45 protein-coding genes (1 of these 45 running past the window's edge) are annotated in these 57,671 nt (G+C 41.1%); 25 read left to right on the top strand and 20 right to left on the bottom strand.

Annotated elements, in window-relative coordinates:
* The 3 genes in view from N477_RS13425 to N477_RS13415 are tightly spaced (each overlapping or abutting the next) and all read right to left on the bottom strand, a layout consistent with a single transcriptional unit that may run on beyond the window.
* Positions 1–391: the 5' portion of a lipoprotein-releasing ABC transporter permease subunit gene (locus N477_RS13425; protein ID WP_063359896.1), read on the bottom strand. Its footprint begins 839 nt before the window's first position; only the first 391 of its 1,230 coding nucleotides appear in the window; its start codon is at positions 389–391; its stop codon lies beyond the left edge, outside the window.
* Entirely contained in the window at positions 392–1,090 is a 699-nt protein-coding gene (lolD, locus tag N477_RS13420) for a lipoprotein-releasing ABC transporter ATP-binding protein LolD (protein ID WP_063359897.1), read from the bottom strand. It lies immediately after the preceding gene.
* Positions 1,083–2,285 carry a lipoprotein-releasing ABC transporter permease subunit gene (locus N477_RS13415; protein WP_063359898.1) on the bottom strand — a complete coding sequence of 401 codons (1,203 nt, stop codon included), beginning with the start codon at positions 2,283–2,285 and terminating at the stop codon, positions 1,083–1,085. Before N477_RS13415 ends, lolD begins: the two co-directional genes overlap by 8 nt.
* Before the next feature lie 157 nt (positions 2,286–2,442).
* On the opposite strand from N477_RS13415, the gene N477_RS13410 reads away from it, so the two are divergent.
* Positions 2,443–4,113 carry a SulP family inorganic anion transporter gene (locus N477_RS13410; protein ID WP_063359899.1) on the top strand — a complete coding sequence of 557 codons (1,671 nt, stop codon included), beginning with the start codon at positions 2,443–2,445 and terminating at the stop codon, positions 4,111–4,113.
* On the opposite strand, the gene N477_RS13405 is transcribed toward N477_RS13410, so the two are convergent.
* Positions 4,110–4,985 carry a LysR family transcriptional regulator gene (locus N477_RS13405; protein ID WP_063359900.1) on the bottom strand — a complete coding sequence of 292 codons (876 nt, stop codon included), beginning with the start codon at positions 4,983–4,985 and terminating at the stop codon, positions 4,110–4,112. The two genes, N477_RS13410 and N477_RS13405, sit on opposite strands and share 4 nt — an antisense overlap.
* 99 nt (positions 4,986–5,084) lie before the next feature.
* On the opposite strand from N477_RS13405, the gene N477_RS13400 reads away from it, so the two are divergent.
* Together N477_RS13400 and fghA are read left to right on the top strand one after the other, a co-directional pair.
* Complete coding sequence (locus N477_RS13400; RefSeq protein WP_063359901.1) at positions 5,085–6,206, top strand: S-(hydroxymethyl)glutathione dehydrogenase/class III alcohol dehydrogenase; 1,122 nt, start codon at positions 5,085–5,087, stop codon at positions 6,204–6,206.
* 78 nt (positions 6,207–6,284) lie between these two features.
* Complete coding sequence (gene fghA, locus N477_RS13395; protein WP_063359902.1) at positions 6,285–7,130, top strand: S-formylglutathione hydrolase; 846 nt, start codon at positions 6,285–6,287, stop codon at positions 7,128–7,130.
* Positions 7,131–7,179: 49 nt separating this feature from the next.
* On the opposite strand, the gene N477_RS13390 is transcribed toward fghA, so the two are convergent.
* Positions 7,180–9,081 (bottom strand): beta-ketoacyl synthase, encoded by a 1,902-nt coding sequence (locus tag N477_RS13390; RefSeq protein WP_063359903.1) that lies wholly within the window; start codon positions 9,079–9,081, stop codon positions 7,180–7,182.
* A 120-nt stretch (positions 9,082–9,201) separates the two neighbouring features.
* On the opposite strand from N477_RS13390, the gene N477_RS13385 reads away from it, so the two are divergent.
* Positions 9,202–10,191, top strand: coding sequence for a GlxA family transcriptional regulator (locus tag N477_RS13385; protein ID WP_063359904.1), 990 nt, complete (start codon positions 9,202–9,204; stop codon positions 10,189–10,191).
* Here the strand turns inward: N477_RS13385 and N477_RS13380 are convergent.
* The 7 genes from N477_RS13380 to N477_RS26300 form a co-directional block, all read right to left on the bottom strand.
* The gene (locus tag N477_RS13380; RefSeq protein ID WP_063359905.1) at positions 10,180–10,779 is read right to left on the bottom strand and encodes a class I SAM-dependent methyltransferase; all 600 of its coding nucleotides are present in this window, start codon (positions 10,777–10,779) and stop codon (positions 10,180–10,182) included. The genes N477_RS13385 and N477_RS13380 overlap by 12 nt on opposite strands.
* A 361-nt stretch (positions 10,780–11,140) precedes the next feature.
* Complete coding sequence (locus tag N477_RS13375; RefSeq protein ID WP_063359906.1) at positions 11,141–11,383, bottom strand: hypothetical protein; 243 nt, start codon at positions 11,381–11,383, stop codon at positions 11,141–11,143.
* Between the two features lie 136 nt (positions 11,384–11,519).
* Positions 11,520–11,996, bottom strand: coding sequence for a GreA/GreB family elongation factor (locus N477_RS13370; protein WP_063359907.1), 477 nt, complete (start codon positions 11,994–11,996; stop codon positions 11,520–11,522).
* A 59-nt stretch (positions 11,997–12,055) separates the two neighbouring features.
* Entirely contained in the window at positions 12,056–13,945 is a 1,890-nt protein-coding gene (locus N477_RS13365) for a hypothetical protein (protein ID WP_063359908.1), read from the bottom strand.
* Positions 13,946–13,955: 10 nt separating this feature from the next.
* Complete coding sequence (locus N477_RS13360) at positions 13,956–15,032, bottom strand: hypothetical protein (protein WP_063359909.1); 1,077 nt, start codon at positions 15,030–15,032, stop codon at positions 13,956–13,958.
* 55 nt (positions 15,033–15,087) lie between these two features.
* Positions 15,088–18,153, bottom strand: coding sequence for a hypothetical protein (locus N477_RS13355; protein WP_155731890.1), 3,066 nt, complete (start codon positions 18,151–18,153; stop codon positions 15,088–15,090).
* Positions 18,154–18,544: 391 nt separating this feature from the next.
* Entirely contained in the window at positions 18,545–18,985 is a 441-nt protein-coding gene (locus tag N477_RS26300; protein WP_063359911.1) for a hypothetical protein, read from the bottom strand.
* A gap of 343 nt (positions 18,986–19,328) precedes the next feature.
* On the opposite strand from N477_RS26300, the gene ccoN reads away from it, so the two are divergent.
* The 10 genes from ccoN (at position 19,329) to uspE (ending at position 28,306) form a co-directional block, all read left to right on the top strand.
* Positions 19,329–20,762 (top strand): cytochrome-c oxidase, cbb3-type subunit I, encoded by a 1,434-nt coding sequence (gene ccoN / locus N477_RS13345; RefSeq protein ID WP_023401643.1) that lies wholly within the window; start codon positions 19,329–19,331, stop codon positions 20,760–20,762.
* Positions 20,763–20,774: 12 nt separating this feature from the next.
* On the top strand, positions 20,775–21,395 hold the full coding sequence (ccoO, locus tag N477_RS13340) for a cytochrome-c oxidase, cbb3-type subunit II (protein ID WP_063359912.1): 621 nt from the start codon (positions 20,775–20,777) through the stop codon (positions 21,393–21,395).
* A gap of 6 nt (positions 21,396–21,401) precedes the next feature.
* Positions 21,402–21,587, top strand: a complete 186-nt coding sequence (locus N477_RS13335) for a cbb3-type cytochrome oxidase subunit 3 (protein ID WP_046355371.1) — start codon at positions 21,402–21,404, stop codon at positions 21,585–21,587.
* Positions 21,584–22,549 (top strand): cytochrome-c oxidase, cbb3-type subunit III, encoded by a 966-nt coding sequence (gene ccoP / locus N477_RS13330; RefSeq protein ID WP_063359913.1) that lies wholly within the window; start codon positions 21,584–21,586, stop codon positions 22,547–22,549. The genes N477_RS13335 and ccoP overlap by 4 nt, the downstream gene beginning before the upstream one ends.
* 125 nt (positions 22,550–22,674) lie before the next feature.
* A complete protein-coding gene (locus N477_RS13325; protein WP_063359914.1) occupies positions 22,675–23,166 on the top strand; it encodes a FixH family protein in 492 nt (163 codons plus the stop codon).
* A gap of 5 nt (positions 23,167–23,171) precedes the next feature.
* Complete coding sequence (locus tag N477_RS13320; RefSeq protein WP_063359915.1) at positions 23,172–25,544, top strand: heavy metal translocating P-type ATPase; 2,373 nt, start codon at positions 23,172–23,174, stop codon at positions 25,542–25,544.
* Positions 25,541–25,714, top strand: coding sequence for a cbb3-type cytochrome oxidase assembly protein CcoS (gene ccoS / locus N477_RS13315; RefSeq protein WP_063359916.1), 174 nt, complete (start codon positions 25,541–25,543; stop codon positions 25,712–25,714). Before N477_RS13320 ends, ccoS begins: the two co-directional genes overlap by 4 nt.
* Positions 25,701–26,372: a sulfite exporter TauE/SafE family protein gene (locus N477_RS13310; RefSeq protein ID WP_063359917.1), complete on the top strand. Its 672-nt coding sequence runs from the start codon at positions 25,701–25,703 to the stop codon at positions 26,370–26,372. Before ccoS ends, N477_RS13310 begins: the two co-directional genes overlap by 14 nt.
* Before the next feature lie 186 nt (positions 26,373–26,558).
* Positions 26,559–27,287 (top strand): FNR family transcription factor, encoded by a 729-nt coding sequence (locus tag N477_RS13305; RefSeq protein WP_063359918.1) that lies wholly within the window; start codon positions 26,559–26,561, stop codon positions 27,285–27,287.
* A gap of 95 nt (positions 27,288–27,382) precedes the next feature.
* Positions 27,383–28,306 carry a universal stress protein UspE gene (uspE, locus tag N477_RS13300; protein WP_063359919.1) on the top strand — a complete coding sequence of 308 codons (924 nt, stop codon included), beginning with the start codon at positions 27,383–27,385 and terminating at the stop codon, positions 28,304–28,306.
* A 438-nt stretch (positions 28,307–28,744) separates the two neighbouring features.
* Here uspE and ccoG read toward each other — a convergent pair whose 3' ends face one another.
* The 6 genes from ccoG to dapB all read right to left on the bottom strand — a co-directional run bounded on the left by ccoG (position 28,745) and on the right by dapB (position 37,778).
* Entirely contained in the window at positions 28,745–30,127 is a 1,383-nt protein-coding gene (gene ccoG, locus N477_RS13295; RefSeq protein WP_063359921.1) for a cytochrome c oxidase accessory protein CcoG, read from the bottom strand.
* 138 nt (positions 30,128–30,265) lie between these two features.
* A complete protein-coding gene (locus N477_RS13290; RefSeq protein ID WP_063359922.1) occupies positions 30,266–31,705 on the bottom strand; it encodes a sigma-54 interaction domain-containing protein in 1,440 nt (479 codons plus the stop codon).
* A 166-nt stretch (positions 31,706–31,871) separates the two neighbouring features.
* Positions 31,872–32,348 (bottom strand): transcription elongation factor GreA, encoded by a 477-nt coding sequence (greA, locus tag N477_RS13285; protein WP_039609029.1) that lies wholly within the window; start codon positions 32,346–32,348, stop codon positions 31,872–31,874.
* Between the two features lie 46 nt (positions 32,349–32,394).
* On the bottom strand, positions 32,395–35,613 hold the full coding sequence (carB, locus tag N477_RS13280; RefSeq protein WP_063359923.1) for a carbamoyl-phosphate synthase large subunit: 3,219 nt from the start codon (positions 35,611–35,613) through the stop codon (positions 32,395–32,397).
* A gap of 18 nt (positions 35,614–35,631) precedes the next feature.
* Entirely contained in the window at positions 35,632–36,768 is a 1,137-nt protein-coding gene (gene carA / locus N477_RS13275; RefSeq protein ID WP_063359940.1) for a glutamine-hydrolyzing carbamoyl-phosphate synthase small subunit, read from the bottom strand.
* Between the two features lie 209 nt (positions 36,769–36,977).
* On the bottom strand, positions 36,978–37,778 hold the full coding sequence (gene dapB / locus N477_RS13270; RefSeq protein ID WP_063359924.1) for a 4-hydroxy-tetrahydrodipicolinate reductase: 801 nt from the start codon (positions 37,776–37,778) through the stop codon (positions 36,978–36,980).
* Positions 37,779–38,126: 348 nt separating this feature from the next.
* Between dapB and N477_RS13265 the strand changes: the two genes are divergently transcribed.
* From N477_RS13265 to N477_RS13235, 7 genes are all read left to right on the top strand, one after another.
* A complete protein-coding gene (locus tag N477_RS13265) occupies positions 38,127–39,440 on the top strand; it encodes a Na+/H+ antiporter NhaC family protein (protein WP_063359925.1) in 1,314 nt (437 codons plus the stop codon).
* A gap of 86 nt (positions 39,441–39,526) precedes the next feature.
* Positions 39,527–40,312, top strand: a complete 786-nt coding sequence (locus tag N477_RS13260) for a hypothetical protein (RefSeq protein WP_063359926.1) — start codon at positions 39,527–39,529, stop codon at positions 40,310–40,312.
* Between the two features lie 193 nt (positions 40,313–40,505).
* Positions 40,506–41,024: a hypothetical protein gene (locus tag N477_RS13255; RefSeq protein ID WP_155731888.1), complete on the top strand. Its 519-nt coding sequence runs from the start codon at positions 40,506–40,508 to the stop codon at positions 41,022–41,024.
* A gap of 595 nt (positions 41,025–41,619) precedes the next feature.
* Entirely contained in the window at positions 41,620–45,528 is a 3,909-nt protein-coding gene (locus N477_RS13250; protein WP_063359928.1) for a TOMM system kinase/cyclase fusion protein, read from the top strand.
* Positions 45,529–45,554: 26 nt separating this feature from the next.
* Complete coding sequence (locus tag N477_RS13245; protein ID WP_063359929.1) at positions 45,555–46,418, top strand: BMA_0021/BMA_0022 family TOMM bacteriocin; 864 nt, start codon at positions 45,555–45,557, stop codon at positions 46,416–46,418.
* A 45-nt stretch (positions 46,419–46,463) separates the two neighbouring features.
* A complete protein-coding gene (locus tag N477_RS13240) occupies positions 46,464–47,600 on the top strand; it encodes an amidohydrolase family protein (RefSeq protein WP_063359930.1) in 1,137 nt (378 codons plus the stop codon).
* Positions 47,597–49,666: a YcaO-like family protein gene (locus tag N477_RS13235; RefSeq protein ID WP_063359931.1), complete on the top strand. Its 2,070-nt coding sequence runs from the start codon at positions 47,597–47,599 to the stop codon at positions 49,664–49,666. The genes N477_RS13240 and N477_RS13235 overlap by 4 nt, the downstream gene beginning before the upstream one ends.
* A 99-nt stretch (positions 49,667–49,765) precedes the next feature.
* On the opposite strand, the gene N477_RS13230 is transcribed toward N477_RS13235, so the two are convergent.
* Positions 49,766–51,817, bottom strand: a complete 2,052-nt coding sequence (locus N477_RS13230; protein WP_196760618.1) for a methyl-accepting chemotaxis protein — start codon at positions 51,815–51,817, stop codon at positions 49,766–49,768.
* A 157-nt stretch (positions 51,818–51,974) separates the two neighbouring features.
* Positions 51,975–52,343 carry a cupin domain-containing protein gene (locus tag N477_RS13225; RefSeq protein ID WP_063359932.1) on the bottom strand — a complete coding sequence of 123 codons (369 nt, stop codon included), beginning with the start codon at positions 52,341–52,343 and terminating at the stop codon, positions 51,975–51,977.
* Positions 52,344–52,439: 96 nt separating this feature from the next.
* Here N477_RS13225 and N477_RS13220 point away from each other — a divergent pair, with 96 nt between their 5' ends.
* The 4 genes from N477_RS13220 to N477_RS13205 all read left to right on the top strand — a co-directional run bounded on the left by N477_RS13220 (position 52,440) and on the right by N477_RS13205 (position 57,335).
* Entirely contained in the window at positions 52,440–53,360 is a 921-nt protein-coding gene (locus tag N477_RS13220) for a LysR family transcriptional regulator (protein WP_063359933.1), read from the top strand.
* A 122-nt stretch (positions 53,361–53,482) separates the two neighbouring features.
* Positions 53,483–56,017, top strand: a complete 2,535-nt coding sequence (locus N477_RS13215) for a TonB-dependent receptor plug domain-containing protein (protein ID WP_063359934.1) — start codon at positions 53,483–53,485, stop codon at positions 56,015–56,017.
* Positions 56,018–56,336: 319 nt separating this feature from the next.
* Positions 56,337–56,723, top strand: coding sequence for a hypothetical protein (locus tag N477_RS13210; protein ID WP_063359935.1), 387 nt, complete (start codon positions 56,337–56,339; stop codon positions 56,721–56,723).
* 153 nt (positions 56,724–56,876) lie between these two features.
* Positions 56,877–57,335, top strand: coding sequence for a DUF2799 domain-containing protein (locus N477_RS13205; protein ID WP_063359936.1), 459 nt, complete (start codon positions 56,877–56,879; stop codon positions 57,333–57,335).
* Positions 57,336–57,671: the final 336 nt, after the last annotated feature.

Here is a 57,671-nt window from a genome sequence, read left to right as displayed (position 1 = left end):
GAATGAAACGATGAATACTAGAAACCTGAGTGTGCTTGCTAGGTTCTATCGCTTTTAACTGCGTCGCCTTTAACTTGCCTTTATACTGAACCATTCCGGTTAAATTTATCTCAGGTGTCGCAGCCAAAACGCCTTGCTGACTCTCAAGTAACTTAACCTTGGTAGGCCAATCGCTGATCGGGTCATATGGGGCTTGATAACTTACATGAGGAACAACCGAAAGCAGCCTTTCCTTTAATTGTTGCTCGAATCCATTGATAACGGACAGAGCAACGATCAAAACAGTCACCCCCAAAAAAACACCTATGGTTGACGCTTTACTTAGAAAGCCAATAAATCCGCTTTGATGTTTGGTTTCTCTAAGCCGTTTGCTTAAAAAAAGACTAAGCATTTAACGCGTACCTTCTTTTTGATAATCAACCAACACACCATCATCTAGCTGTACCACTCGACCTAACTTCTCTGCAAGCTCAAGGTCATGTGTGACAATCACAAAACTTGTTTCAAATTCCTTGTTTAACTCATTCAAAAGCTCATATATCTTCAAGGCGTTATGTTTATCTAGATTACCTGTTGGCTCGTCGGCCAATACCAATGAAGGCTTAGTCACAAGCGCTCTTGCAATCGCAACACGCTGTCTTTCACCACCAGATAATTCAGACGGTCGATGATCTACCCTGTGACCAAGACCTACTTTTTCAAGCATTTTAGCCGCTTCGCTTTTAGCATCTTGCTTAGACTTACCAGCTATTAAAAGTGGCATCGCAACATTTTCAAGTGCACTAAAGTCCATTAATAGGTGATGAAATTGGTAGATGAAGCCCATGTGTTGATTGCGAAAATCAGCTTGTTTTGCACGTGACAACGATTGAACTTCAACCCCCTTAATTTTTAATGTTCCGTCTGTTGCAGAATCTAAAGTCCCTAAAATATGTAACAAGGTACTTTTTCCTGAACCAGAACTTCCCACGATTGAAAGCGTTTCCCCTTGCGCAAGAGATAGGTTTACTCCTTTTAACACAGACACTTGATTACCTGCTTCTTGGTATGATTTGTTAAGTGCTTGGCATTGGATCACAGGATCATTCATATCTTAAAACCTCGGCAGGCATCACTTTTGCTGCTTTTTGTGCAGGGTAGAGTGTGGCTAAAAAACTTAATAATAAACTGGTAAAAATAATAAAAGACAGGCTGACGGTATCAAACTTAACTGGCAGTGCCATGCCACCTAACAGTGACAAGCCAACAAAATTCAATACTTCATTGATGTTTGCAGCCAGTAACAAGCCTAAAATAGAGCCTATAAACGTACCGACAACACCGTTATATAAACCCTGTATCATGAAAACTTGCGCAATTTTGTTCGGCGTAAATCCAAGCGTTTGTAATATCGCCACTTCGCCTTGCTTCTCACTCACCATCATCGAAAGCGCAGAAACAATATTAAACACTGCTACGACTACAATTAAAGCCAGTAGTAAAGACATGACACGTTTTTCCATTGCCACTGCGGCAAATAACGCGCCTTGCTGCACTTGCCAATCTTGATAGGAAAAGTCAGATAATAGCTTTTGATTATCGGATTTAAATGCCCCCACAGAGAACGCATCATCTAAAGTGAGACTCACATCAAATTCATTAGGCTGTCTTTTCAACAGTTTCATTAGACTTTTGCCATCGGCAAATGCAAGGCTGGTATCCGCCTCACTTCGAGAGTTATAGATAGCAGCGACAGTAAACAGCCGTTGCTTAGGTACTCTGCCTAGGGGGGTGTAGCTTGTAATATCTGGAAAAATGACGCGCACTTGACTTCCAAGCCGGACATCTAGCTTATTAGCAAGAAAACGGCTTATAGCTAACTGATAACGACTATCATGCATTGCTTTGACACTACCCGACTCAACATGGGGGTGTATTGCCGTTGGGTAACCAGAGAAAGAGCCCTGCAGCCTGACTCCAACTAGCTCTTTATTCGTCTGCAAAATAACATCAGAGGTGACATAAGGCGAGGCACGTTTTACACCTGGCAATACTGCAAGCATATCTAAATGTTCAGCAGGTTGAGTATTATCTTTTTCAGAAAGTTGTACATGCGGGATTAAATCGAGCATGGCATTTTTTAAACTTTGCTCAAAGCCATTCATCACAGAATTAACTGTTATCAAAGACATTAAGCCAAGTGCAATCCCCGCAATCGAGAAAAATGAGATGAATGAGACAAACGCATTTCCCTTGGACGAGCGACTGTACCTAAGCCCGACAAACAGGCTAACCGATTGAAACATATTAAAATTTTATTTATTTGTTTTCTTGTATTTGGATAATGCTAACACAGATGAGATCAACTGGTCACACCTTGTTGTGTAAAATTTTTTTAATTATCCGCTACTTAATGTCTAAATTTGGTGTAAAATGCGTGAAATCTTGCGGTATGGAAGTTCTATGTTATCCCTAGACAGATTTAAGCATATGAATTTTAAGGGGGATTTGTTCGGTGGTGTGACCACTGCTATTATTTCTCTTCCCCTAGCCCTCGCCTTCGGGGTTGCTTCTGGTGCCGGTGCAGAAGCTGGAATGTGGGGCGCTATTCTCGTCGGTCTTTTCGCTGCCTTATTTGGCGGTTCTACTTCTTTGATTTCTGAGCCAACAGGTCCGATGACGGTTATTATGACCGCTGTTCTGACCACTATGATGGCACAGTACCCCGAAAACGGATTAGCAATGGGCTTTACCGTTGTGATGATGGCCGGGGCTTTTCAGATACTCCTCGGTACATTAAAACTCGGTAAATATGTAACGCTAATGCCATATAGCGTGATATCAGGCTTTATGTCAGGTATTGGCGTCATACTCATAATCCTGCAGCTGGCACCTTTATTAGGTCATCAAGCTCCAGCTGGTGGCGTGTTAGGAACGCTTGGAGCGCTACCCAGCTTACTTCTAGACCTACATGTCGCTGAACTGTTTTTAGGTATATTGACACTGGGTATCTTATTTTATTTACCGCAAAAGTACCGCCAATATGTGCCCGCTCAGTTGGTCGCGTTGGTCGCGGTTACCTTGGTCTCTATTGTCTTATTCGATACCGATAGTATTAACCGTATTGGTGAGATACCCAGCGGGCTCCCTTCTATTGTCTGGCCTACATTTACTGCCGAGCAGTTTACTTCCATGGTGATTGATGCGCTTGTTTTAGGCACCTTGGGATGTATTGATACATTACTTACTGCAGTAATTGGTGACAGTTTAACTCGTACTGAACACGACTCTGACAAAGAGCTTCGCGGACAAGGTATTGCAAATATGATTTCAGGTTTGTGTGGCGCCCTACCAGGCGCAGGTGCGACCATGGGGACCGTTGTTAATATTCAAGTCGGTGCACGCTCTCCGCTAGCGGGTATCATTCGCGCCCTAATATTAATGGCTGTTGTCTTTGTTGCAGGAGGGTTAACAGAGCCTATTCCTATGGCAGTGCTTGCCGGTATTGCCGTTTATGTGGGCTACAACATACTTGATTGGAGCTTTATTCAACGCGCGCACAAATTGAGTATCAGCCAAATGGCTATTATGTATGGCGTGATGTTACTCACTGTATTTGTTGATTTAATCGTTGCAGTCGGCCTAGGTGTGTTTATTTCAAACATCATGGTGATTGAGCGCTTGAGCCGAGTACAAGAGCAGCATGTAAAAGCCATTAGTGACAATGACACTGACGAAGATGTGCCATTGAGCAGTCATGAAAAGGCATTATTAGAGCAAGCACAAGGTAAATTGCTATTCTTCTACTTGTCTGGGCCAATGATTTTCAGTGTCTCTAAAGCCATTGCACGCCAACACAGGTATATCAGCGAATACAAGACCATGGTCTTGGATTTAAGTGATGTTGCCATGTTAGATGTCACTGTGAGCTTAGCCATCGAAAACGCCATCACAGATGCAATCGATGCCAACGTTCAAGTTTTCATCTACTCACCCAACCAAGAGACCAGTGAGAAACTGAACAAAATCAACATCCGTGAAAAGCTGGGGACTGATGCATTTTGTCAAAGTCGTGAAGCGGCACTCAATAAAGCATTAGATGCAATGTCACTTTCAACAAAAACTGAGGACTAAGGTGTTTTTAAGCCTTTGGCAATAAACTCTAGTAACTCTCTTACCGAAGTGGGCAAATATCGTCTGGGCGGGTAAACCGCCCAGATACCTTCAGACTCTGGTCTATACGTATTTAGCACTTCAACAAGCTCTCCCTTCTCTATCGCTTCCATTAAGTAATAATGAGGTAATTGCGCCAACCCCAAGCCTTGTCTCGCGGCATCCACCAGCGCCCAGCCACTATTGCAACGTAAACGGCCTTTAACATTCATTTGATGCTCTTTCCCATTATCTAAAAAGCGCCACACACTCGATTGACCTACTAAGCAAACATGTTGTTCTAAATCTTTAATACACTTTATGGGGGTCGACTTAGCTAAATATGCGGGCGAGCCACACACGAATGTTTGGCGGTGAGACAACAGCCTTGCCCTCATTGACGAGTCTTTTAAATTTCCTAAGCGAATCGCAAAATCAAACCCCTGCTCTATCAAATCCAATTTGTTGTTATTAAGCTCCATGTCGATCTGTATATTCGGATACAAGGTCATAAATTCATTCACCAGTGGCATAATGTATTGCTCGCCGTACATAACAGGCGCTGTCATCTTTATTTTACCTGCCGGTTGACTATCTCTTTGCCGCAAAGCCGATGTCGCATCATCAAGTGCATGTTGTAGGTGCTTCGCATGAGATAGAAAAACATTTCCTTCTGTTGTTAAAGAGAGCTTCCTTGTTGTTCGGTTTAATAGTTGATAACCGAGTGTGCCTTCGAGCGATTTAACCCGCCGACTCACTTGTGCTACTGAAGTATCTAACTGCTCCGCAGCGCCGGTAAAAGAGCCATACACAGCCACTGCGACAAATTCATCTATGCCAACCCACCTATCCATTATTACAAATCCGTAAAAGTCTTTTATTATTTTCGAGATTATCAAATTTATAATAAAGGTTATACTTATGTCTCTCTATAAAAATAGGAAAACAACAACATGGCACAATTTATCAAGTCCAAAGCGGCCATCGCATGGGGCCCAGGTAAACCACTTAGCATCGAAGAAGTCGATGTCATGATGCCACAAGCTGGCGAAGTGTTGGTTAAAATCACGGCCACAGGCGTTTGTCACACAGATGCATTTACCCTATCAGGTGAAGATCCAGAGGGTGTTTTCCCTGCAATTTTAGGGCACGAAGGTGCAGGCATCGTTGAAGCCATAGGTGAAGGTGTAACAGGTTTAGAAATCGGTGATCACGTTATCCCTCTTTACACGCCTGAATGCGGTGAGTGTAAGTTCTGCACGTCAGGTAAAACCAATCTATGCCAAAAAATAAGAGAAACACAAGGCAAAGGGCTTATGCCTGATGGCACAACCCGTTTCTATAAAGATGGTGAGCCAATTTACCACTATATGGGGACTTCAACTTTCTCTGAGTACACTGTATTACCAGAGATTTCTCTTGCTAAAGTGAACAAAGAAGCGCCTCTTGAAGAGATCTGCTTACTCGGCTGTGGTGTTACAACCGGTATGGGTGCTGTACTGAATACGGCGAAAGTACAAAAAGGTGATACTGTGGCGATTTTTGGCCTTGGTGGCATTGGCTTATCAGCGATCATTGGTGCGACGATGGCAGGTGCCAGCCGAATTATTGGTGTGGACATCAACACCGACAAATTTGAACTAGCAACAAAACTTGGCGCAACGGATTTAATCAACCCGAACGATTATGATAAGCCGATTCAAGAAGTGATTGTTGAAATGACCGATGGCGGCGTTGACTTCTCATTCGAATGCATTGGTAACGTTAATGTGATGCGCAGTGCCCTAGAGTGTTGTCACAAAGGCTGGGGTGAATCAGTTATCATTGGTGTAGCAGGTGCTGGCCAAGAGATATCTACTCGCCCATTCCAGTTAGTGACAGGCCGCGTCTGGCGTGGAACTGCTTTTGGTGGCGTGAAGGGGCGTTCTGAGCTACCAGAAATCGTTGAAAGATACATGGCCGGAGAGTTTAAACTCAATGACTTCATTACCCACACAATGGCATTAGATGACATCAACGACGCATTTGATTTAATGCACAAGGGTAAGAGCATTCGCTCAGTTATCCACTACTAAGTATCAACTTAAGCGGTGAGCGCAGTCTCACCGTTTTGACCATTTATAATTTGGATTTAATTTTAAGTTGCGAAATATATGGAATTAATCAGCGAAAATAAAGTGTTTGGCGGTTTACATCAGCGTTTCAAACACCAAAGTGCAGCAAATAACTGCGAAATGACATTCGCAGTTTTTCTGCCAAAAACAGACTCTAAAAATGATAAGTTGCCTGTACTCTATTGGCTTTCGGGGCTCACCTGTACCGATGAAAATTTCATGCAAAAGGCAGGCGTGTTTAAGTATGCGAGTGAACATGGTATCGCCATTGTCGCGCCAGACACCAGCCCACGTGGTGAAGATGTTGCTGATGATGAAAATGGCAGCTACGACTTCGGCCTCGGTGCAGGCTTTTATTTAAATGCCACTCAAGCGCCCTACGCCGCTCACTATAAAATGTATGACTACATCACAGTTGAACTACCTAAACTGATCGAGTCAAATTTTCCTGTTTCGGATAAAAAAGCCATCAGTGGACATTCAATGGGTGGTCACGGCGCACTGACTATCGGCCTTAAAAATAGCCATCAATATGCGAGTATCTCTGCGTTTGCACCAATCACAAATCCAATGGACTGCCCTTGGGGTGTGAAAGCATTTACAGGTTACTTGGGTAAGGATGAGTCTCTATGGGCGCAATACGATGCAACCAAGCTGATGTTAGAGCACAAAATAGAGAGAAAGCTCCCCATCAAGATAGACCAAGGTGGTGATGACACTTTTTTAACAGAGCAGCTTAAGCCCGACGCTTTACTCAATGCAGCTAAGGCAATTGGCTACGATGTCGATTATCAGCTACATGATGGATACGACCATAGTTACTTCTTTATTAGCTCCTTTATTGAGCAGCACATTGAGTTCCACGCACAATATTTAAATGCGTAAAACAAAAAAAGGCGCTACTCCTTAGCGCCTTTGTTGCTTAACATTAATTCTATTTGCTCAGATCAGAATACTGATTATTTCCTGTAAGCTTAATCGCTTCATCAAAACCAGGTATGTGTAACTCATTTTGATCTATGGTCAACTGCGACTCATCAACCATACCGTTACCAAAACGATATATCAGTTCATAATTACCTAAATCAGCCGCTTGCTTATACGCCTGTTGATTCTCTGTTGTTTTTTCAAGCTTCTGCTGATATTCAGCTACCATAGCTTCACCGTGACGTTTAGCCAGCAGGCGCGCTGTCACTTTTGGTGAAAATACAGTCGCCGTCGCATTATTACCGCCAAACCCTTTCGAATTGATAAATGCGATATCCATATCTCCACACTCGTAATGGTAGTTACGGATATCTAAGTGCTCATCAAATACATCATCAGCGACTTTATCAATTGTTGTAATACCTGGCATAATATTGTGACTAAATACGCCTAGTGCGATTGCTAACTGATCACCAGATGCAGGTGCAATTGTATGACCGACATAGGCTTTTGGTGCTGCAAGTTTCCAACCGTTTATTGAAAACGCTTCAGCGACTTTGTGATAGATAGCCGATTCAGTTACACGGTTTTGCGGTGTGCTAGAGCCATGCGCCAAGATGAAGCTGCGCTTTTGCAAAGACTCTTGCCCAACAATTTCTTGTGCCAACGCAACAGATTTTGCCATGGTAATATAGTTGCCTGGGCCAGGTGCTGTAATTGACTTTTTAACGCCATCTGCATTTACAAATACATCAACAACAGAGCCCATCACTTCTGCACCTAGTTCTAACGCAAGTTTGTCATCCATTAGAATAGCAACCTGTGCACCTTCACCTATGGTGAAACCACAGTTTTCACCAAATGGGCGGCTCGTTCTGCGATGATCTGCCTCATCTGCATTGTCTAGCTTTTTCAACCCTTCTTCGTTTGCAAGGGCGCCCATATTACCAAAGCCTTCAATGACTTCTGGCGTTAACGCGCATTCAACACTGGCAACAACAGCTACGCGTGTACGACCTGCTTGGATGTCATTGACTGCTGCACGTAAGTTGTATAGGAAAGTTGCACATGCACCGGCTGTTGAGAAAGTCGTTCCTACACTACCCGTTACGTATGCATTAATAAAATCCGTCGACATGGTATTTAAACCAAGTGCTAACTGCTTGGTGCTTACGCGATCGCCTCTTAGTCGGCTTCTCACCAAACCGCCCAGACCTTCATTGTCCATTTGGCCTGCGACTGATGCCGAATAAGTGCCAATTTCATCAGGTTTAACGCTAGACATGACATTGTCCCAATCTAGACCAGTTGACTTTATTGCATCTGTCGCTGCGAAGATGGTCGCCTGCAAACCTCTAGGCTGATAGCGGCTGTTATACATTTTTGCTGGCTCAAAACCAGTTGGTAGCTGACCCGCTGCTTTTATCGGGTTATCTCTATAGCTGTCGTGTTTTACTTCAAGCTGCTCAGGCACATGAACGTTAACAGTTTTAGCATCCACTTCTTCTACTGACCAACTGCTTGGTACAGGCGTTGGTAAGTCTCTTTTGCGACAAGTAAAACGAATACCTTGCTCGGTATTAGCCGTAATTGTCAGCTTTTGCTGCCAATGTGTTGCATCAACATCAAAGTGATTTTTTTCGATTTTACGAATTAAAGTACCAGCAATGACCTGTTCACCTACTTTACTCTCAACATCCGCTTTAGTGATAACGTCTCCATCTTGAGTAACTAGGTTATCACCTTCAACAGAGACCAAATTCATTAAAGTTGCGAGACCTAAAAAGGTCTCTGCTCTGGTGCTTTGATCTAATTTATCGAGCACAATTCTGCGATATGCTTGGTGAAAAGATGTTCTACCTGCGGCATTAATACCACCCATACCGACAATAATAGGTAATGCTGTCATACTTAACTCTTTAATACTTATTTGTTGCAATAATTCTAGAATGAAGTAGATAATATAACTTTACAAAATTCGCCACTGAATTGACAATACTCGCCAACTTTTGCAGATCCGATAAGTTTTATGGAAAAAATAAGAATTGCCCTTACGCTATACGAACAATTATTGATCACCAGTGTCACGCTGCCCATCGAAATGCTCAAAGCTGGAGAAGCTTATGCGAAGCGACATAACAAAGAGCGTTTTCAAGCGCTGGAGATCCATTGTCTAAGTGAAAGTGGTAGCCCAGTCAAAGCGAATATTGGCATGACCATGGATGTAAACTCTGACTTTGCCGCATTGAAGGGCTACGATTACATCATTGTTCCAAGTATTTGGCGTAACCCGCGGCCAGTCGTAAAACGCAACCCACTACTGGCTAAAAATATTGACAGTGCTAGGAAACAAGGGGCAACCATTATCGGGGTTGGCACTGGCGTGTGCTTTTTAGCTGAGTCCGGAGTTTTAAATGGCCACTCTGCAACGACCCACTGGCACTATGCTAATCAATTTATGAAAAGCTACCCAAACGTGGACTTAAAACCAGATTACTTTATTACGCAATCAGATAGGCTTTATACAGTGGCAAGCCTCAATGCACTTGCTGATGTCATTGTGCATTTAATAGGTCAATTTTATGGTAAAGACGCTGCAAATCATGTTCAGCAAAACTTTTCTCATGAAATCAGAAAGCCCTATGAAGAGCAACGCTATTTGGAAGGGGCCGTAGATAGGTATAGCGATGAGCAAATTGCAGCAATTCAATTTTGGCTGAAAAACAACGCGAGCTCCGTTGAATCACTCGCCGCCGTAGCTCAGCAGTTTAATATGAGCTACCGCAGCTTCAATAGGCGTTTTAAAATAGCTACAGGTAAAACAGCGATTGCTTACCTGCAGGAGGTCAGGCTTCAGCAAGCATGTGAACTCTTAGCTTCGAGTAACTTAAGTATTCAGGAGATCGCACTCACCGTTGGGTTTAATTCACAAAGTCAGCTATCTCGTGCATTCAAAGAACAAATGAACCAAACACCAAGCTCGTATCGCAAAATTGTTCGAAAAAAACTATTTTCTTAGTGCAATGCGAGACCAAGTCACATCATGTTTATTGGGCATTTTGCTTGGTTGGTTTGCCACTTGAAAAACCACTTCCAAGCCGCATTCTGGTGCCATGCTCAAAAGCTCTTCATTGCTTGTTGGGAAAACATGAGTACCCATACCTGCTGGGCCATTCCTAAGCGAAAACGCACAAATACCATTGGGGGCCAATAATTGATAAAGTCGTTTAATGCATTGCTTGCGTTCTTGATAACTCAAATGATGCCAAACACCATCTAGTAATATAAAGTCAAAAGCATGCTTAGCGGAATTAAGTCGTTTTAATTCAGGTAAACTATCCTCTAGCCACTCGATAGGCAGATCTGTATAACGAGTCTTCGCCTGATCTAAAAAAGTAGTTAACGGCTCTATCGCACACACCTCATAACCTAACTCACAAAGCGCCGCAGCGTTTTGACCTACCCCACATCCTGCATCTAACACTTTTGAGCCCAGAGCGGGTAAAAATGACAAAAAGTCTTGGTTAATATCTTCAAACTTCAATCCAATACTCGCTTTCGCGAAAGATTGAGCACCACTCTCATAACCACGTGTACCTGCAACCATATATCCTACTTAGCTGTTAAATAGTAATTGATGTTAAGACGATAAACCGCACGAATACTTTTAGAAAATAACGCTATTTACACTCTATACCTACTCAGTATGTAGCCTCTAGAAAAAGCTTTTTTCTTGTTGACAACAAAAGCATTGCAACCGAGAGTTATTAATAAATATAACTAAATCAAGTCAGTAGAGTCTAGAGGTCATAAATTAATAAGGTCTAGCTGAGGCCTAAGTTACATGAAGTATTGGCAAGCTATGATTCAAATATTAGGCTTATAAAATATTGTACTCATAGCTCATTATGTATGTGTCGTTGAGTGTCTGTATAGTATGTTCGGCAGTAAGCTTTACCTACCAGATTTCATGGTTTTTTCGCTCTTTTTTCTTGTATATAAAAATATAAGCTATACACAATCCCCACCAGACAAAGAAATGATATCAATGCAGCAGGAATAAAAATAAGCAACATGTTGGCTTTAAATCCAACAACAGCCAGTACGATACAAATAACACCTATTATGAGCTCGATTGAAATCAATTCCCAATCGACGGTATGAGTTCTACTTATTGTTTTAGCGGCATAATGATTAACTTTAAAGCCCATTAAATATCCCTTATTTATGAGTTAAATACAGTGCTAACGAGCACAGCTAGAATAAACAACTTTTAATCACTAATGCCAGCTTACTTTGTAAACATGCAAATTTGATATTTCAATATCTTCATATTTATAAAAGTACTTAAATAATTTTATCTATATAAAAAATACGCTTTGAACCATTAAAATCAAATTCAACATCATCACCCAACATCTTCCCTTTTAAAGCCAAGCCAAGAGGTGACTGCAATGTAAGCACCAATACTTGCGTCTCAAAAATCATGATTTTAAGACCGCCCTCTACAGGGCCTATAAAATACCAAAAATGAACATCTTCCTCATCACTCAACTTAATTAATGCGCCCTCAGCCACCGTGTCGTTAACTTCAGCTTTAAAAACCGATGCAAATGCATTAATGGCACGGTGCGCTTGCTCTACTCGCTCACTTTGGCCTTCAGCTAAATAGCCAGATTCAATACTCAAAGAGTCATACTGTGTTTCAGCCGCACTTTGTTCATGAATCGCGTCTTGCCTTGCACTATTTGCCGCTTCCTGCGCCTCGTATAACTTTTTTTCTAATGCCATTTTTAGCGCTTCAACCACAACGATTTTTTTCATTTTCTACCCAAAACAAAAAAGGGCCTTCTATAGGCCCCTTAACTACTTAATCCCAACTGCTAGAACAAGGACTCGAAGCTTCCATCAGGAAATAGAATGCCAGGAATACCTCTGATTGTTCGTACATCAGCAACGAGTTTATCACCAAAATAAAAACCACCCGTATACAAATCTTTCTTTTTCTTGATATCTAACCAATAACCGTCTCTACCTCGAACAATGACATTGATATTGCCTACAAGGTTTGTCACCGTAATTTCACTCACATGACCGCCAAGTATGATTGCAATATCCGCAGTCGTGAAGTCAGATAAATCGTCTGGCTCTCCAGTTACTTGTATTCTAAGGTCTTTACCACCGTTGAGAGACAACTCCAGCTGAGCACCAAAAACCAGATCCATATCTGTTCTTAGTGCTAATGGTGAACGCTCATTAGCATATATACGTAGTGGTGTGACTTGATTGTCAGTTGTCAGAACACCATCAACAGATAGGTAAGGTATAATAGATTTGGTACTGCGAATGCTCAAGTTTTGCCTTGAATAATCTACATCGACGCGACCAGTTAAAACTGCGTCACCCTGTGAGAGCTTTATATCTCCCAATGCGTTTGCAACGCCAATAACTTCATCTATGTTATTAGGGTCAAAACTCCCCTTACTAACAATTTCAAACTCATCAAAGCTATACTCTAGTTTCGTACTAGGTTTCGATATTTCACCAATACCAAACCCGACAATTTTATCACCCAATGTCGGACTTATCCTCCACTCTGGAACCGTGATATCAACATTGACTTCAAACCCTTTTCTTACGCCGGTCACAACCCACCTAAAACCGCCCTCTGTTTGGTAATCAATATCTAAACCTGGCAGGGTATAATTTCCCGGCAATGAATTTTCAAAAGGAGAGACATGTTTTACAACATCACCAATCACCTCAAGCGCAATCAATAATGCATCTTGAGAATCATCATTAACCAGCTCTTCCACCTCTTCGAGCTTTACTTTTAAATCTTCACTATATTGCTCATCTTGCAAACGTAAAACACCGATAGCATTTCGCACTTCATTCAGTAAATCATTACTATACGGCTCAATTTCTGTATGTAACTCACGACTTGCATTTACTCTAAGCAATTCATTTACTTCAATTAATACCTTTTCTGATACTCCTCTATAGAGAGAATTAGTTTCTTCTGTCGTTAACGTCTCGATTATGTACTCATTGGCAAGCTCTCTATACGGGTTTAGTGCTGCACTATTACCACTCATCCCTTCCCCAATAGCATTGACAAATAACTCGCTATCTCGCTGGTTTTGATTATGCTGATGCATCACATCGATATAGGTCAGTACATCTGATACATATTCAGCTTTTTGTTTGCTATGAATAGTACTTTGCGTCAGGTGGTTATTCGGTGCAGCTGTTAATGACCAAATTGAGCTATCTAATTTAGACTCAACTAATGCGCTATTGAAGCTTGAGAATAATACATGGTTAATGCCTGGCGTTGGTAATACTATCAACTCGAAGTGAACTTCTGCATTGATAGGCTCACCATAATCGATTTCATTATTGCCATCCAGATCATTTGGGTCGTTTAATAATGAACGACCACAACCTGATAGTTTTGGACATGTCACAGTATTACTGTTTGGTGTATATTTCAGATTATATTGCCCGCCAACCGTAACGGTTAGTGCAAATTGATTCAACGGCTCTACGTTATGTATTACCTGTGAATTATCACTGAGATTAGTCACAGTTAACTGACCGTTTTTATCTACAAAGTCAGGTAAATAAAAACGTATATTTGCTTCAAAACTTTCAGCTATATCATTTCCAAAACCGGGCTGAATATCAGAAACTTGGGGAACATCCCCACCACTTCCACCACAACCAGCTACTAATGCCATAAGTAAATATAAACCACTTACTTTTTTCATTATTATTCTCCTACAACACTAAACGGATAAACCAATTAATGTTTGCGTAGTGTGCATCATCAAGATCCAAACGGTCTGTTTTGACAGAAAACCCAAAATAGTCATTGGCCACTCCTAACTCAACAGCTTTTGAGTTTGTTTCATACCCTGAAAATACGCGCCAACTATCATTAAAGTGATAATTAATATTCCCTTGTACAAACGTATCTTTATAAAAACGCCGAGTGTTCACATCGAACGAAACTCGGTCATTTAAGCGATATTGCACATCAAAATAATACCTAGCATCATGCTCAAAGGAATAGTCTACTTCGCGACCATAAGCCGACGTTCGCAAGCGAATAGAGGGAGAAGTTTCAATGCTGTCGCCTTGTTCAGTGAATGGCACATCTGTCGTTATGCCATTTACAAAGCCAACGCCTGAATATTGGGTTTCATTGATTAAATCTAGCCCTTTGAAAGATAAAGTAAGCTCATCACTTATTTGCCATTTTATGGTCAAATCAATCGAGTATCCCTCACCATCTGGGCTCTGCTCAGGTGTAAATGACTTAAACAAAATATCTTTTGAGAAGAAATATTGTGTTTGTAATGCTCCCTTTATTTCATCACTAAAAACAGTACCATCCACTAAAGCATCTTGAAAATGAGCACTCTGATAGTAGGTAACCTTCGGCACTATGATCAGAGTTTCATCAAAGAAGTTAAAGTCATAAGAAAAGAATACACCGTGAGAGGTAGATTGCTTACCCTTTAGATAATAACGATAATTTCTTTCTTCAAACGGCAAGTCGTTTTTTTCTAGATAAGTAAAAAGTGCAGTATCTGGGTCAAATTCAAGTGCATAGTTGTATCGGCTCTGGGCGCCTACTGCAATGCCTTTGTACTTTACTCCGAGTTCGAAAACATTAAATGTAAATGCACTGTCCCCCGATTTAAGGGGCTTATCAAACTCATCGAGAAAAGATTTAACGGGCTGTGCTTCAGTATATATTTCTGAATCAAACGTATTAATTATTTCAAAATCATTGGCATAAGTAGAGCCAGTAAAACATACAGCAAGAAGAAGTGCATTTGGCTTTGTCATAATTATAAGTTCAAAGGCGGAAAGATACCGCCTTCCTTTATTATTGTTAGAAAAGTTAGTTGATGTTTTGCCCCAAGAAGTCAATATCAGTGTAATCAATTACTTGGCCATCAACGTAAGTGACTCTAAATCCATTTGTGATTTCAATAACATCACCCACCTTAACTGGCGTCGTATCGCTATATAACGTTACGTCCCCAACCAGTGGTCCGTCAGTGTCCAATAAGTTGACATTAAACACATAGCCATTGAAATCGTTTAACATTATTTTGGCTAAACCAAGGTCGTCATTATCGTCTTCATTTTTAAGCTCAAAATCAGCTGTAAATACAAGAGATTCAGTTGTGCCTGACATAACTACATTCAAGTGTTCAATCGCACCGCTAACAAATAATGGGACTGCATTTCCAGCACTGTCGGTGGAGGTTAACTCCGATGAAAGCGTCCCATTAAAGCCATATTGGCCATCAACGAACTCTACGATATTGAATGTTTTAGCGCTAGATGCATCAAAATTTCGAGCGTCTTCAATGGTCGTTATACTGCCATCAATAAACACTACCGAGCAGGACGCATTTGGCTGGGAGATTAAATCAAGTGACCAACGCTCACATTCTGCCAAATCAGGCGATTTCACCATTACAGTTTGTCCATCCGTTGATTTTAAAGTACCCGTCCAAGTTAAAATAATTTTACTCGTTGCGCCTGAATTGACCTGCGCATTAGCTAATATCTCCTCATCACCCTGCGTGTTGTTAAGCTCGATTGCATATGTATCTGTGTTGTATCTATATGTCCATTCTGGATAATTAGGAGCAGTACCCGAATGAGAGCCAGAATCCAAGTTTTGGTCCCAAATGTCCCTCAACACGTCATACACAATTTCACCAGCATTAAATACTGCGTCAGCACCTTCTTTGGTCACAAATGCAATTGATGTCATTTTATCTGTGCCTGATTTACCTCTCGCATTATCAACGCTAAACGATATATTACTATTCAGCGAGCGAGTATCTGATTCAGAAGCTTTGAAGGCTGTTACATTTGCAGTTACTGTTTGCTGCCTTGTGGTAGAAGCAGCAACAAACTGCTCAGCTTCTTCTTTTTGTGCATCAGTCCTAGCGACCACTAAATATTCATCAGCGCGCGTTTTAGCAAGATCTACATCACTCAAAATATCAGTGGTCAATACATTTAATGTATTAAACTTATCTAACGCACTCTGAGCACTGGCAAATGCAGCTTCTAACGCAGTCAGGTCTGAACCTGCAGAAGCGAACAAGCTTGTCGCTTCTACGACCTGTGCTTGATAATCCGAATTAGCCGAATTAAATGATTGCTCGCTTTGTACTGCGCGCTCAATTGCCGCTTCAGCCAGTACCTTGGCAGCACTCGATGCATCATCTAGTGCTGCTATTGCCTTGTCTCTTTCCGCGTTTGCAGACGCGACGAACGCTCCGATATTTGTATTTAAGGACGCAACATCATTCACGAGAGCTTGTGAGCTAGTAACAGCAGACTGAGCAGCTGCTGTTAAAGCCAGAAGTCCCTCTGCACTTGCTAAAGCTTGTGCGGAGATTGATGCTAGAATACTTGTTTCTTGTTGCAAATTAGAGCTTGCAAGCTCAGCTATTAAGTCATCTGCAGCTTTTAAATAATTCTCTTTCTCTTGTTGAGTCTGAGCAGCTTCACCTAACCCTATAACAGTTTGTAAAGTTGTATTTAAACCAGTGAATGTCTCATTTAAAGAAGAGAGTTGTGTTTGAGATTCTGCTATGGCGGTCAAAAGCTCATTTAGACTGTCATTTATTAATGCATCGTCGTCTGTATTACACTCATCACCTTCACACCCTAAGTCACCTACCGCATTTTTTGAGTCTTCAGCCGCATCTTCAAGTGCGTTTTCGTCCGTTGCACCCGATTCAATCGCTTGGTCTCGAGCATCTTTGGCCTTTTCTGCAAGTTCGTTTAATGATTCATCGTCAAGCTCTGGAGCAACTTCCTTGAGCGCTGCTTTAATTGCTTCAACATCACCACTCGCTATGGCTACAAACACCGTTGCGGTTTTATTTACTTCTTCTTGTAGCGTCGCAGCCAGTTGAGCAACAACAGCGTCTTCATTACCTTTGAGACTACCATCATTAACACCTTGCTTGAGAGTTTCGAGCACAGAATTTAGTGTTGTATCACTGCCAGAATTAGAAGCGATATTTTGAAGAGTTGAAGCAACATTAATAAGCGCTAAAGTACCCGCATCTATGGTATCCTCTGAGTTAACATCTGTGAAATCAACAGCGCCTCCCAAAGAAATATCACCTGACAACAACACGGCATCCTTTGCAGCTTCTGGGCCCATTAAAATAAGTAAAGTATTCAAACTCGCATCGGCTACACTTTCTGCATTTACAACTCCACCATCTTGCGACACTTTTTGCAGTAACTCAGATGCTAAAGTTGTAAATATAGTAGCATTCGCAACATAAAACTTTGTAGTTCCCTCCGCCCCTCTTGCTTGCCTACTGGATTGGGCTGTTATTTCTTTCACGACATTTAGTGTCAAGTCATCTTGATACCATTCGTCAAAGTCAATTTTGGAGTTAGAATTTGCATCATTATCTGAGCTTTCGGCAAAATCACCACACCCCAACAAGGCATCACATTTTATGAAACCACTGGTTTTCGTGGTTTTGATTGTTATGTATAAAGCACCACTAAACTGCTGATCGATATAAAACCCATAAGTACCATCATCAGCGGTAAGTAATGACTGAGGGCTTTCACTTAAGATTTGTGATCTAGCCAGCTCAATTGCGGCTGCTTCACTTGTCGCTGTTGCTGTTTTCTCTATTGTTTCTAGCTCGCTTCTATAAGCAACATCTACAAACTCACCATTTTTTAGTTCTTTTACGGTGAGCTCTGCACCTCTGAGTGTCCCTTTGACAGCTTTGCCAGAAATAAAAACGTTAAAGTCTATAGAAGCACTTCCTTCGATATTTGAAGGCAAAGGCTCCACTGGAACTGTACTTGAAGAGTCTTCGCTGTCAAAAAGACTGCACCCGGTTAACCCAAGTGTTAATGCGACTGAGACTGAAAGATAGGAACGGTAAATTTTGCTATTCACCACAGGAGGCCTCCTTAAATGCCTTAGAATTTTTCTTTTGTACGCCTTAAGCGTAGTTGCTACAAGCCAAAACTCTAGTGAATTGATTAAATTTTTATCAAAATTTCTTGTTAGTTAATGCACACTTAGCTAGAACAATGAGGAGTACTGGTTAGTATTAAGAGCCCAAATATAGGCTGATTCAGAGAAATTGCTGCGTTAATAGCATAGGTAAATACCTGGCCTACACGAATCGAAAAAAATCAAAATTTCAATTAATAATTAACAAATAGATTTACAAGTTCAATACATTATGAATGTTTAAAGAGCTACAATATACAAGATTGTAGTAGAGACTAAATACATGTAAAGCCAATCCGTGAGACTGTGTGAATTGGTGGGTATTTAAAATCTAACGCGTCGTATAAAAAATGGGCGCTGAGGTGTCAAGCCCCTCCTTCAAACCAGAAAGTACAATTTTCCACTTCATTTTTTCAAGATTACATGCACCAACCATAGCTTCAGCTACCCAAAGACCCTGCTCATGCGGCTCAAATGAAATTGGAATTTTGCCCATGTACATAGATACCCCTTCTATATGTGCCAAGCCAATTGACTGTATAGAAGGATTTTTTAAATACACTTCAAATAGCTCCTCTGCTTTCAATCTCTCTTTAGAAACCCAAAACTCTGTATTTTTTCCCAACTTACATGGTTCAGGTAATGTACAATTTTTAGTTTTGACTGAACTTTCACTTTTTTCTGAACTTTCATGTATACTTATATATAGCTCTGAGCAGGACGTAAGTAAATAAATTAAAATTATCAAAGCGAATGTTGAAAAATAGCGCATAATTTAAGCTGACTAGAGTCAAAATTGTGTGCCTATGATACTACGCTTATCAAGCTTTGAGGGCCAGCCAAGGTTAGAATAAATCTCGGTTGAATTGACCGTGGTCATGAAAACTGGACGGTTTTAAACTACCTGCTGAAAACTTGATTGATGTCATGCTTTGGGGTGTTTTAGGTATCTTTTGTTTTGCAAAAAAATTATTATTTCCTTGCAAAAATAAGGGTTTCTCAGGCTTGCTTTGGCTTATTTAGCGTACGCAAAGCGGGACTGTTGAAATATAAAAGAGGGCCTGTTTTACAGGTTAATCATTTCTAAACGCATTAACTGCAGCGGAATCCAGAAAATGAGCCAAACAGTAGCATCACAAACTGAGTACAATTATAAAGTTGTACGCCAATTCGCTATTATGACAGTGATTTGGGGCATCGTTGGCATGGGTGTAGGTGTATTTATCGCAGCGCAACTTGCTTGGCCTGCTTTAAACTTCGACATTCCATGGTTAACTTACTCTCGACTTCGTCCGTTACATACGAACGCTGTTATTTTCGCCTTTGGTACTAGTGCATTATTTGCAACGTCATACTACGTCGTGCAACGCACGTGTCAAACGCGTCTTTTCTCCGACAAATTAGCTTCATTTACATTTTGGGGCTGGCAAGCAATTATCGTTGCAGCCGCAATTACACTACCCTTAGGTATTACAAGCTCAAAAGAATATGCAGAGCTAGAGTGGCCTATTGATATTGCAATTGCAGTCGTTTGGGTAACTTACGCAGTCGTCTTTTTCGGCACATTGATTAACCGTAAGGTATCTCATATCTATGTCGCAAACTGGTTTTATGCAGGATTTATTATCACTGTTGCAGTCCTTCACATCGTTAACAGTATGGCAGTACCGGTATCACTGACTAAATCATACTCAATATACGCGGGGGCGGTAGATGCAATGGTACAATGGTGGTACGGTCACAACGCGGTAGGCTTCCTTCTAACTGCTGGATTTTTGGGTATGATGTACTACTTCGTTCCTAAGCAAGCTGGACGCCCTGTATATTCATATAGATTGTCAGTCGTGCACTTCTGGGCGCTTGTCTCTCTTTACATTTGGGCTGGCCCTCACCATCTTCATTATACTGCTTTACCAGACTGGACTCAGTCTCTTGGTATGGTTATGTCAGTGATTCTATTCGTTCCTTCATGGGGCGGCATGATCAACGGTATTATGACGCTATCTGGCGCATGGCATAAGCTTCGTACTGATCCAGTATTGCGTTTCTTAGTTGTTTCCCTGTCATTCTACGGTATGTCAACATTTGAAGGTCCAATGATGGCAATCAAATCAGTAAATGCTCTATCACATTACACTGACTGGACTGTTGGCCACGTTCACTCTGGTGCACTTGGTTGGGTTGCAATGATTTCAATTGGTGCTATCTACCACTTAATCCCTGCATTATTTGGCCATGCAAATATGTATAGCGTGAAACTGGTTAATACGCACTTCTGGTTACACACTGTGGGCGTTGTTTTATATATCGTTGCAATGTGGATTTCAGGTGTAATGCAAGGCTTGATGTGGCGAGCAGTAAACTCTGACGGTACATTGATGTACAGCTTTGTGCAATCTCTAGAGGCTTCATATCCATTCTATATCATGCGCTTCCTAGGCGGTGTGTTCATCGTAGTCGGCATGCTAGTAATGGCTTATAACGTATACCGCACTGTTACTGCAAAAAGTGGCTCTCTTGCTACTGATGCAAACACGCAAATGGCTTAAGAGGTATCGACTATGAGCAATAATAACTCGACAAATAAACACGAAATAGTAGAAAAGAACGTTGGATTGATGGCGATTCTCACAGTGTTTGCGATTAGCTTCGGTGCATTAGTAGAAATAACGCCACTGATGTTCCAAGATGATACAACAAAGCCAGTTGAGGGATTACGTCCATTAACCGCACTTGAGATGGAAGGCCGAGACGTTTATGTCCGTGAAGGCTGTTACAACTGTCATTCACAAATGATCCGCCCATTTAGGGATGAAGTTGAACGATATGGTCACTACTCCGTCGCTGGTGAATCTGTTTGGGACCACCCTTTCCAATGGGGTTCTAAAAGAACTGGACCTGATCTTGCGCGTGTTGGTGGTCGTTATTCTGACGACTGGCATTATGCGCACCTGATCGACCCTCGCTCCGTAGTTCCTGAATCAAATATGCCAGGATATCCTTGGCTAGAAGAGAACGTACTGGATGGTAAATTAACCGCTAAGAAGCTTGAAGTCTTCAAAAACTTCGGTGTGCCTTACACCGACGAAGATATCAAGAACGCACAGCAAGCAGTCCAAGGCAAAACCGAAATGGAAGCCTTGATCGCTTACTTGCAACAACTTGGCACACATTTGAAGTAATTTATTATGGATTACGGCACATACAGAGGCATTTTAACTCTGGTAATTTTAGTACTGTTCATTGTGATTGTTGTGTGGGCTTACAGCAAACGAACCAAAAGTCGGTTTGATGACGCTGCAAAAGCCATATTCGACGATGAAATAAAACACGACAACACAATTTCAAAAGAGGAAAAGGAGTCTGAAAAATGACTAGCTTTTGGAGTATTTGGGTCATCGTATTGACCTTAGCATGTCTGGCTCTCATATTTGGCCTATTAATTTGGAACCTGAAAAACTACACAGGTGTCGAAGAAGGTGCCAGTTGTGGTCACGAGTTTGACGGCATCGAAGAACTAAACAACCCACTGCCAAAATGGTGGACTTACATGTTCTTCGCAACATTCGTTTGGTCTGTGTACTACCTTGCAATGTATCCTGGCTTAGGTAACTTCGCTGGTTTACTTGGCTGGACCAGCTCTAACCAAGGTGTCATATCGCTCGAAGAGTCTAAACAAGCTGTGTTAGACGCAAAAGATAAAGGGGTCTGGGTTCAACTTGATAAAGAGTTTGAAGCCGCAGACGAACGTTTTGGTCCTATATTTAAAGCGTTTGCAGAGCAAGATGTATTAACACTTGCAAAAGATTCAGACGCGTTGGAAATCGGGCAAAGGCTTTATGCTCAAAACTGTGCACAGTGTCACGGCTCAGATGCGCGTGGTGGCCTTGGCTTCCCTAACCTGACTGACAAAGACTGGTTATATGGCGGTACACCGGATCAAATCAAAGAGACACTGCTAAATGGTCGAATTGCAGCGATGCCCGGTTGGGAAGCAGCATTAGGTGAGCAAGGCGTAAAAGAAATGACCGCTTATGTACTAAGCCTATCAGGCCGTACAGTAAACCAAAAAGATGCTGACGCTGGTAAAGCTAAATTTGCTATGTGTGCAGCATGTCACGGTGCTGACGGTACTGGCTCTGTCGCACTTGGATTACCATTCGGTGCACCTGATTTGACCGATAATATATGGCTATACGGTGGCTCAAAACGCGCTGTTGAAGAGTCAATACGTCATGGTCGCGCAGGTGTGATGCCGGCATGGAAAGACATTTTAGGTGAAGATAAAGTTCATCTTTTAACTGCCTATGTATATAGCTTATCTCAAGAGAAATAAGTATGGCATAAACATGTAAGCCTCCATAATGGAGGCTTACTTATAGTAACAAACTAACGTAAATTTAATATAAAACTCGCCTAGTAGGCAGCAAAACAAACAACAATGTAAAGTAGTGAATAATTATGAATCCAACTCCGTGGTATAAGAATTTTTGGCCTTGGTTTTTAATGTTTTTCCCACTCGTCACCATCATTGCGTGCGTATTTTTAGTGACTTATGCTGTTGGTAACGGTCCTGATATGGTCGTCGATGATTATTACAAAAAAGGCAAAGCAATCAACCTCGAGTTGAGCAAATTCAATAAAGCAAAAGCGCTATATCTACATGGCGATTTGATTGTTGAAAATGACAAAATCAGCTTTGATTTCACCAAAGGCGATCGCAGTAATGTCAACGCATTAAAAGTATCGTTTTATCACAGAACAATTAAAGAATACGACTTCTCCACGACCCTGCTTGCCAATGCCAGCGGTACATACACCGCGTTACTAGATAAAGAACACAGCGGCGCATTTACCGTGTTCATCGAACCTATGGACGGCAGTTGGAAAATGAAGGAGAACTTGCAATTACCAACTGATAAGCCTGTTTCTATTACACCCCAATACAAGTAATTCTTATGGCAAAAAGTTGTTTTCATTGCCTTGAAGCTGTCCCTTCAGGATTTCAAGGTGAAGTTGTTTTCGAAGGAATCGCCAATCCAGTCTGTTGCACAGGCTGTCAAGCTGTTGCAGAAACAATCCTTGCGCAGGGAATGAGTGACTATTATAAATTTCGCACAGAGTCCAGCGGCAAAGTTGAAGAGTTAGTACCAGAACAATTAAAAGAACTGCTCAGCTACGATAACAAAGATATTCAAAAAGACTTTGTGGCTGAACAAGGTAATTTGAAAGAAGTACTACTCAGTGTTGAAGGGATCAGCTGTGCAGCATGTGCCTGGCTGATCGAAAAACAGTTACTTGCAATCCCAGGCATTAAACGTGTCGATGTTAATACCTCAACCCATCGAGCGATGATCTTGTGGCAAGATGAAACGACCAAGCTCAGTGAAATCATCGCTGCACTGATGCAAATCGGATACAAAGCGTATCCATTCCAAGCAGATGAAGAAGCCGCGCAAAAACAAGCTGCTGCTAAAGCTTATATGCGTCGCTTAGGCGTTGCTGGGCTAATGACTATGCAAGTCATGATGTTCGCTTTTGCCATGTACTTTGGCATGTTTTCAGGTATGGAAGAAGGGTTTGAGCAATATTTCCGCTGGATTAGTTTAATTTTAGCTTCGCCTGTCATTCTCTATTCCGCCCTGCCTTTTTTAACCAATGCAGTAAAAGGCCTTAAAAGCCGCCAACTGAATATGGATCTGCCGGTTTCACTGGCAATTTTTGGCGCATATGGAGCAAGTTGCTATGCGACTGTCATGTCTGTGGGCGAGGTCTATTTTGAGTCCATCTGCATGTTTACTTTTCTGCTCCTACTCGGAAAGTATCTAGAGTTTAGAGCACGAATGAAAGCAAGCGAGTTTACTGCTAACTTGCAAAAACTTTTGCCTCTTACCGCTAGGCGATTATCTGGTACAACAGAGGAAGTCATTGCGGCGAAAAGCCTAACATTAAACGATTTAATCTTGGTTAAACCTGGCGAGACAATTCCCGCCGATGGCATTGTGGTTGATGGTACGAGTACAGTCGACGAATCGATGATGACAGGTGAACATCTCCCGATTAAAAAATTTACCAATCACCAAGTCTATGCAGGCACGCTGAATCACGATGGCGTCATCACTTTAAAAATTAACAAAGTTGGGCAAAACACACTACTCAATCAGATCATTAAGCTTCAACATAACGCTTTAATGAAAAGGCCCAAAATTGTTGAAGTAACCGATAAAGTCGCCCAGTGGTTTGTGGCCTGCTTACTGATCTTTGCCTCCATCACAGCAATTGGTTGGTACCATGTCGAACCCGAGCATGCATTCTGGATCACAATCGCTGTTTTAGTTGCCACCTGCCCATGTGCATTAAGCTTGGCTATCCCTACAGCTTTAACCTGTGCCGTTGCGACACTTACCAGAAAAGGCATCTTGATCAAAGAAGCGCATGTATTAGAAACTGCGCCCAAGGTAAGTCGGTATGCATTTGATAAAACAGGTACCCTTACAGAAGGGCGTTTTACTATTTCGAATGTCACTGTTCTAGATGAGCAATATGCAGAGTCGATGATTTTAGCCCTTGCAAGCGCACTGGAGCGCTATTCCGAACATCCAATCGCGAAAGCGTTTGCTGACGAAAAAGTCAGCTTTTTAGAGATAAATAAAGCGAAGGTATCAACAGGCCTTGGTGTAAGCGGCCAATTTGAAGGCAAACACATCGCAATTGGCAAACCTAGCTGGTTTGGAAGTCATGCCTCTTTTGCGCAGGCAACCCTATTTGTTGACAAGCGGCCTATCGCGGACTTTTACCTTCAAGATAAAGTACGAACCAGTGCGCCCGAAGTCGTCGAATATTTACAATCTCATCAGCTCACATGCCATATGTTAACCGGTGATAGCTCAAAAGCTGCCAGCGATTTATCTAACGAGCTTGGACTTGATTCTTATAAACAAGCGTGTGCACCAAAAGACAAGCAAAATGAAGTTGAACACTGGTCTGATAAAGGTCACATCGTAGCTATGGTTGGCGATGGCGTAAACGATAGCCCAGTATTTAATAGCGCCCACCTTTCTATTGCAATGGAAACTGGCGCAGATATTTCAAAAAACACGGCTGATGTAGTACTGTTAAATAGTGATCTAAATTCACTGAAAACGCTACAAAGTGTGGCCATTAAAACTAAGCAAATCATTAAGCAAAATTTGACGATTTCGCTGCTGTATAACGGCTCTATCTTACCATTAGCTGCACTTGGGCTCGTGCCACCTTGGCTCGCTGTAATTGGCATGTCAGCAAGCTCTATTGTGGTCATTACCAACTCATTAAGGTTATTGAAGCTATGAGTATAATTTATGTATTGATCCCCATCGCTATTTTATTTGTGGTTATCGCCATCGGGGTGTTTTTTTGGGCTGTAAAAAGCGAGCAATTCTCTGATCTAAACAAGCAAGCGCACAGCATTTTGTTTGAAGATGACAAAGAGCAACATAACAAGAGTAATGATGGAAATTAGTTTTGCCAGTGCATTTTTTATGGGACTGATGGGCAGTGGCCACTGCTTAGCTATGTGTGGTGGAATAGCATCAAGCTTACAGCTTGCCCAATCAAAGCAAGCTCCCCTTCTCGTCGCTTTTTTATACAATTTTGGCCGACTTTTAAGTTATGCTACCGCAGGCCTGCTGGTTGCTGCACTGGGCGCATCTTTAGCGAAGCAACACACAGGTTTTGCTATTGCTTTATCCTATTTAAGTGGCGTATTTATGCTGCTCGTTGGCCTATACATTATGCGGCTTGCTGGCACACTAAATTGGCTAGAAAAACTCGGAAACTTTGTAATTTGGCAACGTATAGTCAAGCTAAATAAACACATTTTACCGATTGATACCAAAGCAAAAGCGCTTGCTTATGGCGCTTTATGGGGATGGCTACCATGCGGCCTTGTATACAGTGCTTTGATATGGAGCCTTCAAGCAAAAAGTGCCCTGTATGGCGCACTGACTATGATGGCTTTCGCTCTGGGGACCTTTCCTGCATTACTTGTTGCAGGACAATCAGCGCAAATACTCAACAAATTTTTAAACCATACGGTTACGAGAGTAGCACTTGGTAATCTCTTTGTATGGTATGGGTTTTACTTGATTATCATCACTAGTAATAAACTAGTAGATTAATCTAGTTTTATGCTTACTAATATTAGATAATAGCAAGCATAGATTAAGTCCTTAAAAGCAGGAGTTTTTACGGGCTTATTATGGTGAAAATTTCGAAGTACTTAACTTAATAATAATATTTAAGTTTTTGTTTTTGGCAATTTTTGAATTTATTTTTTATGTGCGTCTAAGAGTAATGGATTAATTATGGATTTAAATAATCGCTCCAAAAGTCAGTGTACAATCAGTTGTACAAATTGCAGTATAAGTCAGCTTTGCTTGCCTTATTCACTCAATGGTAATGAGATGGATAAGCTAGATGAAATCATCGAACGAAAGAAACCTTTACATAAAGGTGACTTCTTATTCGAATCTGGCACAGCACTTCAAGCAATTTACGCCGTTAGATCTGGCTCATTTAAATCTTATACCCTGTCTGAGCAAGGTGATGAGCAAATAACTGGGTTCCACCTCGCTGGTGACTTGGTTGGTTTTGATGCCATCAATAAAATGCAACATCAAAGTTTTGCACAAGCACTCGAAACTTCAATGGTATGTGAAATCCCGTTTGAAACACTTGATGAACTTGCAGGTAAATTACCAAAATTAAGACAGCAGATCATGAGACTAATGAGTAACGAGATCAACTATGATCAAGAGATGTTATTGTTACTCAACAAAAAAACGGCTGAAGAAAGGCTCGCAACCTTTATCTTTAACTTATCTAACCGATTTGGCGAACGTGGTTTCTCTCGTAAAGAGTTCCGCTTTACAATGACACGAGGCGAAATTGGTAACTACCTAGGCCTGACAGTTGAAACTATCAGCCGCCTGTTAAGCCGCTTTCAAAAAGCTGGCTTAATCAAAGTTGAAGGTAAATTCATTACGATTTTAGAACCTGAAGGTTTAGCTGCAGCAGCTGGTATTACTACTTGATCTAAACCAATATTTCTGCCGAATTCGCTTTATACCTTGGCTATATCAGTTACACTCAAAGTATATTGATTAGCCAAGTGCCATAGGAGGCTTTTATGGACAAGATAAAGAGAATTCTCACTGTTATTGACCCCACAAAAGAGCAACAAAATAGCCTTGAACGCTCTATTAGTCTCGCCCAAAAGACAGGGGCAAAAATAACAGCCTTCCTCTCTATTTATGACTTTTCATACGAAATGACAACCATGCTTTCCAAAGAAGAGCGCGAAGCGATGCGCCTCGCAGTTATTAAAGATAGAGAAGAATGGATCAATATACAGATAGAAAAATATACCGACTTAGACATCCAAGCAAAGGTGGTATGGCACAATCGGCCATATGAAGCAATTATTGAAGAAGTGCTCGACGAGCAATTCGATATCGTTATCAAATCGACACATCAACACGATACGTTAAAATCCGTTATATTTACCCCGACTGATTGGCACCTAATACGAAAATGCCCTACTCCAGTACTTTTGGTTAAAGATAAAGCCTGGCCAGAGCATGGAGAGATCATCGCAGCGGTCAACTCGGTCAGTGACAATGAGCAACACCAAGAGCTTAACAAACGAATTGTCAAAGACGCCCTGTTTATTTGTGATCTTGCAGATGCGTCATTAAGCTTGGTTAATACCTATCCTGCAACGCCAGTTAACATCGCCATAGAAATCCCTGAATTCAACCCATCGCAATACAGTGAGGCGGTTAAAAAGCACCATGAAGATGAAACATGGTCTTTAGCGAGTAAGTTTAACATCGCAAAAGAGACCTGTATTATCGAAGAAGGTCTACCTGAAGACGTCATCCCTTCTGTTGCAGACAAAAAGTCAGCTGAGCTTGTCGTTATTGGTACGGTAGGAAGAACAGGATTGAGTGCAGCTTTAATAGGTAATACGGCAGAACATGTTATTGATAGCTTAGATTGCGACGTCTTAGCACTCAAGCCTGATGGTTACAAAAGCCCCCTAGAAAACTAACATCGCATAAGTCCGATATTTAGTATCGGACTTTTCTTCAATACATCAAGTGTCAGCTTAAAACCTACAGCATAAAAAGATAAACCACCCCAACAAAGCACAGCCCAAACAGACATAACATGACGAACCTTAAAAAGCGGGTAGACTTAGGCATTTCATATTGTCTAAATGCTTTCAAATTCAAGGCTTCTCTATTTGATAACCCCTTACAATGTGGGCACTCATCCAGTTCATCACTCAAGAACACACCACAACGCTCACATGGTGAACAGTTTGCATTTCGATACCCTATCACCTGTTTCTCCCGTTGACTAAGTTTAATAAGCAAAATCAGCACACAGTCTACTTTACTTTTCGGCTGCAATCTCATGCTTTACCTAAAATGTAAAAAAGGGCCAATTGGCCCTTCGAGGAATAACCCAGTGCTCTACTAAAACACTAGTTTTTATAAAAATAGCTGTCTTTCGTGATAGAAATACTGCTATCTTCATTCGCGGAAATAGTAAATTGAATTGGCGTTCGCTTACTTTGAATATCATAGCCATCAGCGGCAATCGTCACTGGAACGAGTAACATCTTACCGCCTTGTATTTCAATCTCCTGCGGGGCTGTCAGTTTAGCGTTATGCAAACCATGGAAGCTTACTTTGTATTGCAATGTTTGCTGCGTTTTATTAATGATACTTAACGTGTATGGGTTTTCGACTAACCCTTCGTAATTAACCCTGTAAAGCGCATTACGGTCACGAATTACAGATGCTTCAATGGGCGTGCGATTAAATGCCCAAATTGCCATGGTCGCAAGTATAACCGCAAACAAGCCTGCATAGCCAACAAGCTTGAGTCTGAAAGGGCTAGATGTTTTTCCAGCGGTTTGATTTTCACTAACGTATTGTATTAAGCCAGTTTGATAACCAAACTTAGACATGGTGTCATCACATGCATCTATACATAATCCACAGTTAATACACTCATATTGAAGGCCATTTCGTATATCTATGCCCGCAGGACACACCTCAACACACAAGTTGCAGTCTACGCAATCTCCAAGCCCTTGTGCTTTGTGATCAGACTTGCGCTTGCGTGGCCCACGATTCTCGCCTCGTATTGCGTCGTAAGTAACTAACAAAGTGTCTTTGTCGAACATAACTGATTGGAAACGTGAATATGGACATGCCACATTACACATTTTTTCTCTTAAGAAGCCAGCATTGCCGTAGGTACAAAAAGCAAATAAAAACACCCAAAAACTCACTAAACCAGACCACTCTAAAGTGAACATATCGATGTATAAGGTTTTCGCTGGCACAAAATAAGCCATAAATGAAGTCGCGGTAAATAAAGAAATCAATAACCAAATCGTGTGTTTAGCTGTTTTTCTCAGCGCTTTTTGTGATTTCCAATTCGATTTATCTAGTTTAATACGTTGATTACGAGTTCCCTCAACTCGATGCTCTACCCATGTAAACATTAACATCCAAATGGTTTGAGGGCAGGTATAACCACACCAAACTCGGCCCAACCAATTTGTGACAAAGAATAAACCAAAAGCACCTGCCATGAATACCCAGGCTAAAATCATAAAGTCATGCGGTAAAAATGTCTGGCTAAATATTCTAAATTGCTGGCTTGAAACATCAAAAAGTACCGCTTGCTGGCCTTTGTAGGGGATCCAAGGAATGGCGATAAATACCAACATCAAGATCCAGCCAAGGTTACGACGGATTTTCTGAAAGAACCCTTTTTGTTCTCGGATATAAATTGGCCCTTCTTGCTTGTAGGGCTTAATAATCATATCCTCTTCTTTAATATCAAACTTCATATTACTTGCTTACGGTAAGTGGAACACGATTAGTTATTTGCAACTTTCAGACCAAACTGAAAGATAGGTAAATGCATGATATATAAAAGATTTTTTACCACACCCTTCTAAGGAAGCGTGATATTTCACGAAAAATCTTTAAATATCGCGTTTTTTCGAGATCCCCAACTTTTTCATCTTAGAGCGCAGCGTACTTTCATTTAATCCAAGCTTTTCAGCGGCTCCTTGCGCGCCTGAAATTTTCCAACCGCTAATCTCTAACACTTTAATAATATGGTGCTTTTGAACTTCATCCAAACGAACTGCAGTCTCACCTTTCATGACAACATTCTCATCTACGTGTAAAGGCTGTGACAAATGCAATGTGTAGCCGCTTGCTAAAATAGCTTCACGCTCCAAAATATTCTGAAGCTCCCTGATATTTCCAGGCCAATCATAGGACTCTAATTTGATTAAAGATGATTTTGCTATCCCTTTGATTTGCTTACCCAACCTAACATTAAGCTTATTAATCATGTTGGCACACAACATAGGTAAATCTTCTTTTCTTTCACGAAGCGGAGGCACTTTAATAGGGAATACATTTAATCGATAATATAAATCCATCCTAAACGCCCCCTCTTCCACCATTTGCCACAAGTCTCTGTTTGTCGCTGCAATTACTCGTATATTAACGGATATGGTTTTTGTACCGCCAACACGCTCAAACTCTTGCTCTTGCAGCACGCGCAGTAGCTTGCTTTGGGCTTCTTGGGGTAGCTCACCAATCTCATCTAAAAATAAGGTGCCATTGTGTGCAAGCTCAAAACGGCCTTTTCTTTTATCATGTGCGCCTGTAAATGCGCCTTTTTCATGACCAAATAATTCTGACTCTAACAAACTTGGGGAAAATGCAGCACAATTCACACGTACAAATGGCATTTTTGAGCGACAGCTTAAGGCGTGTAGGTTTCGTGCAACTAGCTCTTTACCTGTACCATTTTCACCTAAAACAAGCACTGTACTGTCGGTTGTACTAACTAACTTAATTTGCTCAAGCATACGGTTGAAAACATGGCTTTGGCCCACCAAACCAGAACCTTGCCAATTTTGATTAATTTCAGACAACAGATAGCTATTTTCGTCTTTTAATTGCTCTGATAAAGACTGCACTTGTTTGAGCGCATCACGAAGTGCTTGCTCTGTTTCCTCTTGTTGTGAAATATCGCGAAATATCGCTACAGCCCCTATCACTTGACCATCTCGATACACAGGTGTCGATGTGTATTCAACCGGAAAGCAACTCCCATCTTTACGCCAAAAAACCTCTCCTTTAACATAACGCGTTTCACCATCAAACATGGTCTTATAAATTTGGCACTCATCGGCGGGGTATTCGCTACCATCTGGGTGGCTATGATGGTGATACTGATGAATTTTCTTACCGAGTAACTCATCAGCTCCCCACCCTGTCATTTTTTCTGCTGCAGGATTGATAAAAACGGCATTACCAGATAGGTCAAAGCCATAGATACCTTCGCCGACGGCATTGAGTAAGAGTTTTGGGTCATTTAAGAAGTGCTTAATAACAGATGACATCATCATTCCTCGTGATATTTCACGATTGATAGTACGCCAATCAGCTTTATCTAGCGAGAAGTGTTCATAGAAAGGATGATCTTAGTCAAAAATGATATTTATTTTGTGTAGAAATAAAAAAGCCCAGTTACAATGAACTGGGCTTTTGATCTTTAGGTTAGACTAATTAGACGTATTCAACTTCGATGATTTCGTATTCAACAGTACCGTTTGGAGTTTGAATATTAACTGAATCATCTAGCTCTTTGCCGACTAAGCCACGAGCAATTGGTGAATTTACAGAAATTAAATTGTTTTTAATGTCTGCTTCGTCGTCGCCAACAATTTTATAAGTTACTTCTTCATCAGTATCTACATTAACAATCGTTACTGTGCTACCAAAAATAACCTTGCCATTATTAGCCATCTTTGTGACGTCAATTACTTGAGAAGTCGATAATTTAGCTTCGATTTCTTGAATTCGCCCTTCACAAAAACCCTGTTGTTCACGCGCAGCATGATACTCAGCGTTTTCTTTTAAGTCACCGTGTTCACGCGCTTCGGCAATATCGGCAACAATTTGGGGACGAACCACTTTTTTCAGATGGTTCAGTTCTTCACGAAGCAACTCTTCGCCTCGTACAGTCATCGGAATTGATTGCATAAGTCTCTCACTTACCACCAAGGCCAAAGGCCTTGGCTTATATCCATTAGTTCAATCGCTGGTGTAATTCTTGTACAGAGTTTACAGAGCTTCTGTCATCTGCGGCATGCGCAGTACAGTTTGCAAACGCTGCATTTAGCGTGGTGGTGTAGTTAGTCTTATGCTGAAGTGCACCACGACGTAACACCTTCGAATCTTCAATCGCTTGGCGACCTTCAGTGGTATTTACGATGTAGCTGTACTCACCATTCTTGATACGGTCAAGAATATGAGGACGACCTTCAAATACCTTGTTCACGCGGCGAACTTCAATGCCAGCTTCTTCTAGTGCTTTAGCTGTACCGTTCGTTGCGTCAAGCTCAAAACCGATAGCTTTCATCGTTTTAGCAAGCTCAACAACGCGTGACTTGTCGCTGTTACGGACAGATAGTAACGCGCGACCGCCACGTGGTAAAGCGTTTGATGCACCTAATTGAGCTTTTGCGAATGCTTCGGCGAAGTTTTCACCAACACCCATGACTTCACCCGTTGAACGCATCTCTGGACCACGGATTGGGTCAACACCTAAGAACTTAGCAAAAGGAAGTACAACTTCTTTCACGCTGTAATAAGGAGGAATTACTTCTTTTGTTACGCCTTGGCTTTCTAGAGATTGGCCAACCATACAACGAGCAGCGACTTTCGCAAGTGCAACACCTGTTGCTTTAGAAACAAATGGTACTGTACGCGCTGCACGAGGGTTAACCTCGATTAGGTATACTTTGCCATCTTTCACAGCAAACTGAGTATTCATTAGACCCACAACACCAAGCTCTAGCGCCATGTCACGTACTTGCTTGCGCATAACGTCTTGAATATCTTGCGATAGAGAGTGTGCTGGTAATGAACATGCTGAGTCACCTGAGTGAACACCCGCCTGCTCGATGTGCTCCATGATACCGCCGATGATCACGTTTTCACCATCACAGATAGCATCAACGTCAACTTCGATTGCATCATCTAGGAAGCGGTCAAGAAGAACTGGTGCTTCGTTAGATACAGATACCGCTTCAGTCATGTAACGACGTAAGTCATCTTCGTCATACACGATTTCCATCGCACGACCACCTAGTACGTATGATGGACGAACAACTAATGGGAAACCGATTTCTTGAGACTTAGCAACCGCTTCTTCTAATGAAGTGACTGTCGCGTTCTCAGGCTGAAGAAGGTCAAGACGTTCAACAAGTTGCTGGAAACGCTCACGGTCTTCTGCACGGTCGATTGCGTCAGGAGAAGTACCAATAACTGGCACACCATTCGCTTCAAGGTCACGCGCTAGCTTAAGTGGTGTTTGACCACCGTACTGAACGATAACGCCTTTTGGCTTCTCAACGCGTACGATTTCTAGCACATCTTCAAGTGTAATCGGCTCGAAGAATAGACGATCTGACGTATCATAATCTGTAGAAACAGTCTCAGGGTTACAGTTAACCATGATAGTTTCATAGCCATCTTCACGCATTGCAAGCGCCGCATGAACACAACAGTAATCGAATTCGATACCTTGACCGATACGGTTAGGGCCACCGCCGATAACCATGATCTTGTCTTTGTCAGATGGTGCTGCTTCACACTCTTCGTCATATGTAGAGTACATGTACGCTGTGTCTGAGCTGAACTCTGCAGCACAAGTATCAACACGCTTGTAAACAGGTAGGATTTCTAACTGATGACGCTTCTTACGGATTTCTTTTTCAGACACACCTGCAATTTCAGCAATGCGCGCATCAGCAAAACCCTTACGCTTAAGGCGACGAAGGAAATCTTTGTTAAGACCGGCAAGACCTGCTTCTGCAATTTGAACTTCATCTTTGATGATGTCTTCAATCTGAACTAAGTACCAACGGTCAATCTTAGTTAGCTCGAATACATCTTCAACACTCATACCGTGACGCATTGCATCTGCAATGTACCAAATACGCTCTGCACCTGGCTCGCGTAGCTCACGGATGATGGTTTCTTTTGCTTTAGGGTCATCAAGTGCAACGATTGGGTTGAAACCCGTCGCGCCCACTTCTAGACCACGAAGTGCTTTGTGAAGAGACTCTTGCTGGTTACGTCCAATCGCCATAACCTCACCAACAGACTTCATCTGAGTCGTTAGACGGTCATTTGCACCAGCGAACTTTTCAAAGTTAAAACGAGGGATCTTAGTCACAACGTAGTCAATTGAAGGCTCAAATGATGCTGGTGTCGCGCCACCAGTGATGTCATTTTGAAGCTCATCAAGCGTGTAGCCTACAGCCAGTTTTGCTGCGATTTTCGCGATTGGGAAACCCGTCGCTTTTGATGCGAGTGCAGATGAACGAGATACACGTGGGTTCATCTCAATGATAACCATACGGCCATCTTTTGGATTTACACCAAACTGAACGTTTGAACCACCTGTTTCAACACCAATCTCACGCAATACCGCCATCGAAGCGTTACGCATTAGCTGATATTCTTTATCAGTCAGTGTTTGTGCCGGTGCAACCGTGATTGAGTCACCGGTGTGAACACCCATTGGATCAAAGTTTTCAATAGAACATACGATGATACAGTTGTCGTTTTTGTCACGAACAACTTCCATCTCATACTCTTTCCAACCAAGTAAGCTCTCATCAATAAGAAGCTCATTAGTCGGTGAAAGGTCTAAACCACGTGTACAGATTTCTTCGAACTCTTCCATGTTGTAAGCAACACCACCACCGGTGCCACCCATTGTGAAAGAAGGACGGATGATACATGGGAAGCCAATACGCGTTAATACGTCTTTTGCTTCGTCCATTGAGTGTGCGATCTCTGCACGAGGACACTCAAGGCCAATATTTTTCATCGCGATGTCGAAACGCTCACGGTTTTCTGCTTTATCGATTGCATCCGCAGTTGCGCCAATCAGCTCAACATCGTGCTTAGCCAGCACACCGTGCTTGTCTAAATCAAGCGCACAGTTCAGTGCAGTCTGACCACCCATGGTAGGAAGGACCGCATCTGGCTTTTCTTTTTCGATGATTTTTTCAACAACTTCCCAGTGAATTGGCTCGATGTAAGTTGCATCAGCCATTTCTGGGTCAGTCATAATCGTTGCAGGGTTCGAGTTTACAAGAATAACTCGATAGCCTTCTTCTCTAAGCGCTTTACAGGCCTGAGCACCAGAGTAGTCAAATTCACATGCTTGGCCGATAACAATTGGGCCTGCGCCCAAGATTAGAATGCTTTTTATGTCGGTACGTTTTGGCATTGTTACTCCAGTAATAAATTAGGCTTTGCGTGCTTGCATTAATTCAATGAAGTGGTCAAACAACGGCGCTGCGTCGTGTGGACCAGGGCTTGCTTCAGGGTGACCTTGGAAACTGAAAGCTGGCTTATCAGTGCGGTGAATACCCTGTAACGTACCGTCGAATAATGACTTGTGCGTTGCACGAAGATTGTCAGGTAAGCTCTGCTCATCAGCAGCGAAACCATGGTTTTGCGCTGTGATCATCACTACATCACGATCTAAATCTTTAACCGGATGGTTACCACCGTGGTGACCAAACTTCATTTTTACTGTTTTTGCACCTGATGCTAATGCCAGTAGTTGGTGACCAAGACAAATACCAAAAATTGGAGTGTCTGTTTCAAGGAAAGACTGGATAGCATCGATTGCATAAGTACACGGCTCTGGATCACCAGGACCATTTGAAAGGAAGATGCCGTCTGGGTTTAATGCCAGTACTTCTGCAGCGGAGGTTTCTGCAGGAACAACCGTTAGCTTACAGCCACGGTCAACTAGCATACGTAAGATATTTTTCTTTACACCAAAATCGTATGCAACAACATGGAACTGCTCTTCACCTTGCTCAAGCGTTTTAAAGCCTTCACCTAGTGTCCAGCTGCCTTCATTCCAAGGAAAAGAAGATTCTGTTGTTACAACTTTTGCTAAATCCATTCCTTTTAGGCCAGGGAATGCCTTAGCCGCTTCAAGCGCCTGTTGCTCGTCAACGTCATCACCAGCGATGATGCAGCCGTTTTGAGCTCCCTTATCACGTAGGATACGCGTCAGCTTGCGCGTATCGATATCCGCTATCCCTAAAATATTACGTTCTTTCAAATAATCACTTAACGATTGTTCGTTACGGAAATTACTTGCTAGTAATGGTAAGTCACGAATCACAAGGCCTTTAGCCCAGATTTTGTCCGCTTCTTCGTCTTCACTGTTGGTACCAGTGTTTCCGATGTGCGGGTAAGTTAAGGTGACAATTTGTTCCGCGTAAGACGGATCGGTCAAGATTTCTTGATATCCTGTCATAGACGTATTGAATACTACCTCACCAACAGAAATACCGTCGGCGCCGATGGCAGTACCGCGAAACACCGTACCGTCTTCAAGGACTAACAGAGCGGATTTAGTCAAGTTAACCTCCATAGATATAAAAAAACGGGATAAGCAAACACGCTTTTTTCCCGTCTACAAAGCGCTTGGTAACACGCAGTAATTAAATTTTGGCAAATTCGTTATAGTCTACAGCACTTTCTGAGATTCGTCTAATGATTAGAGTAAAAAACTTGAAAATAAGCACTTAAAAGTCATTTTCAAGTGAAACCGCCAAAAAAATAAACAAACTACTTCAAACCTAGGACATCTTGCATGTCATAAAGTCCTGCTGGTTTGTTTTTCAACCACTGTGCAGCCCTTACTGCACCTGATGCAAACGTTAACCTTGATGCAGCTTTGTGGGTTAATTCAAGCCTTTCACCCATGGTTGCAAAGTAAGCTGTATGTTCACCAACTATGTCACCTGCTCGGAGGACTGAATAGCCAATTTCGTCTTGACTTTTCGCTTCATGGACATTACTACGGTCATACCTTGCAACAGTGTCATGATCCCACCCTTTCGCCTCTGCAATGGCTTCACCAATTGCTAATGCCGTACCTGACGGCGCATCAATCTTATTTCTGTGGTGGGCTTCAAATATTTCAATGTCCATTTCATCAGCAAGCTTAGTCGCTGCCGTTTGCACCAAGTTTAATAACAGGTTTACGCCGACACTAAAGTTGCGCGCAAATACAATGGGGATGTGTTTGCTGGCTTCTTGTAACTGTGCCATTTCTGGATCAGATAGACCGGTTGTACCAATCACCATGGGGATTTGTTTGCTTACTGCCTTATTTAAATGAGACAACATGCCTTCAGGCAACGTAAAGTCGATGAGTACATCAGCTTGCAGGTCTTCACTGTTTTCAGCGCTAAATTTAAGCGTTGATGTGTGAACAGGTTGTAGTGCCCTAACTTGCGTATTTAAATATTGCGAGCTTTCTCTTACAAATGCGCCAGCTAGTTCAACCTCTTTTTCAATTTCTACCGCTTCAATCAATGCCTGTCCCATTCTGCCGTTTGCACCAAATACACCTATTTTTGTCATTACTTTCTCATTCCTAATTTTTATCAACGCTTCAGATGAGTAGACGATAATCAATTCGCCCTCTTCATCCAATATGCGCATTTTTTTCTAGCACTTAATCGAGTAAACAACTAATTATCACATGCTTGTACCGGCCTAGAGTTTAGCGTATCTCTATGCCATAGTCAGTTATTCAATAATTATAATAAAGACCGTAGACTTTAGACGTCTAAACATTTAAACTTCCACCTTCGCCGATTTAATTATTGCGGGCGTAGAAGTTTAAATACAGCTAATAATAGCCCTGTTGGCTGTGGTTATGTCTACTTACACTGCAACTTAAGTAGATACTGTTTTTTGGGGAGTGCTATGCAGCCATCTTTTGACAACACACGTGCAAAGTTATCTTTGTTACCTTTACTTACCTTTGTTGCCCTATTTTTAGGCGCAGGTTTATACCTACAATCACAAGGCGTTGACTATGCCTTTTACCAATTACCCGCACCGGTAGCTATTTTGCCTGCGATCGTGCTTGCTTTTTGGTTAAATAAAACGTCAATCAATCAAAGTGTTGAAACTTTCATTAAAGGTGCTGGGCACAGTAATATCATTACCATGTGCCTTATCTACTTGCTTGCTGGTTCTTTCTCTGCAGTTGCGGGAGCAACAGGTGGTGTTGATGCGGTTGTAAATGCGGGTTTATCACTTATTCCACCAGCATTTTTACTACCTGGCTTATTTTTAATTGCAGCAGTTGTATCGACTGCCATGGGCACATCTATGGGTACTATCGGTGCCATAGGCCCGATAGCATACGCAGTATCTATAAAAACAGGCATTGACCCTGCCCTAATGGCCGGCACAATCGTCTCTGGTGCCATGTTCGGTGACAACTTATCTATTATTTCTGATACCACAATCGCAGCGACACGTACGCAAGGTTGTGAAATGAAAGACAAGTTTAAAGAGAATTTAAAAATTGCTTTACCTGCTGCCTTCTTCACTGTGCTGCTACTGGTATTCTTGACCCCTGAGCCTCAAGCTGTTGAAACTAAAGATTTCGATTGGTTATTGGTGCTACCTTATGTATTTATTCTAGTTCTTGCCGTCATGGGCTTGAATGTATTTGCTGTGCTCTTCAGCGGAATCATTTTTGCGGCTGCGGTTGGCTTTGCCGGTGATTATGAAGGCGGCGCATTTGTTAAAGACGTATATAAAGGCTTCACTGACATGCAGGAAATCTTTTTACTGTCGATGTTTATCGGTGGCCTGTCTGAGTTTATCCGCATCAATGGCGGCTTAGAGTATATCGCGACTAAAATCCATAAAATCACATCAAAGCTTGGCAAATTGAACGCTAAAGTAGCTGATCAACTTGGTATTGCTGCCTTGGTTATGACCAGTAATATGTGTATTGCAAACAACACGGTAAGTATTATCGTTGCAGGGCCTGTTGCTAAAAAGTTAGCAGACGATAGTGATATATCACCAAAGCGTTCGGCAAGTTTATTAGATATTTTCGCGTGTGTAATGCAAGGTTCATTACCATATGGCGCACAAGCGTTATTGCTAGGCGCGACTTTCAGCATCAGCCCTTGGGATGTATCGACTTCTTCATTCTATTGCTTTATTTTGGCTTTCACTGCGGTTGCTGTGATTATTTTACGTCGTAATAAAGCCTAACTTGATCTGTGCACCTGCTTTCAGGTGCACATAACCCCCTGAATTAATATATAATTACAAAGTTCCTCAACTTTGAAGATATATTAATGAACAAAAAACTCTCTCTGGCACTGTCCACTGCCCTCACATGCATCGCTTCTTCAGCATATGCTGCAGATTGGAGCAATACTCAGCTTCATATTAATCACGGGGATTTCAAAAACCCTTTCTCACAAAATGAGGCCAATACTACGGTTTATTCATTGCAGCACAGCTCTGGTTATCAATACGGGGATAATTTTTTCTTCATTGACTACCTTGTCGATGACTTAGATGATAACTATCAAGATAGAGACTTTTATGGTGAATGGTACTCAACATTTAGCCTGTCTAAAACCGTTGGGTTTGAGTTTCAAAATGGGATGATAAAAGACATTGGATTAGTTGCAGGCTTTAATATGGCCGGTGACTCAAAAGTAATGAAATACTTGCCCGGCGTAAAAGTCTCTTGGAATGCCGAAGGCTTTAGTTTCTTATCTACTTTATTCACAGCGTACATTGATGACAACGAAGGAGTTGCTAGAGGTGGCGCACCTGCCGAATCGAACAGCTGGATGATAGATATCGCGTGGGGATACCCTTTTAATATCGGCAACCAAAAGTTTGAAGTTACAGGGCATGTTGAATACATTGCTCAAAGAGAAAATGAATTAGGCGTTGATGTTAAAGGCTGGCTACTAGCACAACCTATTGTTCGATGGGATCTGGGTCATGCGCTTGAAATGTCTGAAGGCCAGCTATACTTGGGCTTAGAATGGCAATATTGGCGTAATAAACTCGGCACTGATACCAACGAATCAGTTCCTCAAATACACGTCGCTTGGACATTCTAATCGCTGAACTTAATCAAGGCGCAAATAAGCGCCTTTAATAAGCCTTTCAGTAACTCATATCAGTAGTATTGCCTCTCGTCTCAAATAATTATATTAAATAAGAAAAATGTATTAATGTTTATCATGTACATGCCGATAAATGCTTGTACTTCTGGTTCAAATTGTTTTTAGGTAATGTAATACCAAGGATTTAATGATGATTGTTATACATGAGGCCAATTCTGTGTCTGGTTATCAGGCCATAAAAGAGATGAATGAGAAAGCTAGGTATATAGAGCAAAAAACCCAAGTAGAGAATAAACAGGCCTCTGAAGTAGACAAAAACGATGGCAACACTGCCGAAAAAACTGACGATACCTCTGAACTAGAAGGCACTCATAAACTATCAGATAAAGAAAAAGAAAAGCTATCTGGTCGAGAAGCCAGAGAAAAAGCAGAAGACAAGTATGGCGATATTCCAGATCATATTCGAAGAATGCTAGAGCGATTAGAGGAAATGAAAGAAGAACTAGATCTGGTCAAGCAAGAGGTTGCCGAACTTAACGCTACAACAGATCATGATGACGAAGCTCAAAAAGCTTATTATGACTCTAGAAATCAATACTTCATGCAATTGCAGTTGCAATACTTTGAAACAATAGAAAATGTAAAAGATGCAATGAAAGAGGCAGGTATTACTGACATGAGTATCTTGATAAAAGCCATTGCTTAACTAACTCAGCTATAAACCGCCTTTATTTATGCAAAATTCTTCAACGACGAACAGCATATTCAGTATTTCAATGTAAAAACCAACTCTTTTTTATTAATGCCGATTATATAAATAATCGCTTAGTTCCCTCTGCTGACAATAGCATAACCTCAAAAAGCATTCATAATACTTCAGTAGCATGTATTTTAGGTCCCTACAATGAAATAAAGCCTAAATTCCATGGGCTTTTCAGAACCTATAAAGATTATATGCAAGCCTTACAGATTCATTTTCAACCAAATATTACACTTTATTACACCTGTATTTACTCTCTTGAACCTAAGCACTATTATGCCAAGCTATATCCATGAAATTAAATTGCAAAAAACAGGATAATTGACATTTCACACATTTACCTCTACGTGTTTTAAAACAAAAAATTTAACATTTCGAGCCAGATTATACCGATTATCGAATAGTTCTGGTTTTAGTGTTAACAGTAGTTATAATGTGGATGTCAGATTTATAAGTTAGCTATTAATCCATCGCTAATGTATAAATTAGTAACATATATATGCCATAAACGGATATTAATTTAGAGAAGCTCATTACTATTATGTCATTAACGCAATTTTCTGATTCATACATACTCGACAGCTTTGAGTCCTCATATTACGAGTTACTCGAAAAAATTGGTGAAGGCGGCTTCGGTAAAGTATTTAAAGCTAAGCAAAAAAGTACCGGTCAAATGGTCGCTATCAAATTCCTTGCCATTGAACCGCACTGTGAAGAACAAAAAAAACAACGCTACATTGAGCGATTCAAACGAGAGACTTCGCTAAGCAGCCAATTACAGCACCCCAATATCGTCCGATTACTTGACCAAGGTCAAGTTAATGACAACTTACTTTTCGGGGTTTTTGAGTATGTCGAAGGGCGCTCTTTGCGTGAGCACCTGTTATTAGAAGGGCCATTTAGTGCGCCGGAGGCAACTGACATTATGTCACAGGTGCTAGATGCGCTTATTCACGCACACAGTAAAGGTATTGTGCATAGGGATATAAAACCGGCCAACATCATGCTAAGCAAAACCGGTGCTAAGCTGCACGCAAAAATCCTTGATTTTGGCATTGGTACACTCACTCACGACAGCCGACAAGCAGATTTCCGTACTTTAACGCTCACACAAGAAACGCTAGGTACTCCCTCATATAGTGCACCAGAGCAATTGCGAGGCGAACCAGCTACAACCAAAACAGATTTATACGTTTGGGGCCTAGTCTATTTGGAATGTCTGACAGGTTCTCCAGCGATGAATGGTACTAGCGTCGCTTCTATCTATCATAAGCAATTGAGTGATGCGCATATCCCACTGCCTAGCGCATTACTCGGCCACCCTTTATCTGGGCTCTTACGCCGAGTCTTAAATAAAAATGCCATTGAGCGTGTGATCACAGGAGAGGAAGCGTTTAGTGAACTTAAAGCGATTAATGTTTCAAACTTAGTCGGAAAAATTGCCCAGAGCTTTCCCGTTGACACAGCTGATGATGAAACAATCATGATGAGAAACGATCATGATACAGCAGCAGCACCGCTTGGTTACACGGCACTCACCGAACGCAAGCAAATTACTGTGCTTGCTTTGCGTTTCAGCACCTCTTTCACAGACCCTAGAGAACATGACTTAGAAGTCATAGATACACTTTTCAAATCGCAACGTAACTATTGCCTAGATATTGCGACTCGATTCGGAGCATTTCATGTTGGCAGTGTCGCTGACATTTCACTTTTCTATTATGGCCACCCAACAGCGAGTGACAATGATACTAGGCTATGTGCCAGAAGCGCACTAGAAATCACAAGTGAAATATCCAAGCGAAATGCACTGATGAAAGATGCTCATGGTGCTCAACTCAATGTTCACATTGGTTTGCACACAGGCATGTTTGTCACCTATGCAAACTCTACCCCAGAAGGCCATGTCGCTAACGCTGCGATGACTCTCGCTAGAACAGCAAGAGAAAAGCAAATCTTGTGTAGTGGTGAAACCCGCGCAATATTAGACCCTTATAGTGAGTTTGAAGGTTACGTCGAGTTGAAGCTTGGTCAAAGCTACAGACCAGAGCCGGTATTTGAATTAAAAGGCGAGCGACAAGTGGAAGCGTTCGGCTTTATGCGTGGAACACGTAGCAACCATGAAATGGTCGGTAGAGACAAAGAATTATCAGCAGCTGTGTCGATATTGAATGAAAACAATACGAATAAAAAAGCAGTTCATATATATGGTGAAGCTGGGATTGGTAAATCAAGGTTACTTCAAGAAATAAGGTTAAATGCGGCCAAATATCAACATTTAGTTGCACAGTGCTTACCTGAGCACAAGAATAACGCCCTCTACCCTATTTTGACCTTAGTAAAGTACATTTACGATACAAACCATCTAGAAGCAAGAACAGCGAAGGAACTTTTTGCTAAGTTAATTTCAGAACAGGATCGCAATATTGAAATAGAAAACGCTTTATCCGTTTTATTTATCTGGTTAAATATTGACTTGGACAAAAGCATTAAAGCGCCACTATTGTCCCCTGATAGGCAAAAAGAATTACTTTTCAGATCTTTAACTGCACTATTCATGTCCCAGCATAACAGTATAAGTCAAAATAAGCTGTATATCATTGAGGATATCCACTGGGCAGATAATACAACTATTGAATTTATAAAGCACTTTTCAAACCACCTAACTCCACAACAAGTAATTTTCAGTACATCGCGTAATAAACTTCCAGTCGACTTAATTGAAACATATCACAGCGATATTCACCTTAAGAAGCTTTCCGGCGCAAGTACAGCAGTCTTTATTCAAAAATTGTTTAACGATGTACCTGTTTCTAACAACGTTATTGAAGTTTTAATTAACCGTACTGATGGTATACCACTGTTCATAGAAGAACTTATTGGGATGTTAAAACAAAAACAGTTAATTACTGTTAAATCTGATGAAGTTAACTTTGAAAGTGCTGATGCCCTCGATCAAATTCCAACTACATTGAGAGATTCACTGCAACAAAAGCTCGACAGTCTTGCGCACTCTAAAGACACGGCACAACTCGCTGCAACAATAGGTAGAGAATTTGAATATGGCCTTTTGACTAAAATTTCTTCATTAAGTGAAAACCAAATTCAGAATGACTTAAATGAGTTGATTCGAAATGAATTAATAGTTCAGCAAAGAAGAGTCGACAGCAATACGTATATTTTCAAACACGCACTAGTCAGAGACGCGGCCTATGAGAGTATGCCGCACAATGTAAAAATTCAATACCACGAAAAAATTGCTAACTCTTGCCTACTTGAGAAAGAAAAATACACTTTTCCTGTCATCAGTCATCATTTTTACCAGTCTAACAATATTGAACCTGCGATTAAATATGGCGTCGAGCACTTAAATGAGTTGCTGCAACTTAAAACTTATCACCAAGCCGAAAGTTACATAGATGTTCTTTTATCTTACAACAAGGAAAAAGGTAACGAACGCCTAGAGATCGAAATATACAATGTGGCTTTTAAAGCCCTCTTTTGTATAAATGGATTCATCTCAGACAAAATAGATGCTTTGATGAAAAGGGTTTTTGAAATACAACAAGATTACCCTGAAATTTTGGATGCTGCTCACCTTAAAATTGCGTCATGGATCAAGTGGGTTAAATTTCAAGGATTACATATATCTGGGAAAAGAAAAGAAGCTCGAACGTACGGAATAGAAATAATAGAAGGTTTTAAAAAAGAAAATAATCTTGCAATGGAAGCCGCCGTATATTGTCACTTAGGCCAAGTTTATATGGTCGATGGTGACTTAGAGGAGTCCCTCGAACTATATCAACGCGCGATAGATATTGAGGAAGAAATAGGAAGAGATATTCTGCTCAACGATATTGGCATTGATAACACGCCCGTCGCATTCACCCTTTGCGCTTTGAGCCATCTGCATTTAAATCAAATAGACCAAGCAAAAGCAACTGCTCAAAAATCCATAGAGAAAGCGTGTGAGTCGATGAACCCTATTAGCTTAGCCGTTACACACGTCTTTAGTAGCTTAATTTATTCAATGCTCAGAGAACACGAACAGGTCATCGAGATCGGACACAGCTACTATCAGAATTATCATAATGAAGAGCACCCTATTTACTTCAAAAAATACATGGACATCGTATATTTCACGGCAACTAACAACACAGATAAAGCGATTGAGGCGGCACAAGAGCTCTTAGCTTCTGACTATGGGTTTGCTACCGCATGGTACATACCGTATTTGGTTGAAAAGCTTCACCTCAATGACGAAACATTAGCCAATGATTTAATCGATAAGTGTATTCAAAGGACAGAGAGTGAATCCGAAGTTTCTGGCCTGCCTTATGTTTATCTAGCAAAAAGTAAAATATCAAGTGATCTTGAAAGTAAAAATTTCTATCGCCAAAAAGCGGAGCAGTTGGCTATTAGCCAATCCGCTTTATTCTTTCTTCAATAAATACTAATTTAAGGATCTAAGAACCAATGAGTAAAGTATTACTTAATTACAGAACAGCATACCTAAGTGCCCTCGCAGAGTCGTGGCGTGACTCTTCTTTTCAAGAACAATTTCTAAACACCAATTTGTTGTCTGAAAAATCTCCATTAAATCGCTTTGGATTTGAACAAAGCCAAACGTGGAAAGCTCTAACGATCAAAGTACAAGAGAAAGTCGACATTAATCACAAAAATGTTGAGTCCAATAGTATCTGGAAACCAGTAACAACAGCTGGCTGGATCGGTAGAAATGATAGAATTCAAATCTTTTTACCTAAACAATTAGAACATGATAAAGAAGAATTTTCTGCTGTTGCTGCTGCAACTTATTACAGATATTTCCCGACATTGATGGGCCTTACAGAGTATAACGAAAAACTTGTTATCGTTGACGATTCAGTTCCTGTAGAAGAAGTTAGAGAGTTAGTGGAGCTAGAGAATTTCATGCTTGGTGGAGCACTGCCTACTGACTTAGGGATCAGTGAAGAAAAGTTTATCGAATTTGGCGGCGTTGTGCTTCGAGTACTTGCGCTGGCGTGGCAAAATCCCGAGTTTCGCGATAAGTTGTATTCAGAACAAAATGATGCCACGAGCATTATTGAAGAATATTTCGGATTTGTTAATCCATGGAATATGGACATTGTCTTTTCTGAGTCAGATAATTTTATTTATAGTGATGATTTCGCTTCATTTAAATCTATTGTCCGTAACGAAATTACACTTTGGTATCCAAATTCACCGCAGAAACATGGCGAAATTAAGAATCTAGTTCAAGACGAACTTTCTTTATTGCCTATCGCACTAACTGACTACAACAGCAATGGCGCTGGCCACCCCTTCACCTGTACATAACTCGAATAAAAGGGGCTAATCATAGCCCCTTACCGGAGAACTTTTATGATTGTTATTGACTGTGATCGCCACATTATGGAAGAACTTGGTATGTGGCAACAATATTTAAAGCCTGAAACTCTGAATGGCTTTGAAATTCGTTTAGAAACAGACTCGGATGAAAAACGCGCAAAAAGAGTCCGTGATGGATTCGCTGATGTAAGTTTACCACCCATCTATAAAGTTGGAGACTACGATATCCTCAGTAATTGGGGGCTAGAGATGCAAATTGCTACTGCCCTAGTCGGAAGTTCCAGCAGCAGGGAGCGCTCTTTAGCGAAAACGCCAGCTGGTCAAATTGTATCTATGAACGAGACCAATATATCTGTTGCTCTAATCTTTCCAACTTTTACGGGTTATATTGTTAATCATGAAAAAGTTGACCCTGAAACTTCTCTTCAATATGCTCAGGCTTATAATCATTGGCTACAAGATTTTTGCTCATTTGATCAAAGTAGATTAATCCCTGTTGGTATAGTCAGCCGTCACGATACAAGTTCATTAATGCAACAAGTTGAGGAGATCAGTAAAAAAGGTTGGCGAGCCATCACAATAAGACCAGAACCTATTTTAGGAAAAAACCTCAGTCACCCAGACAATGAAGAATTTTGGCAAGCTTGTGAGGACAACAACATTGCGGTCACATTTCATGGAGGTACACATTTACAAGGGCAAACAGTTGGTATAGATAGGTTCACATCTAGGTTTTCATTACATGCATGCTCTCACGTAATGGAAGCACAAATGGCGTTCATTGATTTGTTAGAAGGCGGAGTATTAGAGCGTCACCCTAAACTGCAATTCGTGTTTTTAGAAGCAGGTTGCTCATGGGTTGCAGGTTTGCTTTGGCGTTTAGATAATATTTGTTACAACGAATTCCCAAGCCTTACTGAAAGTAATATTAAAATGCTTCCTTCGGAATATTTCAAAAGGCAATGTTGGGTCGCCGTTGAAATTGGAGAGCCAATTGCAGATACACTCAAAGCTATCGGGCATGAAAAGCTTATTTTTGGTAGTGACTTTCCGCATCCAGATCATTTACATTTTGATTTAAAGCAAATAGCTGAAGAACTGCCTGAACTATCGCAAGCTCAGATCAATGATATTTTAGAAACAAATCCAAAAAGGCTGTTCAAGTTATGAGAGACACCATTTTAAGGTGGCAACAAAATTATCATGTGACGAAACTGCCTAACAATAACTTGATAGTTTTAAATGCAGACGGAGAGTTTCTATTTGAAGAGAAATCATTCCCTCTTTTGCATTTGATTGATGGACACAAAACTTGCAGGGAAATTGTTCAACTCGCAAAGTGTGATGAACAAGCAAATCGCTTTCTTTCAATATGTGAGTATTTTCTATCTAATCAGCTTTACATTACGGATTGTACTGGTGATAAAATTCTTGAGAAGCCGAGAACACTAAATAAACTCTCTGAAAATATTTATAGTGACTTAGATATTCCAGCCGATGGAATTGGCTTACCATCAAGCAATATTCAACTCGTTATATCCGATACCCTTATTGCAGCAAACTTTTACGCAAAAAACCTACGGCATCTCAACCCAGATCACCCAGTGTGTTTAATCGCAACTACTGATACAAAATTAATGATCAGCCCAGTTTTATCTACATTTTCAGAGTTAAAAATTTTTGATAATACACTGAAATCCAATAAACCTGTTTTAAAATTATTAGAGGCATACACGGATTCTTGTGTGGCCATGTCTACTGATATCCAGCTGAGTACATCATTAAAAGACAATCATATAAACAGAATAAAAGAGATTCTCTTACCCCATTTAAATGGTCAGGAGCAGCAAAAAGTACTCATAGAGCATACATACAAAGAAGGTATCACTAATAAACACTCATACCAGCCCATAACAGCAACAGATATCATTGAACAAGTATACTTGCAATCTCGACCAGTAGCATTTGACAGTGACGGTGGATCCCGATGCATTTCTGCTGAACAGACAGTCGAGCGCCTAAGGCCGTTTATTAGCCCTATCGTTGGGCAAATAACCCATATTGAAGCCCTCCCTTCAGCTAATCAAAGCACGATATCTATTTTTAAAACCGCGTTTTTTAAGAGCCTCCCTGTCAAAGATATTAACAACGTAAACAACAACAGCTTTGTGCAGGTTAGCCTTGGCAAAGGGGTTAGCCAAGCCCAGTCTATGGCCAGTGCTCTATGCGAGAGTATTGAGCGAAAAAATGCACAATTTAGGAATATAATTCCTTCGCTCCTTGCACACAAATCAAGCTTGCCTCACCGAAGCTACAGCTTTCATCAACTTACACCTTATAGCAATCATCAGTATGCAAAGTTCGCTGACTCAGCAGATACTGAGTCTAAAAGAACTCAAGCAGTTATCAAATTTGACGATGAGCAGATCAATTGGCAACAAACTTGGTCACTTAGTCAAAACGAACCTGTATACCTCCCTTATGTACTATGCTTTGCGAATACACCATACGAAGAGGATAAATACGGTAAGTGGCATTCCAATGGCTGTGCAGCAGGAAACAACATTGAAGAAGCCATTATGCAAGGGTTGTTTGAGCTTATTGAACGGGATGCAGTTGCTATATGGTGGTACAATCAACTACCACGCCCTAGCTTCGACCTTAGCTCTTTGGATACAAACTATCTTGAGCCACTCCACCAGACTATCTCTGCAAATCACGAATATTGGGTGCTAGACCTTACAATTGACACAGGCGTTTCTGTCATGGCTGCGATAGGCAAAAATAAGTCGACATCAGGCTGGGTATTCGGTTTTGGCTGTCATTTAAAGCCGGAACTAGCCGCTCAAAGAGCACTAACAGAATTATGTCAGCTCATTCCTATTAGAGATCAAAATGGTGCACCTTTCGACTTTGATGCAATTGAGAAAGAAGACTTTTTGATACCTAATAGCAACTCTAGCGCTCTTTGCCCTAAATTGGAGCCAAGTGGAGACCTAAAGTTAGATATTCTAGCAGTGGTTGAACAACTTAAAGGCCTAGGCATGGAAACACTCGTATTAGATTACTCTCAAGAGCCTATACCTATAAAAACAGCGAAAGTATTCGTTCCTGGTCTTTGCCATATCTGGCCTCAGCTAGGTAATCAAAGGCTGTATAGTACGCCGGTTAAACTTGGCTTGCGAGACGAGCCATTAAATGAAAATACAATTAACCAACAAGGTCTATACATCTAAACGCTTTAAGGCACTCGTTTTGCGTACGTGCCTTACATTCTTATTAATAAATACATTGTCTTAGCAGTTAAATCTCATTCAAGCTTTTTATTCGCGCTTTTACAACTTAAACCGCGCCACCAGCTGAGCTAAAAACCGTGCTAAGTTAGTCAAAGATTCAGCATCTTTTGCCAACCCTTTTGTCGATGACACATTACAGCTCGCCACCTCTTTGGCTTCTAACATCACGGTTTCGATACGCTGGCAATCTTCTTCTTGCAAGTGCGCATATTCTGCCACTTGCTTACTTAAGCCATTAACTTCGACTAATGAATTACTTATCTGATCAATATCCATCGCCAGCACTTTTATTTGCGCTACACACTCCGATACATCTGCCTGCCCGCTATTAATGACCTCGGCTGCGCGTTTTGTATCATGTTGTAAAGACGAAATCATCTTATTGATCTCTTCCGTTGAATCCTGCGTCCTTGAAGCCAAAGTGCGAACTTCGTCTGCAACCACTGCAAACCCCCTTCCCTGTTCACCTGCCCTTGCCGCTTCTATAGCAGCATTTAAGGCAAGTAAATTAGTCTGCTCTGCAATCGAGACGATTGTATCTAATATAGATCCTATGTTAGCGCTGTGCTCACTTAAGCTAGACATGACTTCAACAGCCTGATTCATTTTATTTTCTAGCGACTGAATATGAGATTGATTGTCTACCACCACGTTCGAGGCCTGTGCCCCAAACTCATTGGCCTGCATCAGACTATCCAAACTTTGCTTCGCGCTCAGTGAAACTTGCACAGCGGATTTAGAAACCGCTTGCGCCAAATTAGTCGCATCATCCATGCGTACCATTTGAGATGAGGAGCGCCCTGCAAGGCCATTATTCTCTGTCAATGACTTTTCAGAAAATGCGTTTAGTTCACTGATTTTAAGGTTGATGTCATGAAGAAGATCACTCAAGCTCGTTTGTACTTTTTTGATGTTATCAACCAAGTTGCCAAATTCATCTTCACTACGCTTTTTGATATCAAGGGAAAAGTCACCAACCGCGAGATAATTCAATACTTTATTAACTGATAACAAGGGTATCAGCATTGCTCTACTAGTCGATGTCGCGATGATAATTGCTAGCCCAACCAGAGTTACAACCACTATAATACTACCCGTTTTAGCTTTCTTGATTAGCTCCTCAGTGGATTGCTGCGACATGGTTAAAGACAGTTTGGTTTTATCTCTCATTTTACTGAGTGAATTAAGCACGCTTTGAGAGTAACTTTCAGCCTCTCGGTACTTCATCACCACTTCTGCTTCAAGCCTCGCCCTCTCATTCAGCAAATCATAGGCTTCACCTGGGTTGATTAACAACTGATTTAGCTCCTCTAACGCTGCACTAAACTCTGAAAACACCCCGCCAATATCTACCCCTTGTGATTGACGCTGCAAAAAAACGAAATTATTTTCAATGTCCTTGATGATGAAAGACACGTCGCTTTTGTGCGACTCTATTTTTTCTTTAGGCAAATTCATAATTTGCTGTATGTTATTGTCTAGGGTAAACAGTGCATCATCAATACGAAACCCCGTCCCTATCATCTCTTCTAATTGCACTTGTGGCGCATTTTCAACTAACTCAATGCTCAACATGGCGTCACTGGCTTTTTGTCTGTTACTTATCAACCTTTGAAATGTTAAGTTATGGCTGTTTTGGGTTTCAATCAGCGATAATTTGAGCGACAACATATTATTTACCGCTTGCTCGAGCTTAGACATATTCTTTTCAGTTTTTACGAGCAAGGCTTTTAATTCAGGTGCATGAGCTAATTTTGAGTTTAATTGATTCGTCAGTTCATGCCTTTGCACTAAAGTGGATTGAATTTGAGAAGAGGCATTGGTCACTTCATCGTGCGTTTGCATATTGAAGGTTTGAGCTACTTGCATTGCCAACCTTAATTCTTGCAACTTGAGCGCTTCCACCGCATGTTGACTGGGCAGCGTCACTTCACGCACTTGCTTGTTTGAATCGCTGATGTGAGATAGCGCAATATAAGCCAATGTGCATGCGATGATCAATAAGCCACCAATCGCGCCAAAACCCATGATAATTTTCTGTTTAATTGATAACCGTCTAAGCATGCCAGACCCAGCCTCTACTAAACACATAAAACCCTGCATCAGCTTTGTTTTATGCTTTGGTGGAAACTATCAAAATTCTATTTAGATAGTTTAGTTAGTAGAGATAAAATCACCAATTTAGGTCGTAAATAGTTAAGAGCAGCCGTGAAAATGCATGTTTATACGTGCTATTTCAACTTGTTTATTATATCCAGACATCATTGTCCGCAGTTAATTCACCTCCGGCATCTCCTGTGTTAATTACTCCTTTGGGTTCAATAATCAAGATATGACACTCCCTCATTGCCACAGGCTTGTGTTCTTCGCCTTTTTTGACAACGTACATTTCGCCACGGCTTAAGTGCTCAACTCTATCTCTAAAATGAATATCAAGCTCCCCTTCTATGACGATAAACACCTCATCAGTATCGTCATGTTGATGCCAAGTAAATTCACCAGAAACCTTCACAAGTTTAAGTTGATAGTCGTTCATTTGCGCCACCACTTTGGGTGACCAATGCTCGTTAAATAATGACAACTTTTGCGCAAAATTAATTACATTTGAATTCTTCATCACTTACCCCTTTATTGCTTTTCTCCAAGAATATGTTGCCAACCAGCATGAATCAAATGTACATTTTTCAAATTAACATGAACAACATGCATAGTTATGAACTTAAGACAATTTGACCAAAACTTATGGCTTGTTTTAGACGCCTTATACCAAACGCGCAGTGTGTCAGGCGCTTCTGAGTTACTCAACTTAAGCCAGTCAGCGATGAGTCATGCGTTAAAGCGCCTCAGGGTTGCATTTGATGATCCCTTATTTGTGCGCCAACAAGGTGAGATGAAACCAACAAAAAAAGCACTCATGATCCAGCCGCTTGCTCAGCAAGGTGTCGCATTACTTAACCAAGTAGCCAATAGTTTAGATAAATTCGATGTCGCAACCTCAGAGCGACAATTCACAATAGCTACCACAGATTTCATAACTAAACTTTTTGTATACCCTCTAATTGCCAAGCTTTGTGCCTCACGCTCGAACATAAAAATTAAAGTGGTTGATTTGGAATCACAGCTGCCTCACGGCGCTTTGGCAGTCAATGAAATCGATCTCGTTTTAACCTTCAACCACGCTGATGACCTTGGCGCCGATATTGAACATAAAATGTTATTGAGCGGCGATTACCGCGTGATTGCACGTAAAAATCATTCACTCATTAACAACGAACTGTCACTTGCTTGTTATTTGCAAGCACACCACATTCTTATATCACCTTGGGGACAAGAATATGGCAGTTTAGATACTGAGTTGAATAAAATTAATGAAAAAAGACACATAGCAGCCATCACCCCCCACCTTATGCAAGCTGTCAGCTTAGTAGCAACTAGTGACTTGATAGCAACGGTTCCTACGCTCTCTATCTCGCCTAATGATAAGGCGTTAGTTAATATTTATTCTCCACCAATCTCTTTACCACCTTATCGCTTGTATATGGCGTGGCACCGAGCTTTCAATTTAGACCCAGGCCTGAGTTGGCTAAAAAACACACTGAACGAGGTTGCAGCAATTGCAACACAGTCAGACTAAACAATGAAAAACACCATAAAGTTTACATTATAGATACAAAACTATTGCGCTTGAGATTTTTTTATGACAACTTGAACTTAGGCTAAGCCTTTAAAACAAATAAAAATATAGAGTAGTAAGTTATGACAGGATCTCTCAAACTATCACCAATCGCGCTTGCCCTGTTAGCAAGCACAGCATCTTTCGCGCTACAAGCAGAATCAACAGACACAAAAATCGAAACCATCTCAGTATTAGGGTCAAAAGTTTCAAACCGCACGGCAACTGAATCAACATCACCCATTGATATTCTTGATACTGAGCAGCTTAATAAAGGGGGCTACACAGAGCTTGGGCAAAGCTTACAGTCAATTGCGCCCTCATTTAATTTTAGTAGAACGCAAGTATCAGATGGCTCAGATTTATTCCGTCCGGCAACACTTAGGGGATTGCAACCAGACCAAACATTAGTACTTATTAACGGTAAAAGAAGACACACTCAAGCCATTTTTGGTCTAACGGGGACAGTCGGTGCAGGCGCTGCCGGCACAGATATGAACTCAATTCCAATGATGGCACTTAAAAATGTTGAGATCCTGCGAGATGGGGCCGCAGCTCGATATGGTTCAGACGCTATCGCTGGGGTAATTAATTTATCTTTAAATGACACAACCGGCGTAACCACGGGTTTTTTCCAAGGCAGTGCGACCGGCGAAGGTGATGGCGACACGTATGCGTTTGGGTTAAACAGAGGCTTTGATATTGGCAATGAAGGTGGCTTTGTCAACTTATCATTAGAATATAGAGATGCTGAAGGCACTAACCGCGCTGAGCGCGATACTGGTGGCTCATCAACAATCCCTGCTGGTGAATTATCCGATACGGTGAGATGGCGACAAGGCAACTCTGACAGTGAGTTCACCTCAATCTTTTTTAACGCCGCACTGCCTGTTGGTGATAAAGAGCTTTATTCATTTGGCGGATACTCTAACAGAACAGCATTTGGTAATGGTTTTTACCGTGATTTTAACCGCGCAGAGCGTAACGTTCCTCAGGTATACCCTGACGGCTTTTTACCTCGTATAGATAACGAAGCGGATGACATATCGTTTGCCGTTGGCCTTAAAGGAGACATCAATCCAGATTGGAGTTTCGACTTCTCTAATGTATATGGCCAAAACAAGTACGATTATTCTTCGTCGAATACGATTAACGCCTCCTATGCAGCTGAATACTTAGCCAATAACCCCAACGCGAGTGACGAACAGATCAGAGAGAACTCAGGGCCTAAAGGTGGTTATTCCGGTGGCTTTAGGTTTGACCAGTGGACAACAAATTTTGATGTAAATGGCGTAATTGAGCGCGGTGATGCGGAGCCAATCTATATTTCAATTGGTGCGGAATATCGTAAAGAAAATTACGAGATTGTACCTGGAGAAGTCGCATCTTACGCATGTGGCGCGTCAAATGCTGCGAGCTCATTCCCATCAGTAATGGACTCAAGCGTGTTTGCTGACTGCGGATTCCAAGCTTATCAAGGTTTGAGACCAGATGCCGCTAACAAAGCAGACCGTTCTAGCCATGCGATTTATGTCGAAGCAGAAACGCTACTGAACGAGTATTGGTTAGTCAGTGGTGCACTCAGATACGAAGATGTCTCGGATTCTGGTGATGAAACCATTTGGAAGCTCGCTACACGCTATGATGTCACTGAAGACCTTGCTGTTAGAGCGGCTGCATCAACAGGGTTTAGGGCACCGTCTTTACAGCAAGCCGGTTATAGTGCATTTACAACAAGCTTAGGTGGTGACGGTTCACTTGCTACTTCTTTCACTGCAACAGCTGGCTCTCCATTCCCAAGCGCTTTAGGCATAGATGGCTTAAAGCTTGAGTCTTCTGACAACTTAAACTTAGGCTTAGCGTGGGATGCCAGTAATGATCTATCCATTACGTTAGACTTCTATCAAATCAAGATTTATGACCGTATAAATTTAGGCAGTTTCATTGGTATTGATAGCGAAGCGCTTACAAACTTCCCAGAAGCCAATGCAGCGCTTAAAGCATCTGGCGCAGTGCAAGCTAATTTCTTCTCTAACTCACTTGATTCAACAACCAAAGGGATTGATTTAATCGCTTCATACTCAACCGAGGTTGCTGCTGGTGAGCTGGAAGTAACGTTTGCTGCAAACAAAAATGAAACTACGATTGATAAAATCAATACACCACAAGGCATATCAGAAGATATCGCATTAGATGAACAAACTCAGTCTTTCCTGACTCACGGACAACCACAAGAACGAGCAACGCTTACTTTTGACTATAAAAAGGATAAGTGGTCATCGCTACTGCGTTTAAATTACTTCGGAAAAACCGAGGTTTCCTACTTTGCGGGTAAACATATTGTACTACCTGACTTCTTGTCGCCAACCAATCACTGGCAAGAAAATAGCGTTGTTGAGTCAGCGGTATTAGTTGATGTGAACTTTGGGTATCAAATTAATGACAATTTTGATTTATCTGTCGGTATAGACAACATATTTGATAAAACACCAAACGAGTTAGGCGAAGATGAAGTACTTAACTTTATCACTAACGGCGCAATGCGTTATCCACTTAGGGCTTTACCATACGGTTTTGATGGGATGACCTACTACGCAAAAATTAACTTTAGCTTTTAAATAATACAGTCCATGTATTGAACCTGTAATCAATGCATGGACATTTCAATTTGTTATATCTCTCATTAATACTATTTACCTGATTGAAAAAACGCCATATTAACAAAAAATAATGAGTAGGCTTTTATTTTAAATAAACAACCATTTCACGGAGTCTAATACTCAACTATCAACATTTTTACCAATTTAATTCAATTCTGCGGTTTATCACTTCAATATTTTTCAACTAAAAAGTCCAAGCAAATCTGCCTGTTTGACAAAAAAACATCATTGTTCCTAATATACAAAACGAATAAAACTTAACCCAAAAGTGCCTAGTATGACATTTCAGATTTTTTCTTTGAGCGTTAAACAAAGGTGTTTAAGTATAATAATACTGCTATTTAGCACATGCTCAGTACAAGCAACAGGTGAAGCAACGCTGATTGAACAGTGGTTGCACCTTGAAAAGCAGAAAAGTGCATTAACTACATTCGTGCAAGCAACAACATCCGCTTTAGCAATACAAGTAAAAATTCAGTCGACCCAATTTGCAGAGATAAATCACTACCTGCTTCAGTTAAGTCTTCATATTAATGACAAAAGCACGTTCAACCATGTCAACCTGCTTCTACAGCAAAAACACCTTATAAAATCCGAGCAAACATATATTCGCTCAAAAGAAACTGAAGCAATAAATTTACAAGCGCTTTTAGGTCGTGCCTAACTTTATATCAACACCGCTAAATTAAATGCCGCTTTTATGAATTATTCATTGATGCAAAGCACCTATATCCATGCCCAATGGATATTCAAAAAAGAGACTTACTTATAAATACTATTGACTTTAAAAGTACCAGCAAAATATAAGGAGAATAAGATGGTTCGTATCACACTCTGGTCTATTTGTATTACATTAATCGCAGGATGTAGCTCGACAAAGTACACATTTGACTACGCCAATTGTAGTTCAGAAGATTGGCAAGCTCTTGGTCATAAAACAGCTATGTCAGGCGAAAATGTTAGGTTTTTTGATGCTGTAAAGCAAACTTGTGGAGATACTCTAAGTCCCGATGCACAAGAGCAATTTGTCAATGGTTATAGTTCAGGCTTATTTGAGTATTGTACTTTTGAAACCGGCTATCAAAGTGCGATCGAAGGTAACTCAAAAACGAGCATTTGCCCCGTTGAGTTATACCAAGCTTATCAAAAAGGGTTTGCACATGGGCAGCGTAAACGTACAGAAATTGAAGAATATATGGCGAGACAAAAAAGAGAGATATACCGACATAAACAAAACCAAATAAGCAAAAAAGCACCAAAACCAAACATGAAGTGAATAAGTGGGTTCCAATGGCTGATGATCAATTTTGATTGATACTCACTCAGACTTGATAAGTCAGCAGCCCCTTTACGTAATCGTTAGGCATTAACTAAATCTTCATGTCTCTAAACCGCCTACTTTCAAGTAAATACTAGATTCAAGATTAATGTTATATCTAAATTTTATCACCTAACCTCAGCTTTGATTTAGTGAAGCCTCATTAGATTTCGTATTTTGAATTTTTAAGGCGTATACACAATTGGAAAAGCCCCCATATCTACTGCGATAAAGATGCAGTCATGCAGCTAAAACGCAAATTACCCCACTTATTGAGACTGTAATAAAAACTGT

Origin of the sequence: Pseudoalteromonas luteoviolacea H33-S (genome assembly GCF_001625695.1) — a bacterium.
Lineage (GTDB): Bacteria > Pseudomonadota > Gammaproteobacteria > Enterobacterales > Alteromonadaceae > Pseudoalteromonas > Pseudoalteromonas luteoviolacea_B.
The sequence above is the reverse complement of the archived record's forward strand: the minus strand, read 5'-3'. Positions and strand labels throughout refer to the sequence as shown.

What these genes read in the sequence shown, in the direction of transcription:
- lolD (WP_063359897.1), bottom strand. Translation starts at nt 1,090, where the DNA reads ATGAATGATCCTGTGATCCAATGCCAAGCACTTAACAAATCATACCAA.
- N477_RS13415 (WP_063359898.1), bottom strand. Translation starts at nt 2,285, where the DNA reads ATGTTTCAATCGGTTAGCCTGTTTGTCGGGCTTAGGTACAGTCGCTCG.
- N477_RS13410 (WP_063359899.1), top strand. Translation starts at nt 2,443, where the DNA reads ATGTTATCCCTAGACAGATTTAAGCATATGAATTTTAAGGGGGATTTG.
- N477_RS13405 (WP_063359900.1), bottom strand. Translation starts at nt 4,985, where the DNA reads ATGGATAGGTGGGTTGGCATAGATGAATTTGTCGCAGTGGCTGTGTAT.
- N477_RS13400 (WP_063359901.1), top strand. Translation starts at nt 5,085, where the DNA reads ATGGCACAATTTATCAAGTCCAAAGCGGCCATCGCATGGGGCCCAGGT.
- fghA (WP_063359902.1), top strand. Translation starts at nt 6,285, where the DNA reads ATGGAATTAATCAGCGAAAATAAAGTGTTTGGCGGTTTACATCAGCGT.
- N477_RS13390 (WP_063359903.1), bottom strand. Translation starts at nt 9,081, where the DNA reads ATGACAGCATTACCTATTATTGTCGGTATGGGTGGTATTAATGCCGCA.
- N477_RS13385 (WP_063359904.1), top strand. Translation starts at nt 9,202, where the DNA reads ATGGAAAAAATAAGAATTGCCCTTACGCTATACGAACAATTATTGATC.
- N477_RS13380 (WP_063359905.1), bottom strand. Translation starts at nt 10,779, where the DNA reads ATGGTTGCAGGTACACGTGGTTATGAGAGTGGTGCTCAATCTTTCGCG.
- N477_RS13375 (WP_063359906.1), bottom strand. Translation starts at nt 11,383, where the DNA reads ATGGGCTTTAAAGTTAATCATTATGCCGCTAAAACAATAAGTAGAACT.
- N477_RS13370 (WP_063359907.1), bottom strand. Translation starts at nt 11,996, where the DNA reads ATGAAAAAAATCGTTGTGGTTGAAGCGCTAAAAATGGCATTAGAAAAA.
- N477_RS13365 (WP_063359908.1), bottom strand. Translation starts at nt 13,945, where the DNA reads ATGAAAAAAGTAAGTGGTTTATATTTACTTATGGCATTAGTAGCTGGT.
- N477_RS13360 (WP_063359909.1), bottom strand. Translation starts at nt 15,032, where the DNA reads ATGACAAAGCCAAATGCACTTCTTCTTGCTGTATGTTTTACTGGCTCT.
- N477_RS26300 (WP_063359911.1), bottom strand. Translation starts at nt 18,985, where the DNA reads ATGCGCTATTTTTCAACATTCGCTTTGATAATTTTAATTTATTTACTT.
- ccoN (WP_023401643.1), top strand. Translation starts at nt 19,329, where the DNA reads ATGAGCCAAACAGTAGCATCACAAACTGAGTACAATTATAAAGTTGTA.
- ccoO (WP_063359912.1), top strand. Translation starts at nt 20,775, where the DNA reads ATGAGCAATAATAACTCGACAAATAAACACGAAATAGTAGAAAAGAAC.
- N477_RS13335 (WP_046355371.1), top strand. Translation starts at nt 21,402, where the DNA reads ATGGATTACGGCACATACAGAGGCATTTTAACTCTGGTAATTTTAGTA.
- ccoP (WP_063359913.1), top strand. Translation starts at nt 21,584, where the DNA reads ATGACTAGCTTTTGGAGTATTTGGGTCATCGTATTGACCTTAGCATGT.
- N477_RS13325 (WP_063359914.1), top strand. Translation starts at nt 22,675, where the DNA reads ATGAATCCAACTCCGTGGTATAAGAATTTTTGGCCTTGGTTTTTAATG.
- N477_RS13320 (WP_063359915.1), top strand. Translation starts at nt 23,172, where the DNA reads ATGGCAAAAAGTTGTTTTCATTGCCTTGAAGCTGTCCCTTCAGGATTT.
- ccoS (WP_063359916.1), top strand. Translation starts at nt 25,541, where the DNA reads ATGAGTATAATTTATGTATTGATCCCCATCGCTATTTTATTTGTGGTT.
- N477_RS13310 (WP_063359917.1), top strand. Translation starts at nt 25,701, where the DNA reads ATGATGGAAATTAGTTTTGCCAGTGCATTTTTTATGGGACTGATGGGC.
- N477_RS13305 (WP_063359918.1), top strand. Translation starts at nt 26,559, where the DNA reads ATGGATTTAAATAATCGCTCCAAAAGTCAGTGTACAATCAGTTGTACA.
- uspE (WP_063359919.1), top strand. Translation starts at nt 27,383, where the DNA reads ATGGACAAGATAAAGAGAATTCTCACTGTTATTGACCCCACAAAAGAG.
- ccoG (WP_063359921.1), bottom strand. Translation starts at nt 30,127, where the DNA reads ATGAAGTTTGATATTAAAGAAGAGGATATGATTATTAAGCCCTACAAG.
- N477_RS13290 (WP_063359922.1), bottom strand. Translation starts at nt 31,705, where the DNA reads ATGTCATCTGTTATTAAGCACTTCTTAAATGACCCAAAACTCTTACTC.
- greA (WP_039609029.1), bottom strand. Translation starts at nt 32,348, where the DNA reads ATGCAATCAATTCCGATGACTGTACGAGGCGAAGAGTTGCTTCGTGAA.
- carB (WP_063359923.1), bottom strand. Translation starts at nt 35,613, where the DNA reads ATGCCAAAACGTACCGACATAAAAAGCATTCTAATCTTGGGCGCAGGC.
- dapB (WP_063359924.1), bottom strand. Translation starts at nt 37,778, where the DNA reads ATGACAAAAATAGGTGTATTTGGTGCAAACGGCAGAATGGGACAGGCA.
- N477_RS13265 (WP_063359925.1), top strand. Translation starts at nt 38,127, where the DNA reads ATGCAGCCATCTTTTGACAACACACGTGCAAAGTTATCTTTGTTACCT.
- N477_RS13260 (WP_063359926.1), top strand. Translation starts at nt 39,527, where the DNA reads ATGAACAAAAAACTCTCTCTGGCACTGTCCACTGCCCTCACATGCATC.
- N477_RS13255 (WP_155731888.1), top strand. Translation starts at nt 40,506, where the DNA reads ATGATGATTGTTATACATGAGGCCAATTCTGTGTCTGGTTATCAGGCC.
- N477_RS13250 (WP_063359928.1), top strand. Translation starts at nt 41,620, where the DNA reads ATGTCATTAACGCAATTTTCTGATTCATACATACTCGACAGCTTTGAG.
- N477_RS13245 (WP_063359929.1), top strand. Translation starts at nt 45,555, where the DNA reads ATGAGTAAAGTATTACTTAATTACAGAACAGCATACCTAAGTGCCCTC.
- N477_RS13240 (WP_063359930.1), top strand. Translation starts at nt 46,464, where the DNA reads ATGATTGTTATTGACTGTGATCGCCACATTATGGAAGAACTTGGTATG.
- N477_RS13235 (WP_063359931.1), top strand. Translation starts at nt 47,597, where the DNA reads ATGAGAGACACCATTTTAAGGTGGCAACAAAATTATCATGTGACGAAA.
- N477_RS13230 (WP_196760618.1), bottom strand. Translation starts at nt 51,817, where the DNA reads ATGTGTTTAGTAGAGGCTGGGTCTGGCATGCTTAGACGGTTATCAATT.
- N477_RS13225 (WP_063359932.1), bottom strand. Translation starts at nt 52,343, where the DNA reads ATGAAGAATTCAAATGTAATTAATTTTGCGCAAAAGTTGTCATTATTT.
- N477_RS13220 (WP_063359933.1), top strand. Translation starts at nt 52,440, where the DNA reads ATGAACTTAAGACAATTTGACCAAAACTTATGGCTTGTTTTAGACGCC.
- N477_RS13215 (WP_063359934.1), top strand. Translation starts at nt 53,483, where the DNA reads ATGACAGGATCTCTCAAACTATCACCAATCGCGCTTGCCCTGTTAGCA.
- N477_RS13210 (WP_063359935.1), top strand. Translation starts at nt 56,337, where the DNA reads ATGACATTTCAGATTTTTTCTTTGAGCGTTAAACAAAGGTGTTTAAGT.
- N477_RS13205 (WP_063359936.1), top strand. Translation starts at nt 56,877, where the DNA reads ATGGTTCGTATCACACTCTGGTCTATTTGTATTACATTAATCGCAGGA.